This is a genomic window from Ralstonia soli (assembly GCF_023955655.1).
Lineage (GTDB): Bacteria > Pseudomonadota > Gammaproteobacteria > Burkholderiales > Burkholderiaceae > Ralstonia > Ralstonia soli.
The window spans coordinates 228286-285956 of sequence record NZ_JAMXHT010000002.1; the positions used below are offsets into that span (position 1 = coordinate 228286).

The 57671-nt window shown below is 64.5% G+C and carries 43 protein-coding genes; 32 read left to right on the forward strand and 11 right to left on the reverse strand.

Features of this window, described 5'->3' with window-relative positions:
- Window positions 1-100: 100 nt before the first annotated feature.
- The 8 genes from NG900_RS04875 (at window position 101) to NG900_RS04910 (ending at window position 8235) form a co-directional block, all read left to right on the forward strand.
- A complete protein-coding gene (locus NG900_RS04875) occupies window positions 101-373 on the forward strand; it encodes a hypothetical protein (RefSeq protein ID WP_252677323.1) in 273 nt (90 codons plus the stop codon).
- Between the two features lie 205 nt (window positions 374-578).
- Window positions 579-2051 (forward strand): NAD(P)/FAD-dependent oxidoreductase, encoded by a 1473-nt coding sequence (locus tag NG900_RS04880; protein WP_252677325.1) that lies wholly within the window; start codon window positions 579-581, stop codon window positions 2049-2051.
- 253 nt (window positions 2052-2304) lie between these two features.
- Window positions 2305-2895 (forward strand): TetR/AcrR family transcriptional regulator, encoded by a 591-nt coding sequence (locus NG900_RS04885; RefSeq protein ID WP_420804120.1) that lies wholly within the window; start codon window positions 2305-2307, stop codon window positions 2893-2895.
- A gap of 255 nt (window positions 2896-3150) precedes the next feature.
- On the forward strand, window positions 3151-4635 hold the full coding sequence (locus NG900_RS04890) for a flavin monoamine oxidase family protein (protein ID WP_252677329.1): 1485 nt from the start codon (window positions 3151-3153) through the stop codon (window positions 4633-4635).
- Window positions 4636-4644: 9 nt separating this feature from the next.
- Window positions 4645-5301 (forward strand): c-type cytochrome, encoded by a 657-nt coding sequence (locus NG900_RS04895; RefSeq protein WP_252677331.1) that lies wholly within the window; start codon window positions 4645-4647, stop codon window positions 5299-5301.
- A gap of 40 nt (window positions 5302-5341) precedes the next feature.
- The gene (locus NG900_RS04900; RefSeq protein WP_252677333.1) at window positions 5342-6037 is read left to right on the forward strand and encodes a hypothetical protein; all 696 of its coding nucleotides are present in this window, start codon (window positions 5342-5344) and stop codon (window positions 6035-6037) included.
- A 300-nt stretch (window positions 6038-6337) separates the two neighbouring features.
- Entirely contained in the window at window positions 6338-7045 is a 708-nt protein-coding gene (locus NG900_RS04905; RefSeq protein WP_252677335.1) for an HAD-IA family hydrolase, read from the forward strand.
- Window positions 7042-8235 (forward strand): M20 aminoacylase family protein, encoded by a 1194-nt coding sequence (locus tag NG900_RS04910; protein WP_252677337.1) that lies wholly within the window; start codon window positions 7042-7044, stop codon window positions 8233-8235. The genes NG900_RS04905 and NG900_RS04910 overlap by 4 nt, the downstream gene beginning before the upstream one ends.
- 40 nt (window positions 8236-8275) lie before the next feature.
- Here the strand turns inward: NG900_RS04910 and NG900_RS04915 are convergent, their stop codons facing one another.
- From NG900_RS04915 to NG900_RS04940, 6 genes are all read right to left on the reverse strand, one after another.
- Window positions 8276-9604 (reverse strand): NAD(P)/FAD-dependent oxidoreductase, encoded by a 1329-nt coding sequence (locus NG900_RS04915; protein WP_252677339.1) that lies wholly within the window; start codon window positions 9602-9604, stop codon window positions 8276-8278.
- 34 nt (window positions 9605-9638) lie between these two features.
- Entirely contained in the window at window positions 9639-10367 is a 729-nt protein-coding gene (locus NG900_RS04920) for a cupin domain-containing protein (protein WP_252677341.1), read from the reverse strand.
- 72 nt (window positions 10368-10439) lie between these two features.
- Window positions 10440-10934 carry an Lrp/AsnC family transcriptional regulator gene (locus NG900_RS04925; RefSeq protein WP_252677343.1) on the reverse strand — a complete coding sequence of 165 codons (495 nt, stop codon included), beginning with the start codon at window positions 10932-10934 and terminating at the stop codon, window positions 10440-10442.
- Window positions 10935-11007: 73 nt separating this feature from the next.
- Window positions 11008-12408 carry an aspartate aminotransferase family protein gene (locus NG900_RS04930; RefSeq protein ID WP_252677344.1) on the reverse strand — a complete coding sequence of 467 codons (1401 nt, stop codon included), beginning with the start codon at window positions 12406-12408 and terminating at the stop codon, window positions 11008-11010.
- Window positions 12409-12920: 512 nt separating this feature from the next.
- The gene (locus NG900_RS04935; protein WP_252677346.1) at window positions 12921-13853 is read right to left on the reverse strand and encodes a 2-hydroxyacid dehydrogenase; all 933 of its coding nucleotides are present in this window, start codon (window positions 13851-13853) and stop codon (window positions 12921-12923) included.
- 43 nt (window positions 13854-13896) lie between these two features.
- The gene (locus NG900_RS04940; RefSeq protein ID WP_252677348.1) at window positions 13897-14796 is read right to left on the reverse strand and encodes a GNAT family N-acetyltransferase; all 900 of its coding nucleotides are present in this window, start codon (window positions 14794-14796) and stop codon (window positions 13897-13899) included.
- 242 nt (window positions 14797-15038) lie between these two features.
- On the opposite strand from NG900_RS04940, the gene NG900_RS04945 reads away from it, so the two are divergent.
- The 9 genes from NG900_RS04945 (at window position 15039) to NG900_RS04985 (ending at window position 26640) form a co-directional block, all read left to right on the forward strand.
- Entirely contained in the window at window positions 15039-16532 is a 1494-nt protein-coding gene (locus NG900_RS04945; RefSeq protein ID WP_252677350.1) for an aldehyde dehydrogenase family protein, read from the forward strand.
- Between the two features lie 212 nt (window positions 16533-16744).
- Entirely contained in the window at window positions 16745-17410 is a 666-nt protein-coding gene (locus NG900_RS04950; protein ID WP_027679994.1) for a haloacid dehalogenase type II, read from the forward strand.
- A 33-nt stretch (window positions 17411-17443) separates the two neighbouring features.
- Complete coding sequence (locus NG900_RS04955) at window positions 17444-18733, forward strand: NAD(P)/FAD-dependent oxidoreductase (RefSeq protein ID WP_252677352.1); 1290 nt, start codon at window positions 17444-17446, stop codon at window positions 18731-18733.
- A 76-nt stretch (window positions 18734-18809) separates the two neighbouring features.
- The gene (locus NG900_RS04960; protein WP_252677359.1) at window positions 18810-20429 is read left to right on the forward strand and encodes an ABC transporter substrate-binding protein; all 1620 of its coding nucleotides are present in this window, start codon (window positions 18810-18812) and stop codon (window positions 20427-20429) included.
- Between the two features lie 54 nt (window positions 20430-20483).
- A complete protein-coding gene (locus NG900_RS04965; protein ID WP_252677361.1) occupies window positions 20484-21440 on the forward strand; it encodes an ABC transporter permease in 957 nt (318 codons plus the stop codon).
- 61 nt (window positions 21441-21501) lie between these two features.
- Entirely contained in the window at window positions 21502-22401 is a 900-nt protein-coding gene (locus NG900_RS04970) for an ABC transporter permease (protein ID WP_252678427.1), read from the forward strand.
- 2 nt (window positions 22402-22403) lie between these two features.
- Complete coding sequence (locus NG900_RS04975) at window positions 22404-24041, forward strand: ABC transporter ATP-binding protein (RefSeq protein WP_252677363.1); 1638 nt, start codon at window positions 22404-22406, stop codon at window positions 24039-24041.
- Window positions 24042-24058: 17 nt separating this feature from the next.
- On the forward strand, window positions 24059-25147 hold the full coding sequence (locus NG900_RS04980; protein WP_252677365.1) for a tartrate dehydrogenase: 1089 nt from the start codon (window positions 24059-24061) through the stop codon (window positions 25145-25147).
- 23 nt (window positions 25148-25170) lie between these two features.
- Window positions 25171-26640 carry an NAD-dependent succinate-semialdehyde dehydrogenase gene (locus NG900_RS04985; protein WP_252677368.1) on the forward strand — a complete coding sequence of 490 codons (1470 nt, stop codon included), beginning with the start codon at window positions 25171-25173 and terminating at the stop codon, window positions 26638-26640.
- A gap of 118 nt (window positions 26641-26758) precedes the next feature.
- Here the strand turns inward: NG900_RS04985 and NG900_RS04990 are convergent, their stop codons facing one another.
- Window positions 26759-29005, reverse strand: a complete 2247-nt coding sequence (locus tag NG900_RS04990) for a M1 family metallopeptidase (RefSeq protein WP_252677370.1) — start codon at window positions 29003-29005, stop codon at window positions 26759-26761.
- 562 nt (window positions 29006-29567) lie between these two features.
- Here NG900_RS04990 and NG900_RS04995 point away from each other — a divergent pair.
- The 13 genes from NG900_RS04995 (at window position 29568) to NG900_RS05055 (ending at window position 49242) form a co-directional block, all read left to right on the forward strand.
- Complete coding sequence (locus NG900_RS04995) at window positions 29568-31040, forward strand: sensor domain-containing diguanylate cyclase (RefSeq protein WP_252677372.1); 1473 nt, start codon at window positions 29568-29570, stop codon at window positions 31038-31040.
- A gap of 152 nt (window positions 31041-31192) precedes the next feature.
- Window positions 31193-31852: a cysteine hydrolase family protein gene (locus NG900_RS05000; RefSeq protein WP_252678429.1), complete on the forward strand. Its 660-nt coding sequence runs from the start codon at window positions 31193-31195 to the stop codon at window positions 31850-31852.
- Between the two features lie 10 nt (window positions 31853-31862).
- The gene (locus NG900_RS05005) at window positions 31863-32759 is read left to right on the forward strand and encodes a LysR family transcriptional regulator (RefSeq protein WP_252677375.1); all 897 of its coding nucleotides are present in this window, start codon (window positions 31863-31865) and stop codon (window positions 32757-32759) included.
- Between the two features lie 257 nt (window positions 32760-33016).
- Window positions 33017-34024 carry a M23 family metallopeptidase gene (locus tag NG900_RS05010; RefSeq protein ID WP_252677377.1) on the forward strand — a complete coding sequence of 336 codons (1008 nt, stop codon included), beginning with the start codon at window positions 33017-33019 and terminating at the stop codon, window positions 34022-34024.
- Window positions 34021-35463 carry a sensor histidine kinase gene (locus NG900_RS05015; RefSeq protein ID WP_252677385.1) on the forward strand — a complete coding sequence of 481 codons (1443 nt, stop codon included), beginning with the start codon at window positions 34021-34023 and terminating at the stop codon, window positions 35461-35463. Before NG900_RS05010 ends, NG900_RS05015 begins: the two co-directional genes overlap by 4 nt.
- Entirely contained in the window at window positions 35460-36140 is a 681-nt protein-coding gene (locus tag NG900_RS05020; RefSeq protein WP_252677387.1) for a response regulator transcription factor, read from the forward strand. Before NG900_RS05015 ends, NG900_RS05020 begins: the two co-directional genes overlap by 4 nt.
- Before the next feature lie 324 nt (window positions 36141-36464).
- Window positions 36465-37037: a fimbrial protein gene (locus NG900_RS05025; protein ID WP_252677389.1), complete on the forward strand. Its 573-nt coding sequence runs from the start codon at window positions 36465-36467 to the stop codon at window positions 37035-37037.
- A 70-nt stretch (window positions 37038-37107) separates the two neighbouring features.
- A complete protein-coding gene (locus NG900_RS05030) occupies window positions 37108-37854 on the forward strand; it encodes a fimbrial biogenesis chaperone (protein WP_252677391.1) in 747 nt (248 codons plus the stop codon).
- A gap of 184 nt (window positions 37855-38038) precedes the next feature.
- A complete protein-coding gene (locus tag NG900_RS05035; RefSeq protein WP_252677393.1) occupies window positions 38039-40813 on the forward strand; it encodes a fimbria/pilus outer membrane usher protein in 2775 nt (924 codons plus the stop codon).
- Between the two features lie 2 nt (window positions 40814-40815).
- Window positions 40816-41349 carry a fimbrial protein gene (locus tag NG900_RS05040; RefSeq protein WP_252677395.1) on the forward strand — a complete coding sequence of 178 codons (534 nt, stop codon included), beginning with the start codon at window positions 40816-40818 and terminating at the stop codon, window positions 41347-41349.
- A 243-nt stretch (window positions 41350-41592) separates the two neighbouring features.
- Window positions 41593-42300: an outer membrane protein gene (locus tag NG900_RS05045; RefSeq protein ID WP_252677397.1), complete on the forward strand. Its 708-nt coding sequence runs from the start codon at window positions 41593-41595 to the stop codon at window positions 42298-42300.
- Window positions 42301-42749: 449 nt separating this feature from the next.
- On the forward strand, window positions 42750-46109 hold the full coding sequence (locus NG900_RS05050; protein WP_252677399.1) for an autotransporter outer membrane beta-barrel domain-containing protein: 3360 nt from the start codon (window positions 42750-42752) through the stop codon (window positions 46107-46109).
- Window positions 46110-46269: 160 nt separating this feature from the next.
- Window positions 46270-49242 carry a hybrid sensor histidine kinase/response regulator gene (locus NG900_RS05055; RefSeq protein WP_252677407.1) on the forward strand — a complete coding sequence of 991 codons (2973 nt, stop codon included), beginning with the start codon at window positions 46270-46272 and terminating at the stop codon, window positions 49240-49242.
- Window positions 49243-49249: 7 nt separating this feature from the next.
- Here the strand turns inward: NG900_RS05055 and NG900_RS05060 are convergent, their stop codons facing one another.
- From NG900_RS05060 to NG900_RS05075, 4 genes are all read right to left on the reverse strand, one after another.
- Window positions 49250-49456, reverse strand: a complete 207-nt coding sequence (locus NG900_RS05060; RefSeq protein ID WP_252677409.1) for a hypothetical protein — start codon at window positions 49454-49456, stop codon at window positions 49250-49252.
- A 77-nt stretch (window positions 49457-49533) separates the two neighbouring features.
- Window positions 49534-50250: a response regulator gene (locus tag NG900_RS05065; protein ID WP_252677412.1), complete on the reverse strand. Its 717-nt coding sequence runs from the start codon at window positions 50248-50250 to the stop codon at window positions 49534-49536.
- Between the two features lie 266 nt (window positions 50251-50516).
- Complete coding sequence (locus NG900_RS05070) at window positions 50517-54164, reverse strand: ESPR-type extended signal peptide-containing protein (RefSeq protein ID WP_252677420.1); 3648 nt, start codon at window positions 54162-54164, stop codon at window positions 50517-50519.
- Window positions 54165-54352: 188 nt separating this feature from the next.
- Window positions 54353-54823 (reverse strand): hypothetical protein, encoded by a 471-nt coding sequence (locus NG900_RS05075; protein ID WP_252677422.1) that lies wholly within the window; start codon window positions 54821-54823, stop codon window positions 54353-54355.
- Window positions 54824-55652: 829 nt separating this feature from the next.
- Here NG900_RS05075 and NG900_RS26685 point away from each other — a divergent pair.
- The gene (locus tag NG900_RS26685; RefSeq protein ID WP_252677424.1) at window positions 55653-56558 is read left to right on the forward strand and encodes a fimbrial protein; all 906 of its coding nucleotides are present in this window, start codon (window positions 55653-55655) and stop codon (window positions 56556-56558) included.
- A gap of 285 nt (window positions 56559-56843) precedes the next feature.
- Window positions 56844-57656, forward strand: coding sequence for a fimbrial biogenesis chaperone (locus tag NG900_RS05085; protein ID WP_252677433.1), 813 nt, complete (start codon window positions 56844-56846; stop codon window positions 57654-57656).
- Window positions 57657-57671: the final 15 nt, after the last annotated feature.

Genomic DNA, 57671 nt, shown 5'->3' on the forward strand with positions numbered 1-57671 from the left:
AGCAGCGTGTGCAGCCAGAACGCCCAAACGGGAGAACGGGAGCAATGCCCCAGGCCCTGCCTGAGGCGATGTCGAAAATCAGTTGAAGAAGGAGTGCGTCATGCAACTCAAGCAACTTGGTATTGCCTCGGTGATTGTGGCTGGCTGTCTGGTGGCAGCGGGTCCATGGGCACAACCCGATCGCATTGGCACGTATGAAATGGCCGCGCAGGATTCGCAGGCGGGCGCTGGTAACGGTGATGCCGGCTCAACGGAGGGCGCCCCCCGTTTCGACCCATACACGCAGGGCCACCGCACAGGGCGTTTCGACCCTTACACGGAAGGCATGGGTCGCCCCGTCGTCGACCTGATCTGGATTCAGGGGAATACGTGAGTGGTAGCCCTGCACCCAGGGGCCATCCGCGCATCACTGCCGGGCATCGGATAACGCTACGAGCAGGTCACAACTACGCGACGAAGCCGGCGAGCGACAGGTGCAGTGCGCGCACTGCAATTCAGGAAAACGGAGGTGGGCTGCAGGGCGCTGAAGAGGCAGCGTTCCCCCTCCCTAGTTTGAGCAAGCATGGAAAGAGGCACGCATGAGTGAACGAGCAAATACAAACTGGGGCGATGAGCTGCGTTACGCCGGGGGTGTTAGGGATATTCAAGTCGCCGGTGCGACCACAACAGCAAAGGCTGCACCGCCCGTTGCGCGTGCGGGTAAGGAGGCGCAGATCCGCACGGCGCTGGAGGCCTATCGCCCCTTTGGTGGGTGGCTCGACAAGCCGAAGGATCTGCAACCACGGCTTGAAGGCGACGTGAGCGCCGATGTCGTCATCGTTGGCGCAGGCTTTGCGGGCTTGTCTACTGCACTGGAATTGACCGCCGCCGGTGCAAAGGTCGTCGTCCTAGAGCGCGAGTTTGCCGGCTTTGGCGCAAGCGGCCGCAACGCGGGCTATCTGGCTGGCGGGCAGGGGCTTGAGTATGAGCTGTTCCTCAAGCGTGTGGGGCGCGAGCAGGCGAAAAAGATCGTCAGCTTCTACGACGCGGGCGTGAGCTACGTTGAACGCAAGCTCGGCGAATACGGCATCGATTGCGATTACAACGCCTCCGGGATCATCCGCGCGGGGGTGCATCCGTCCCAGGAAGAGAAGGTGCGCAAGAGCATGCGGATTGCCGCCGAGCTTGGTCACCAATCCCAGTTTCTGGATGGCCGCGAGATGCGCGCACGCGGCATTCCGCCGGCGTTCCTGTTTGGCGCCTATTCGGCCAATGGCGGCACGCTGGACCCTGGAAAATACGTGCTGGGCCTGCGGCGCGCAGCGATCCGAGCTGGCGTGAAGCTCTACGAAAACACGCCACTGCTGTCTTACACCGAAGGCCCGATCGTGAAGGTGAACACCGAGCGCGGCAGCGTCAGTGCCCCGGTTCTGGTGTTCGCCACCAATGCCTATACGCCGCAGATTGGCCTGCTTGGCGACAAGGTGATGCCGTTCCGGGTCTCGGCAATCGAAACCGAACCCCTCTCCGCAGCGCAGTTGGCAGCGCTGGGCTGGGCGCGGCGCGAAGGGATCGTGACGGTGCACTGGACGATGGAGAGCCATCGGCTGACGGCCCGCAACTCGCTCGTGTTGACGACCAAGCGGATCCACTATGTGTATGGATCGCATACACCCCATGTGCCGGACAACGATGCCTATCGCGAACTGGTTGTGGCGCTGCACGATCGCTTCCCCGCGTTGAAGGACTTGGCCATCCGGGCGTGCTGGAGTGGCTACGTCAGCATGGCTGGCGATGCGCTGCCCGTCGTCGGGGAGACCGGCGCGCAGAAGAACATCCTCTATACCGCAGGGTGCTCGGGGCATGGCGTCGGTACGCAGTCGATGATGGGCCATCTGCTTGCCGAGCGGATTCGCGGCAGGGAGCATCCGCTGCTTTCGGCGTTGCACCACAAGACGCCTTCAACGCTGCCTGAACCGCTGCGATGGTGCGCGGTCAACGGGCTGATCGGCCTGACCAACACACTGGATGAGCAGCTGAACCGCAAGGTACGTCGTTCGGCCGCCGCTTAGTCAATCGGCAACAGGTCGAATCTGACGACCACACGCAGTGGCTACAGACGTCTTGTGGTACGAGAGCCGGAGGGGGCTTCAGCGATATACTGTAGCTCCCTCGACCAACCGCTGATGTGATGACCTTGGTGAGGCGATATATCCAATCATGACAGAGACGACAATACTCCCTGCTGAGCAACGCCGCCCCCGAAAACGGCGCGCGTCTGCTGCCCCCGAAGGAGCAAGCCCAGAGACCTTGCGGGCTCAGGGCGTGCGTACGCGCAACGCAATCGTTCGCGTGGCAAGAAAGCTCCTGCTTGAGGGTGGGCCGCTGGAATTCTCGCTGCGCGCGGTGGCCCTTCGGGCCGGGATCAGTGTCAGCAATCTCCAGTACTACTTTCCGAGCCGGCCGGCAGTATTGCGCGCTGTGATGGAACCCGAGATGGGTATGTATCTGGACGCGCTCAAGCATGCGCTTGAGAGCAGCGAGTCGCCCCTCGAAGCGCATGAAGCGATCCTGAAGCGAGCGATCAGCGACGCGAGAAATACCAAGTACGTGGCGTTGTGGCGGCACTTTCTCTCGTTCGCGTCTACCGATCCGGAGTGCGCGAAACTGATCGATGGGTGGTACGACACGCTGACACAAGAGTTGGCAAGGTTGATCCGCACGATCAATCCAAAGTACGACGTGGCCGAGAGTCTGCACGTTGCCGCGCTACTGATCGCGATGGCCGACGGGTTGACGCTTCAGCTCGGCACAATGGGCCGCAAGCATAGCTATCTGGACGGGCTCGAGGAGCGATTCCTCTCCTTCGCCAATGCCGTCGTGCTGGGAAAGGTGCCGGGTCCGAGCAAGCGTTAATCGTCAGACCGCCGCTACGGCAACCAACAAAGACAGGGGAATACCCTGTCTTTTTTTTCTCCCTGTATTTGGTACATTGTCCTATGTTTGGTAACGCGTTCTATTTAAGGCGCCCTGGGGTACACGCGCTGCCTGTTGGCAGGCCTGGAAGAAGGGAGGGGCGGCGAGACGCGCTTGCCGGTTCGCAAGCCATACGCAATGCGGCCGCGGCGCAAGACGCATACAGGATCTCGTTCTAGCAGTCACTGAAACAACATGGCAGAGAAAACTCCCCCAAAGACGTCAGCCAACCTGCAGCGCAGGCAATGGCTCAAATACGCCGGTGTCACGGCTGCCGCGGGCAGTCTGGCGCTTGGCGCCCGGCAGGCAGACGCCGGTGACGCCCCGACCGCGCAGAAGGCAGATGGCGTCCTTGACGTCGTCATCATCGGCGCCGGGCTGGCAGGCCTGACTGCCGCGCGTGACCTGCAATCGGCGGGTTGCCAATCCTTTGTGGTGCTGGAGGCGCGAGACCGTGTCGGCGGGCGCACGCTCAACTACAACATCGAAGGCGGCTATGTCTCGGAAGTCGGCGGACAGTGGATCGGCCCCGGTCAGACAGCGGTGGCGGATCTGGCCCGTGAACTGGAGGTCGGCACGTTCCCGACCTACTACGATGGCAAGACCGTCATCCTGGGTGGCGACGGTCGGGTGGAAATCGATCTGAAGGGAACGTTCGGCTCAGACGAGGCCGTTGGCGCGCGCCTGAGCAAGCTCTCCCGCGACGTGCCCTCGGGCGCGCCGTGGAAGTCTCCGCATGTCGCAGAGCTGGACAAGCTCTCGGTGGGGGACTGGCTGGCCAAGCAGAACATCAAGCCTGAAGACCAGATGGGGTGGAACAGCAGCGTCACGCTCTCTGGTGGCGCGACGCCGGCCAAGATGGGGCTGCTGCATTTTCTGTCCATGATCAATTCGGCTGACCGCGATTATTTCCAGCTCGACTCGATCAAGCACAGCGCCCAGGAGACCCGGTTTGTTGGCGGCTCACAGATTCTGAGCATCAAGATGGCCAAGCAACTGGGTGACAAGGTGCGCCTGTCGACACCGGTGCGCAAAATTTCGGGTTGGGACCGCGATGTCGTTACGCTGCATACCGACCGTGGCGAGGTGCGCGCCCGCAAAGTCATCATGGCCATCCACCCGGCCCTGTGTCAGCAGGTGGAGTTCAACCCGCCGCTGCCTGAGAAGCGCGCCGCTTTGCAGCGCGCGTGGCCCGCGCATTCGCCGGCGCGTAAGACGGCCATGGTGTACCGCCGTCCCTACTGGCGTGAGAGGGGCTTGAACGGACACGTCCTGCAGGTGGGCGGGCCGGTGATCTGGGCCTTCGACAACTCGCCCCCGGGCGGAGAAATCGGTGTCATCAACGCTTTTGTCATGAATGCGAGGTTGCCATCGGAGCCCGAGGCGGCCAAGACCATCCTGACCGAGCTCTACGCCCGGGCGTGGGGCCGTGAAGCGCTGTCGCCGGTCGCCTATCACGATCACGATTGGAGCCGGGACGATCCGTGGACCATCACATGCGTCTCTGCCATTCCGCCGGGCTTCTGGAGCACCCATGGGGAGGCGCTGCGCCCGCCATGCGGCAACCTGATCTGGTCCGGGACGGAGACCGCGGAAATCTGGGCGGGCTATATGGACGGTGCGGTGCGCTCTGGTCATCAGGCGTCCCTTCAAGTACTGAACGCGCTGCGTCGCGCATAAGGGGCGGACATGAAGAAACTTATCCTGGCCGGCGTCGCTGCCGTGGTTGCGGTGCTGCTAGTGGTCTTTGGTCCGGACCTTCTCGCTCTCTATCGGCTTGACCGCTATATCGATGCTTCGGCCGCGGCCTATCAGGCCGATGGTGGCCCCTGGCCACACGTCACCGATGTTTGCTTCGGCTGTCATGGTGACAAGGGCAACTCGCTGCATCAGGGCTATCCCAGCCTGGCAGGGCAGCCTGCGGCGTACCTGCAAACGCAGTTGCACAACTTTGCGAGTGGGGCACGCAGCAATCCGAACATGGGCCCGTTGGCCATGACCATGGGCGACGCGCAGATCAAGGACCTGGCGGGTTACTTTTCCAGGGCAACGCCCGTGGCAAACCACTACTTCAAGCCGGATCCGCAACTACGCGTGAAAGGGCTGCAGTTGGTGGAGGCGGGCAACTGCGCCGCATGCCACGGCGCTCAGCTGATGGGGCATGACCAGTTCCCCCGGCTCGCAGGCCAAGGCTACGACTACATCCTGGCCCAGTTCGATGCATTCGCCGCCGGCACGCGAAGCGAACCCACCGGAATGATGAAGCGCATTGCTGAAAGCGCTTCTCCGGAAGACCGCAAGGCGATGGCCAACTACCTTGCCAGTCTTGAACCGAAACAACATTGACGCATCAAGCGCAATCGATCATTGATATTGGAGTGGAATCATGGATCACAGGTCTCTTGTCCTTGTGCTCTCCGCCGTCTTGCTGGCGCTGAGTTCGTTTGTCTTCGGCTGGAAGTTCGTCAAGAAGCGCAACTACCTTCTCGGGATCGAGATGTGGGTTGTTGGCGTGTCGTCCTCGAACGCCGTCGTGTTCTTTGCGACCGAGTCGCCGGTCTCCTACGCGATTTCCCATTTCTTTGACGCCTTCTCGCGCGGCTTGGGCATGCCGGTCATCGCGGTCTTGGGCATGATGACCATCACGCATGGCTTCAAGCCATCAACCCGGTTTGACGTGGCGGCGTTTGTGGTTTCGTTTGCGGTCACATTCTTTGTGCTTGAGGCACATTTCTTCGAAGGGATCCTGCCTTACTTCTTTTTGGCGATGTCGGTGCTGTTGTCGCTTTATCTCGCCTATGTCATCAAGCGGTTGCTCGGCATTGGCGCAGTTCTCCAGGCGATAGCCGTGTTGTTGGCCCTGGCGAGCTGCCAGGCGATCGCGGCGATCTACGACTTTTACAAGATCCCCGGAGAAGAAACGAACGTCGTGTTCAACTTCTACACGCTGGCGCTGTGCACGTGGGCTTACTTGATGCCGTCACTCCATTACGCCTACTCGGCGCTGGAGCGCGCGCAGAAGCGTGACGTGCAGGTTCATTCCGACCACGCGCTTCACGGTTTGGGGCGCACTTCGCGCTGATCGCGAAGCTTGTCGGCCTGGGCTTCTGCCCAGTTCCGGCGGATCAGGTGCTCAGGCAAACGCCAGCAAGTACGCACCGCGGCCACCGTACCAGCCGGCAGGCGTCTGCCCTGACTCGCTCTCGCCGGCATTTGCCGAACGATCCATATGCAGTGTCGGCAAAAACGCAATTCGCTGCCGTAGGATAGGCGCCGAACGATACCATCGTCGGCGCCGCTGCTTCTAAGCTTGACGCCATGGACGGTGGCTTGCCACCGCGTCTGTATTCTTCTTGGCGTTCAATCACACAGGAGCGTTCTCATGGCCCTTCGGGATTTCAAAGTGCTGACCTTCGACGTCGTCGGGACGTTGATCGACTTCGAGGGCGGCATGCTCGCCTATCTGCACAAGGTGCTCGAGGCGGCGCCTGGCACGGTGGTCACGGACGACGCCTTTCTCGCGGCCTATCGGGCAGCACGCAAGCGCGGCCAGACCGAGTGGTACCCCGATGATCTCGTGCCGTGCTGGCACATCGTCGCGCAAGAACTCGGGTTGCCCGACAGCGATGCGCTGGCGCGCGGTTTTCGGGATTCCGTGGCCGAATGGCCGGCGTTTCCCGATTCGGTCGAGGCGCTGCAGCGCCTGCGCAAGCACTTCAAGCTTGTCACCATGACGAACGCGCAGTCCTGGGCGCTCGAGCACTTTCAGCGCACGCTGGGCTCGCCGTTCGACATGCTGCTCAGCTGCGACGATGCCCTCTGCGAGAAACCCGATGCACGCTATTTCGCCTACGCGCGCGGCCGTTACGAAGGCGCCTGGGGCTTCAAGCAGGCCGACAACCTGCACGTGGCGCAGAGCCAGTATCACGATATCGGGGTGTCCAAGCGCCTGGGCATCGCCACCTGCTGGATCGAGCGCCGCCATGGCCTGAAGGGCTCGGGCGGCACGATTGAATCGGAGCACGCCGTGCCCGACTACCACTTCCATACGCTGGCGCAACTGGCCGATGCGGTGGAGGCCGGCCAATGAAGCCGGGCGCGATTGCCGAGCCGGTGGCGGATCTGCTGCCGGAACTGGTGGCACTGCGGCACGACCTGCATGCCAATCCCGAGCTTGCCTACCAAGAACACCGTACCGCCGGCATCGTGGCGCAGTCGCTGCGTGTGCTGGGTCTGGCGGTGGAAGAGGGCATTGGCGGCACGGGTGTCGTGGGCACGTTGCGTGGTGGGCAGGGCGCGCGCAGCGTTGCGCTGCGTGCTGACATGGACGCACTGCCCATGGTGGAACTGGGCCGGTCATCGTATGCCAGTCGCGTGCAGGGCAAGCACCATGGGTGCGGGCATGACGGTCACACCAGCATGCTGATCGGCGCCGCGCGCCAGCTTGCGCGCACGGGCGTCGATGGCACGGTGCACTTCATTTTCCAGCCCGCCGAAGAGGGCCAGGCCGGCGCGCGCCGCATGATCGAAGACGGCCTGTTCGAGCGCTTCCCCTGCGACAGCGTCTATGCGTTGCACAACTGGCCGGACCTGCCACTGGGCCACGCGCAAACGCGGCCCGGCCCCATCATGGCTGCCGCAGACCGCTTCGACATCACGGTGCGTGGACGAGGCGGCCATGCCGCGCAGCCGCACCACACGCCCGACGCCATCCTGGCTGCCAGCCAGCTCGTCACGCAACTGCATACCATCGTGTCGCGCCGGATTGATCCGAACGAATCGGCGGTGCTGTCCGTCACGCGCATCGAGGGCGGACACAGCCACAACGTGTTGCCGGCCGAAGTGCGCATTACCGGCACGGTACGCAGCTTTGATGCCGCGTCGCAAGACCGCATCGAGGCGGCGTTGCGTGACACGGCCAACGGCATTGCGTTGGCCAGCGGCACGCAGGTGGAAGTGGACTACCGCCGCTACTACCCGGCCACCATCAACACGCCGGCAGAAGCGGCGCTTGCGTTGGATGCGGCACAGGCGATCGGCCTGCAGGCGCAGATGGCGCCACGCGCGGCGTTCACGTCAGAAGACTTCGCCTTCATGCTGCAGCAGAAGCCGGGTGCGTACTTGTGGCTCGGCCAGGGACGGGCGGAGCCCGGCTCCGATGGCGAATACCCGCTGCACCACCCGTGTTACGACTTCAACGACGATGCGCTGCCGCTCGGCGTGCGCTGGTTTTGCGAAGTCGCCCGCCGCGCGCTGGCCGCCGTTTCACCTCAGTCTTGAACGGCGGCCACGCGCATCCCCATCCTCGTATTGCTGTGCTCTAGAAGTCGGCCACCTTGCCCCAGGCCGACTGCTTGAAGCGGGCGGGGTGATAGGGCGCGGGGTCGAAGATCGGCTTTTTGTCACCGGTCACCAGATCGGCAATCAGGTGGCCCGCGCCGGGGCCGATACCGAACCCGTGGCCCGAGAAGCCTGCCGCCAGGATGAACCCCGGGATCTCCGGCACTTCGCCGATGCCTGGCACGCCGTCCGGCGTGTTGTCGACAAAGCCAGCCCAGGCATTGGCGATGCCCGCCTGGCCGAGCACCGGCAGCAGTTCGACGGCGCGGTTGTAGGTTTGCTTGACAGCCGCTGGATCCGGCCGTGGGTCAAGGATGCGCATGCGCTCCATGGGCGTGGGTGCATCGAGCCGCCACCGCGCGAGTGTTTCGTGGCCAGCGCGAATGCCTTCCAATCCGCCGGGGAACACATTGCGCCAGCGCTTGGCGAGCATCGGCAGAAACTGCGGCGCGAAGCGCAGGAGCTGCGCCGTCGGGTCCACGCGTCCGCGCCCGCTGATGGCCAGGTTGTAGCTGCCATCGCTGCGGCGGGTGATGGACACGCGCGCCGTATGCAGGGCGTCTGGCACCGGCTCGGTCACCCCAGTCACCCGCACGATGGACTGGCGAACCGTCGCCTGCGGAAAGCGGATGCCCAATTGGCGGCAGAACGACGATGCCCACGCGCCGCCGGCAAACACCACGGTACGGGTCTTGATGGTGCCGGCTTCCGTGACGACACCGCTCACGCGCCCGCCCTCGACTTCAATGCCGCGCGCGGCGCAGTTTTGATGCACGGTGCCGCCGAGCTTCATGAGCGCAGCGGCCACAGCGGGTGCCGCCTTGGCCGGGTCTGCCGTGCCGTCGCTCGGTGAGAACACGCCGCCCTTCCACGCCCGCCCGGTGAGCCGGCCCCGCTCGGAGGCTTCACTGCTGCTCAGCATGTGCGTGGTCACGCCGGCCGTTCTGGCGAAATCGCGCCACTTTGCCCAGCGCGCGATCTCGTCTTCGTCGTTGCTGAGATAGAGCAGGCCGCACCGGCGGAAACCCGTGTCTTCACCGGTGTCTGCGGCAAACTGCTCCCACAGTTCGAGGCTCTTGGTCGCCATCGGCAGCTCACGCGCATCGCGGTTTTGCTGGCGGCACCAGCCCCAATTGCGGCTCGACTGTTCAGCCCCGATGCGGCCTTTCTCGACCACGGCAACCGAAACGCCGCGCCGGGCCAGGTAGTAGGCAGCAAAGACGCCGATGATGCCGCCGCCGATCACGACAACGTCGGCTTGTGCGGGCAGGGGAGAGGCGCTCTCGATCAGGCGCAACGGTTGAGACATCACTCGCTTTCCTCGCTCTCGTTTTTTCTGGGGCTTAGGCCTGCGCGTTTTGCACGACGTAGAACTTGGCGACGCGCGCCGTGCTCTCCCACCCGATGGCGGTACCTTGCGGTACGAAGATGGCATCGCCCGTGCTCACGGAGAGTGCGCTGCCGTCTGGGTCATCGGGGCTGGCGAATCGCACACTGCCATCCAGCACGTACATGAATTCATTCACCGGATGCGGGCGAACGATCCGGTGGTAAGACGTCGAGTCCCAGGTGCCTGCACGGTATTGCGTTGGCTCGTTGGTGAAGACGTTGTCGCTGCGGCACTGCGGGGCCGGCCCAAGCAGCACTTCCGGAGCCGGGCCGCCAGACGGTTTGAAGTCCGCATCCGCATGCAGCGGAATGAGCGCCGGCGTCGCGGGCGTATCGCTCGCCTCGGTGCAGAACACGAATCGAACCCCAGCCGCAGCCTCGATGCGCACGGCCGTGCCCGATGCGATTACTGCGCCAGCGCCCGCGCCGATCACGTGCGGCTCAGCGCCGGGTGCGGTAAGTGTGAGTTCGCCCTCCACGACGGTGAGCGTCTCGGTATGCGGATACCTTGCGACATCCCGCTGGCCAACAAAGCTGGCGCGGCCGGCGCTCATTGCGTTGGGCCCTTCCCAGGCAATCTCACGTTCTCGCGCGAACGGGTCGGTCGGGCTCAGGCCGGCTTGGCGGAACACAGTGGAGAGCGGGGCGCCATCGGCGCGGTGCAGCATCAGGGCGGTTGTCATGCGGGTTGGTCCTTGCCGACTCCCAACGTGGCCTTGGTTTCGAGGGGCGGCGTCAGGTACGGGTACGGGGCGTTAGCGTTGGTTGGGAAAGAGCCGCTCGATCGGACAGTGCGTCTTGATGAACGGCGACTTGATGACGATGTAGCTGAAATACTTGGCAATGCCGATGTTGCGTTCCAGCAGGTCTTCAATCACTTCCTGGTAGTGATTGACGCCCCGCGTGATGAAGCGCAGCAGGTAGTCGTAGCCGCCGGAAAGCAGATGGCATTCGAGCACCTCGTCCACGTCGCGGATGGCGGCTTCAAAGCGCACGAACGTTTCGCGGTGGTGGTCGGACAGCGTGACTTCGGTAAAGACGGTGAGCGTGTCGCCCAGCTTTTCCAGGCGGATGTGCGCGCCGTATCCGGAGATGTAGCCGGCCTGTTCCAGCCGCTTGACGCGGATCAGGCACGGGCTGGGCGACAGGCCCACGGCGTCGGCCAGGTCCACGTTGGTCATGCGCCCGTTCTTCTGCAGTTGGGCGAGGATGCGCAGGTCCAGACGATCGATCTTGAGAGCTTCGGTCATGGCAGTGGCGAAGGCGTGGATGATGTGTCTGATTCTGCGGCAGCCCGGGGCGGTTGTGTGAATTCCTGCCGGGTCAGGCGAGTGCGGCGCGTACGGCGGGCACGGCCAGCACGTCGTCGAGCGTCTTCTTCAGCCGCACGAAGAGCTGCGCGAACTCGTCTTCGGTAAAGGTCAGCGCCGGGGCAAAGCCCAGGATGTTGTCGCCAAATGCACGGAAGACGAGGCCATTGCGATAGGCGGCCGAGGCAATCAGGTCGGGCAGGCCGAGTGCCGTATCGAAGCCCCGTTTGGTGGCCTTGTCGCTCACCAGTTCCAGCGCCCCGAGCAGGCCGCGGTGGCGCGAATCGCCCACCAGCGGGTGCGCCAGCAGCGCATCGAGCCCCCCGCCAAAGCTGGCGGCACCGCGCTGGCCGTTGGCGAGGATGCCGCCTTCTTCGTACAGGCGCAGTACCTCCAGCGCCACAGCGGCGCTCACCGGGTGCGCTGAATACGTCGCTCCATGCCCGATCGGCGCGCCTGCGGGTGCGCCGTCGGCAATGCCCGCGTAGATGGCGTCCGAAATCAATGTGGCGCCCATCGGCACGTAACCGGCGGTCAGGCCCTTGGCCATCGTCATGATGTCGGGCTCCACGCCTTCGGCATCGCACGCAAACATGGGGCCGGTGCGGCCAAAGCCGGTGATGACTTCATCCACCACAAACAGGATGCCGAGTTCGCGCGCCGCCTCGCGCATGGCCTTGAGCCAGCCCTTGGGCGGCACGATCACGCCGCCGGAGCCCTGGATCGGTTCGCAGAAGAATGCGGCGACGTTGTCGGCGCCCAGCTCCGCCACCTTGGCGCGCAAGGCCGCCACCGATGCCGCGATGATGCCTTGCGTGTCGGCCGGATCGGCAGCACGGTAAGGGTTGGGCGAAGGAATGTAATGCTGCGTCGGCAGTGGCAGATCAAAGCCGCGATGGAATGCCGGCAGCGCCGTCAGCCCGGCACCCGTGGACGAGCTGCCGTGATACCCGCGCTCCAGCGCAATGAAATGCTTCTTGGCCGGTTTGCCGATCGCATTGAAGTACTGGACGATGAAGCGCACCGCCGCATCCACCGATTCCGACCCGCCCAGGGTCAGATACACATGGTTGAGCGAGCGCGGCGTGATCTGCACCAGCTTCTCGGCCAGGCGGATGGCGGGCTCGCTGCTGAAGTGGAAATAGCCCGTGGCATAGGGCAGGCGGCGCATCTGCTCGGCGGCGGCCTGCGCCACGCTCTCCTGGCCATAGCCGACGTTGACGCACCACAGGCCTGCAAACGCGTCGAGCAATTCGTGGCCGGAGGCATCCGTGAGCCACGCGCCCTTGCCGGAAGTCAGCACCGTCGGCCCGCGCTGCTCGTGCGTGCGCCACGCCGAGACAGGGTGGATGAGGTGTGCACGGTCAATCGCGTTGAGCGAGGCAAGCTGGGGCAGGTCAGTGAGCTGGGTCATGGTGGCGTCCGTTCATGCGGAAAGCGGAAGTGCATTCGATAGCGCAATCAATGGGTTCAAGAGTAGGCCGAGCCGCGCATGGAGTGATGCTGCTTTGCGGGCGCGGAACGAAGCAGCCTGCTGTTGTGCGGCCCGTCGCAGCAGATCGTGCGGCGGGGGTGGATGGCGGGTGTGGGCAAGGCGGGCACTGGCAACTGACTGCACCGTTGTGACGCGTGCGGCGCCAAACGCCATGCATACGTGTCAAAGAGCCGCCGTCGAGTCTTCTAGTGTCGGTGCCGGGTCTGAAAGCGTGGACCCTCGGCACTCGGAGAGCCGGTGCTGGGTCTTCGAGCATCGGCATCGAGACAAAAAGAGCCGACCCCCTGGCACAAAAAGAGCCGGCCTTGGCTCTCGGAGTGTCTGCGCCGGGTCTAAAAGTGTCGACCGGGGGCACGCAGAGCGTCGCGCTCGGGTCTTTGAGACCCGACGCTGGCTCTCAGAGCGCCAGCACCAGGACTCGGGGTGTCGCCCTAGTACCCGCGTGTGCGGTCCACCAGCCCAATCATGGGCTCGCCGGCATTGAAGCGGCGCAGGTTGTCGATCACCACGGCAGCGGCGGAGAGCGGCTGCGTCATGCTGGCGATGTGCGGCGTGATGTGGATGCGCGGGTGTTTCCAGAGCGCATGGCCGGCCGGCAATGGCTCGGGGTCGGTCACATCCAGCATGGCTTCACTGAGCTGGCCGCTGTCGAGCGCGGCGAGCAGGTCGTCGCTGACCAACTGCGGGCCACGGCCCACGTGCACCAGCATGGCGCCCTGCGGCAGGTGCGCGAACAGCGTGGCGTTCAGCATGCGGCGCGTGGCATCGGTCAGCGGCAGCAGACAGATGAGGATGTCGGTGCGCGCCAGGAAGGCGGGCAGCGCTTCCTGCCCGGCAAAACACTGCACGCCTTCAACGACATGCTGCGAGCGGCTCCAGCCGGCGCAATCGAAGCCAAAGTCCAGCAATTGCGCGAGCACGGCCTGCCCCAAGGAGCCTAAGCCGAGCACCCCCACGCGGCGCTCAGCGGCGGGGCGCACCGGCAGCGGGCGCCATTCTCCGGTCTGCTGCTGGCGGCGGTAGGCGGGAATGTCGCGGTGCAGGCTCAGCACGGCCTGCGTGACGTACTCGACCATGCCGCGCACGATGCCGGGCTCGACCATGCGCACCACGGGCAGCGCCGGCGGCAGCGCGGCAAAGTCGAACTGATCAACCCCCGCCCCCGACGAGAACAACACCTCCAGCTGCGGAAACTGGGTGGCGAGATCGGCCGGTGGCTCCCATGCCGCCAGAAAGCGCACGCGCTGCGGGTCGCCCACGTCGGGCCAGATGCGGAAGTCGATCTCGGGCGCGTGCTGGCGGAAGACCTCGGCCCATTGGCGCCCGCGGACGGGGTCGGATTTGTAGAGGAAGGTGGTCGTCACGGTCGGGCTGTCTGGTCTTGGATGCGGATGCAAGGCTGGAAGCTCAGCCCATCGCCTGGGTCACGATGGCGAACAGCGCGGGTGCGCCGGGCGGCGTGGCGAGCGGCGAGGTTTGCCCCCCCGCACGCACCATGGTGGTGGGCGCATCCACGCGCAGCAGGCCGATGCTTTCCAGCCATTCGGCCAGGCCGCTGTCGAAGTCGATGTCGATGCGTGTGAAATGTCCGGCGTTGATGCCGGCCAGGTGGGCGATCAGCGCTTTGGCGCTTTCGGCGTCGGGCGCGACCACGGGGCCGATGGCATGGCCGCGCCCAAAACGGCGCAGCATGGCAAAGCCGCGCGCCTCGCCGTCGTCGTCCAGGACGACGCACGCGTCTGCGGTGGCGAGCAGGTCGTCGATCAAGGCGTCGCGCGGCATGCCGCGTGCCTGTGCGTCGAGCCGGCGCAGGTCTTCGGCTTCATTGAGCCCCGCAGGGCGCAGGCGCCAGCCGGGCGGCAGGGCGATCAACGGGGTGGGCTGTGCCGTGCCCTGGTGCTGGCGGATTTCGCCGGTGCGCACGAACCCCAGGCGCTCATAGAGACCGCGTCCTTCGGCGGTGGCGTGCAGCAGCACGGTGTGGTCATCCAGGCCATCGAGCAGGGCGCTCATCAGGCGATGGCCGACGCGCCTGCCCTGGCATGCCGGCGTGACGATCACCAACCCGATGGTGGCGTGGCGCGGGCCCCATCGCCAGCGCAGGGCGGTGGCGATGATCTCGCCGTCGCGCTCGGCGACGATGCCTTCGGCATGCGCAAAACTCTGCGCCCAGTCGGCAGGGCGGTGCGGCCAGCGCTGCTCTTCCGACAAGGCGTGCGCCCGGGCCAGATCATCGGCGGTCATCGAACGCAGTACCACGCCGTCGTCGGCGGGAGCGTTCTGGACGGGTACGGACGAGGAAGACATAGGAGAGGTCCTTCGGCGAAGGATAAGGGTGGCACCGGCGTTTATCTTGGACGACATCGCGTTGCGGAGCCAGACCGAATTCGGGTTTATCCGCAATTTGCAAGCATCGTCTGTGCGGGGTGTGGGTTTCGCAATTCGATGCGGTGGTGCCCGCGCTTACGAACACAAATGCCGAGCCTTCCCGCCTAGCATCAATAACCCCATTCACCTATGCGTGCCGGGCTTCGGCACCCCGACCTTTCGTGCAGACATTCGACCCCCAGACCATTCGCGTGCCCTCGGGCCATTTCATCGGCGGGCAGCTTGTGCCCGCGAGTTTGTCCACTGAGGCCCGCATCACCGTGCGGCGCCCCTCCGACAACGCCGTGCATGCGGAATTGCCGCTGGCCGATGCCGCCACGGTGGATGCCGCCGTGCAGAACGCATGGCAGGCCTGGCGCACGAGCGACTGGGCACGCCGCGCCCCACGCGAGCGGGCACGCGTGCTGCGGCGCTGGGCAGACCTGATCGATGCCGACGTGGCCCACATGGCGCCGCTCGAGGCGGTGTGTTCCACCCGCCCGGTGCGCGACGCCGCTGCCTGGGATGTGCCATTCACCGCCGAGGGCCTGCGCTTCTTTGCGGAATACGCGGACAAGCTCGGCGGCGATGTGGCGGCCACGCGGCAAGACAACCTCGGCATGGTGGTGGCCGAACCCTATGGCGTGGTGGGTGCGATCACGCCGTGGAACTTTCCGCTGGTGATGGTTTCGTGGAAGGTGGGCGCGGCGCTGGCGGCCGGCAATGCGGTGGTGCTCAAGCCTTCGGAGTTGACGCCGTATTCCGCCATTCGCCTGGCGGAGCTGGCCATTGAAGCGGGCGTGCCGCCGGGCCTGTTCAACGTGGTGCAGGGCGACGGCCGCACCACGGGCGATGCGCTCTCGCGCCACCCGCTCATCTCGAAGATGACCTTCACGGGCTCGACGCGCACGGGTGCGGCCATCATGGCCACGTGCGCATCGCACGGCCCGAAGCCGGTCACGCTGGAACTGGGTGGCAAGAGCCCGCAGCTCGTCTTTGACGATGCGCCGGACATCGACCGGCTGGCCGGCATCGTCGCGGGCGCCATCACCGGCAACGCGGGGCAGGTGTGTGTGGCCGGGTCGCGGCTGATCGTGCAGCGGGGCATTGCCCAGGCATTGATCGAGCGCATCGCAGCGCGCTTTGCCGCGTTGCAGCCCGGCGCCACGTGGGACCCCGCCGCCACGCTGCCGCCCATCATTTCTGCGGCGCAGGCGGGGCGCATTCTCGACATCGTGGAGCGCGCGCGTGATGCGGGCGCGCAGGTGCGCTGCGGTGGCGGCCTCTTTGGCGACGGGCCCGGCGGTGCGTACTTCCAGCCCACGCTGCTTGAAGGCGTGCGTGCGGATAACCCCGCTGTGCAGGAAGAGATCTTCGGCCCCGTGCTGACCGTGCAGACCTTCGATGACGAAGAAGAGGGCCTGGCCCTGGCCGCGCATGAACACTACGGATTGGCCGCTGGCGTGCATACCGCAGACATTGGCCGTGCCCTGCGCGCCATGCGCGGCATTGCCGCCGGCACGGTCTGGATCAACCGCTATGGGCGCAGCGCAGACTTCGTGATCCCCACCGGCGGCTACCACCAGTCAGGCATCGGCAAGGACCTGGGCCGGCAAGCCGTGGAGGCCAACCTGCGCTTCAAGAGCGTACTGATCGACTTTGCTGCAGCGCATTAGTGGTGCACCCACGGTGCATTCGCGGTGCGAACGGCACGCCACCGGTGCAGACCGCATGGCATGCCGCGAGTGCCATCCGAAACAGCAGCTTTCTCACGTGAGACCGTGCATTTCCCTATAACCGGTATGCACTCGCATGCTTCAATGATTTCGTCATAACCCTGTTGCAGAGACTGCATAAGCGCAGCCACCTCAAGGACCTGAGACCGACCATGACCTTCCGCCCCAAGTACATCACCTTTGACTGCTACGGCACGCTCACCCGCTTTCGCATGGGCGAAATGACGCGCGAGCTGTTTGCCGATCGCATTCCTGCCGAGCAGATGGAGCAGTTCATTGCTGACTTCACCGCCTACCGCTTCGACGAGGTGCTGGGCGACTGGAAACCGTACGAGGTGGTGCTGAAGAACGCCGTGCGCCGCCTGTGCAAGAAATGGAAGATCCAGTACTTCGACACCGACGGTCAGGCCTACTACGACGCCGTGCCGACGTGGGACCCGCATGCCGACGTGCCGGCGGGCCTGGCGAAGGTGGCGAAGGAGATTCCGCTGGTGATCCTCTCCAACGCAGACGACGCGCAGATCCAGAAGAACGTGGCCATGCTCGGTGCGCCGTTCCACCGCGTGTACACCGCACAGCAGGCCCAGGCCTACAAGCCACGCCTGAAAGCCTTCGAATACATGTTCGATTCGCTCGGCTGCAACCCGGAAGACGTGCTGCACGTGTCGTCCAGCCTGCGCTATGACCTGATGTCGGCCGACGATCTCGGCATCGTCAACAAGGTGTTCGTCAACCGCGGCCACGGCCCGGGCAACCCGGCGTATCGCTACACCGAGATCCAGGACATCGGCGGCCTGCCGGGCGTTGTTGGTCTTTAAGCCGCCCCCCCACGCCCACGCGACATGAACCCCATGAAACTCGACTCCTACTGGAACGATTCGGTGCCCGCCCTGGCGCTGGAGGCGCACGATCTGCCGGTGCAGGTGGACGTGGCCATCGTCGGCGGCGGTTTCACGGGGTTGTCGGCGGCGCTGGCGCTGGCGCGGCGTGGTGCCAGCGTGGTCGTGCTGGAGGCGGGGGAGCGGGTGGCGCCCGAGGCGTCCGGCCGCAATGGCGGGCACGTGAACAATGGCCTGGCCGTCGATTACGCGGACTTGGCTGCCAAGGTGGGCGTGGATCGCGCGCGCGCTTGGTATCAGGCCTACGACGCCGCTGTCGATACGGTAGAGCGCATCGTGCGCGACGAGGGCATCGCCTGCGACTTCCAACGCAACGGCAAGCTTAAGCTCGCCACCAAGCTGTATCAGATGGATGCACTGCAACGCAGCGCAGACCGCCTGATTGCGGATGGTGTGGATGCCGATGTGGAGATACTCGATGCCGGCCGCGTGCGCGCAGAAGTGCAGAGCGAGCGCTTCCAAGGCGGCTTGCTCTACAAGCGCAGTGGCCAGATGCATATGGGCCGTTTCGCACAGGGTTTGGCACTGGCTGCGCAACGTCAGGGTGCGCAGATTCATACGCGCACTTGCGTACAACGCATTGAGCGTGTGCAGGGGCAGGTGCATCGCATCCACACCTCGCGCGGCACGGTGTTGGCCAAGCAGGTACTGCTGGCTACCGGTGCATCGCGCCATGGCGGGTATGGCACGTTCGGCTGGCTGCGCCGGCGCATCGTGCCCATCGGCAGCTTCATCGTCACCACCGAGCCGCTGGGCGCAGAACGCGCGCATGCACTGCTGGCTGCGCGCCGCACGTATGTGACGGTGGCCAACATCCATCATTACTTCCGCCTCACGCCGGACCACCGGCTCGTGTTTGGCGGCCGCGCGCGCTTTGCGGTGTCCAGCCCGCAGCAGGACGCGGCGAGCGGCGAGATCCTGCGCGCCGGCCTGACCGAGACCTTCCCGCAGTTGCGCGGCGTGCGCCTCGATTACTGCTGGGGCGGCCTGGTCGACATGACGCAAGACCGTCTGCCGCACGCGGGCGAGCGCGACGGGCTGTTCTATTCCATGGGCTACAGCGGCCATGGCACGCAGATGTCCGTGCACATGGGCGAACGCATGGCTGCGGTGATGGCCGGCGACGCCGCCGCCAACCCGTGGCGCGATCGCGCGTGGAGCGCCATTCCCGGTCACTTTGGCCCGCCGTGGTTTCTACCGGCGGTGGGCATGTACTACCAGCTCAAGGACAGATTTGCCTGAGCTGAGCAGCAACCGATTTTTTCGCTGTTTTTACCATCGCAACGCTTTCCATTCAGATCCACCAGGAGCCCCCACCATGAGCGACAGCCGTAATGAGTTCGAGAACCTTGTCGGCCCGAGCGAGAGCCTGCGCGTGATGGAGTCGCTAAAGCGCGGTGCCTCGCGGCGCGACGTATTGAAAATGCTGATGGCAGGCGGCATGCAGGCCACGCTGGCCGGCGGGCTGGCGGGCACGGCGGTGTCCGTCTATGCACAGACGCCGCGCCGTGGCGGGCGCATCCGTGTGGCGGTTGCCACCGCGGCAGCCACGGACACGCTGGATCCGGCCAAGCAGTCGAACCAGAACGACTACGTGCGCTGCAACATGGTCTACAACGGTCTGTTTTCGCTCGACAGCACGCTGACGCCGCAGCCGGCGCTGGCCGAATCGTTCCACACCACCGATGCCAAGACGTGGGTGTTCACGTTGCGCAAGGGCGTGACTTTCCACGATGGCAAAGCGCTGTCGCCGGCCGACGTGGTGTATTCCATCCAGCGCCATAAAGACCCGGCCACCGCTTCCAAGGCCAAGGTGCTGGCCGATCAGATCGACAGCATCAAGGCCAGTGGCCCGGACGAGGTGACGGTGGTGCTGACCGCCCCGAACGCCGATCTGCCGGTGGTGCTGGGCACATACCACTTCCAGATCGTCAAAGACGGCACGAAAGACTTCAATGCCGGTATCGGCACCGGCCCGTACAAGCTCAAGGAGTTCAAGCCCGGCGTGCGCACGTTGGTGGTCCGCAACGAGGGCTACTGGAAACCAGGCAAGCCGTATCTGGATGAAATCGAGATGGTCGGCATCGGCGATGACAGCGCGCGCGTCAACGCGCTGCTCTCGGGTGGGATGGACTTGGTGGCCTCGGTCGACCCGCGCTCGGTAGCACGTGTCAAGGGCACGCCGGGTTACTCCATCTTCACCACGCAGTCGGGCCAGTATTCCGACCTGATCATGCGCGGGGACGTGGGGCCCGGCACGAACCCTGACTTTGCGCTGGCCATGAAGTATCTGTTCGACCGCGAGCAGATGAAGCGGACCATTGCGCTGGGCAACGCCGTGATCGCCAACGACCAGCCGATCGACCCGACCAACCGCTTCTACTTCAAGGGATTGCCGCAGCGCCCGTTCGACCTGGACAAGGCCAAGTTCCACCTGAAGAAATCCGGCGTGAGCGGAAAGGTTCCGGTGGTGGCATCGCCGGCGGCCACGTATTCGGTGGAGATTGCGCTGGTGCTGCAGCAGACCGCGCAGCGCATCGGGCTGGATCTGGACGTCAAGCGCATGCCGGCCGACGGTTACTGGTCCAACCACTGGCTCAACAGCCCGGTGGGTTTTGGCAACGTCAACCCGCGCCCGAGTGCCGACACCATCCTCACGCAGTTCTTCAAGTCCGATGCAGCGTGGAACGAGTCGCGCTGGAAGAACCCCAAGTTTGACCAGTTGCTGATGGCCGCACGCGCGGAAACGGACGTTGCCAAGCGCAAGCAGATGTATGCGGACATGCAGACGATGATCCACGACGAGGCCGGCATCGGCATTCCGATGTTCCTGGCCAGCATTGACGGGCACACGTCCAAGCTCAAGGGTTTCTCGGCGATCCCGCTGGGCGGCCTGATGGGCTATGCGTTTGCTGAGCACGTTTGGCTTGAAGCCTGACGGCGCGCCCGGGGTGTCAATGGCGTTCTTGCCCAAGGTGATGAAGGAGCTGTCATGAATCGAGTCATCCTGAAGCTGCTGGCGCGGCGGGTGGCGCTGGCGTTGCTGTCGCTGCTGGCGGTGTCGGTGATCGTCTTCTCGATCACCGCCGTGCTGCCGGGCGACGCGGCGCAAGAGCAGTTGGGGCAGGACGCCACACCCGAGGCGCTCGCGGCGCTGCGCGCACAGATGGGGCTGAACGTGCCGGCACCGCAGCGCTATGCACACTGGCTGGCCGGCATTGCACGCGGTGACCTGGGCCAATCGACCACCACGCAGATGCCGGTGGCCGACCTGGTGGCGAGCCGCTTGCCCAACTCGCTGCTGCTCGCCGCGGTGACGGCGCTGTTCTCGGTGCCGGTTGCGCTCAGCCTCGGGGTGGCTTCGGCCGTGTGGCGCGGGTCGTGGTTCGACCGGCTGGCATCCACGGCTTCGGTGGCGGTGGTGTCGGTGCCCGAGTTCCTGGTGGCGACGCTGGCGGTGCTGGTGTTTGCCGTCAAGCTGCGCTGGTTGCCAGCGCTGTCATACGTCAACGACATTGAATCGCTCGGCCAGATGTTGCAGGCCTTTGCCATGCCGGTGCTCAGTCTGTGCTGCGTGATCGTCGCGCAGATGATGCGCATGAGCCGCGCGGCCGTCATTGACCAGCTCGAGGCGCCGTATATCGAGATGGTCCGCCTCAAGGGCGCTTCGCCGATGCGTGTGGTACTGGCGCACGCCTTGCCAAACGCCGTGGGGCCGATCGCCAATGCGGTGGCACTGTCGCTGTCGTACCTGCTGGGCGGGGTGATCATCATCGAGACGATTTTCAACTACCCCGGCATCGCCAAGCTGATGGTCGATGGCGTGTCGCAGCGCGACATGCCGCTGGTGCAGGCCTGCGCGATGATCTTCTGCGCCGGCTACCTGCTGCTCGTGACCACTGCCGATGTGCTGGGCATCGTTGCCAACCCGCGTCTGCGGCACCGCTGAAATCGCGCTGAAATCGCGCTGAAATCGCGTTGATACGGATCCTATGAATAAGAGCCTGACGATGGAAACCACGCCTACCTCTCCAACGTTGCCGGCTACCACGCCGCCGCCTGCCCCGCGCCACCGGGTCCGGCACCTGCTGAGCAGCTTTGGCATCACGGGCCTCATTGGCCTGACGGTGTTGGTGTTCTGGCTGCTGGCAGCCGTGGTCGGCCCCGCGCTGCTGCCGGCCCACCTGATCACCAATGGCGACGGCAATGGCGATGTGTTCGGGCCCATGAGCGCCGCGCACTGGTTCGGCACCGATTACCTCGGCCGCGACATGTTCGTCCGCGTGGTCGAAGGTGCGCGCTACACGGTGGGCGTAGCGCTGGTGGCCACCCTGCTGGCCAGCGGCACGGGCACGGTGCTGGCGCTGTTTGCGGCGGCCATGGGCGGGCTGGTCGATGCCACATTGAGCCGCGTGCTCGATACGCTCACGGCCATCCCGAGCAAGATGTTCGCCCTGCTGATGGTGGCGGGCTTCGGCTCGTCGGTGACGATGCTGGTGGTGACGGCGGCCATCATCTACGTGCCGGGGGCGTATCGCATTGCACGCTCGCTGGCGGTCAACATCAACGCGCTGGATTACGTGGTCGTGGCACGCACGCGCGGCGAGGGCACGCTGTACATCATGCTGCGCGAGATTCTGCCGAACATTCTCGGGCCCATGCTGGCCGATCTGGGGCTGCGCTTTGTGTATGTGGTGCTGCTGCTGGCGAGCCTGAGCTTCCTCGGTCTCGGCATTCAGCCGCCGTCGGCCGACTGGGGTTCGCTCGTGCGCGAGAACATCGGGGCGCTGCCGGACGCGGGCGCCTCCGTCATCGTGCCGGCGCTGGCCATTGCCAGCCTGACCATCGCCGTCAACATCGTCATCGACAACCTGCCGGGCCGCGCGGCTCGCGAACGAGGAGGGCGTTGAATATGGGCGCGTCCGTCGTTGTAGAGGGCCTGCGCATTACCGCAGGCGAACAGACCCTCGTAGAGAACCTCAGCTTCGCCATCCAGCCCGGCGAGGTACTGGCGCTGATTGGTGAATCCGGCTCGGGCAAGACCACCACCGCGTTGGCGCTGATGGGCTATGCGCGCCACGGTTGCGAGATTGCCGGTGGCAGCGTGCGCATCGGCGAGGTTGACGTCCTGCACCTGCCGGCCGCCCAGCAGCGCGCCCTGCGCGGGCGCACTGTGGCCTATATCGCGCAGAGCGCGGCGGCGTCATTCAACCCGTCGCGCACGATCCTGGATCAGGTGGTGGAGCCGGCACGCATTCACGGCACGATGACGCGCGCGCAGGCGGAAGCCAAAGCCGTACAGCTGTTCCGCGAACTGGCGCTGCCCAATCCGGACACCATCGGCCAGCGCTATCCGCACCAGGTCTCCGGCGGCCAGCTGCAGCGGCTCATGGCGGCGATGGCGCTCATCACCGATCCGGATCTCGTGATCCTAGACGAGCCCACCACCGCGCTGGATGTGACCACGCAGATTGAAGTGCTGCGCGCGTTCCGCCGCGTGGTGCGTGAGCGTCGCGCCACCGCCGTCTATGTGAGCCACGACCTGGCCGTGGTGGCGCAGATGGCGGATCACATCCTGGTGCTGCGTGGCGGCCAGATGCAGGAGCTGAATCCGACGGCGCACATCCTGGCCGCGCCCGATCACGATTACACGAAGAGCCTGCTGGCCGCAGCCCGGCCCGCAGCCCGCCCCGCCGAACGCTGCATGGGCGAGGGCGAACTGCTGCTCGACGTACACGAACTGGGCGCCGGATACGGACCGGTGGATGCCAAGGGCCAGCCGGCCACGCGCATTCTCGATGACATCAACTTCAAGCTCTATCGCGGACAGGCCATTGGCGTGATCGGCGAATCGGGCTCGGGCAAGACCACGCTGGCGCGGGCCATTGCGGGCCTCATTGCGCCGTGCCAGGGCAACATGATGTTTGCCGGCCGCGAGCTCAAGCCGCTGCTTGCCAATCGGACCCATGAAGAGCTGCGCCGCATCCAGATCGTCTTCCAGATGGCCGATACGGCGCTCAACCCGTCGCACACCATCGAGCGCATCCTGGCGCGGCCGCTGCAGTTCTACAAAGGTTTGAAGGGCGAGGCGTTGCAGCGGCGCATTCGCGAGCTGCTCGACCTCGTGCGGCTGCCGCACAGCGTGGCGCAACGTCTGCCGGGTGGGCTGTCGGGTGGGCAGAAGCAGCGGGTGAATCTGGCGCGCGCGCTGGCCGCCGAGCCCGATTTGATTCTTTGCGACGAGGTGACTTCCGCGCTCGACACGGTGGTGGGTGCGGCGGTGCTCAACCTCATGGCCGACCTGCGGCGCGATCTGGGCGTGTCGTACCTGTTCATCAGTCACGACCTGCATACCGTGCGGGCCGTGTGCGACGAGATCGTCGTCATGCAGCATGGCCGCAAGCTCACGCAGGTGGCGCGCGCCGATTTTGATCGCGGCCCGCACCATCCGTATTACGAACAACTCGCCAACTCAGTGCCGGAGCTGCGCCAGGGGTGGCTTGATGAGCGGGACCGCTTGATGCCCCATCCAGCGGCCCTCTCTGCCTAATAAGACAAAGGAGCGACATGATTCCCGCATTCCGTATTGCGATCATCCCCGGTGACGGCATTGGCAAGGAGGTCATGCCCGAGGGCTTGCGTGTAATTCAGGCCGCAGCCGAGCGCTTCGGCTTCGAGCTGGAGTGCCACACCATCGAATGGGCCAGCTGCGACTACTACCAGCAGCACGGCAAGATGATGCCCGACGACTGGAAAGCGCAGCTCAAGGGCATGGACGCGATTTTCTTTGGCGCTGTGGGCTGGCCGCAGACGGTGCCCGACCACATCTCGCTGTGGGGCTCGCTGCTCAAGTTCCGCCGCGAGTTCGACCAGTACATCAACCTACGCCCGGTGCGCCTGTTTGAAGGCGTGCCGTGTCCGCTGGCCAACCGCAAGCCCGGCGACATCGACTACTACGTCGTGCGCGAAAACACCGAGGGCGAATACACCTCGCTCGGCGGCATCATGTACGAAGGCACCGACCGCGAGATCGTGATCCAGGAATCGGTCTACTCGCGCAAGGGCGCCGAGCGCTTGCTGAAGTTCGCCTTTGATCTCGCGCAGAGCCGCGCGCGCAAGCACGTGACGCTCGCCACCAAGAGCAACGGCATCGCCATCAGCATGCCGTGGTGGGACGCCCGCGCGGATGAAGTCGCGCAACACTACCCCGACGTCACGCTCGACAAGCAGCACATCGACATCCTGACCGCGCGTTTTGTGCTGCAGCCGGGCCGTTTTGATGTGGTGGCCGCCACCAACCTGTTCGGCGACATCCTCTCGGACCTGGGCCCCGCGACCACCGGCACGATTGGCCTGGCACCGTCGGCCAACCTGAACCCGGATCGCACGTTCCCCTCGCTGTTCGAGCCGGTGCACGGCTCCGCGCCGGACATCTACGGCAAGAACATCGCCAACCCAATTGCGATGATCTGGTCGGGCGCGCTGATGCTCGATTTCCTGACGCAGGGGCAGGGGCCTGGGCGCGCGGCGCACGATGCCATCGTCGCCGCCATCGAGGCAGTGCTCAAGGACGGCCCGCGTACGCCGGACCTGGGCGGCACGGCCAACACCACGCAGGTGGGCGAGGCGATTGCCGCTCTTGTTGCCGCCGCTTGATCCATCTTCTGCAGACCCGAACCATGTCTCTCGCCCTGACCCGCACCGATCTGATCCGCAACGCCAACTACATCGCTGGCGAATGGGCGGCCACCGCTGGCCCGTTGCTGGAAGTGACCGATCCTGCGACCGGTGACGTCATTGCCCGCGTGCCCGATTCGGGCGCAGCCGAAGCACGCGCCGCGCTCGAAGCCGCGCATGCGGCCTTCCCGACCTGGCGCAAGGTGCCCGCCAAACAGCGCGCGCAGATCATCAAGCGCTGGAACGATCTGGTGCTCGCGCATCAGGATGATCTAGGCAAGCTGATCTCGCTGGAACAAGGCAAGCCGCTGGCCGAAGGCAAGGGCGAAGTGTCCTACGCCGCAAGCTATATCGAATGGTTTGGCGAACAGGCCACGCGCATGAATGGCGAGGTCATTCCCGCACCGGTGCCGGGCCGGCGCATGTTTGCGCTCAAGGAGCCGGTGGGTGTGGTCGCGGCCATTACACCGTGGAATTTTCCGGCGGCGATGATTGCGCGCAAGATTGCACCGGCGCTGGCCGTGGGCTGCACCGTGGTCTGCAAGCCGGCCGAAGACACGCCGTTGACGTCGCTGGCCCTGGTGCGCCTCGCGCAGGAAGCGGGTGTGCCGCCGGGCGTGCTCAACATCGTCACCGCCTCGCGCGAACGCACGCCCGAGGTGGTGGATGTGTGGCTGGACGATGCGCGCGTGCGCAAGATCACGTTTACGGGCTCCACCCCCGTGGGTAAGCACCTCGCGCGCCGCAGTGCAGACACGTTGAAAAAGCTCTCGCTCGAGCTGGGCGGTAACGCGCCCTTCATCGTGTTCGAGGATGCTGACATCGACGCCGCTGTGGATGGCTTCATGGCCGCTAAATTTCGCAATGGCGGGCAGACCTGCGTGTGCCCGAATCGTGTGTTCGTGCATGACGCCGTGCACGACGCGTTTGCGACCAAGCTGGCGGCGCGCGTTGCCGCACTCAAGGTCGGGCCGGCCAGCGATCCGGCGTCGCAGATCGGTCCGATGATCAACGCGCGCGCCGTCGAGAAGATCGACCGGCATGTGCGGGATGCCATCGCGAAGGGGGCCAAGCTGTTGACGGGCGGCGAGCGCCTGACGCAGCTCGGCGCAAACTATTACGCGCCCACTGTACTCACCAACGCCGACGCAACCATGGCCTGCGCGTGCGAAGAAACCTTTGGCCCCGTGGCGCCGCTCACGCGCTTCACCACTGAAGCCGACGTGATTGCCGCCGCCAACGACACGCCGTTCGGCTTGGCTGCCTATTTCTACAGCCAGGATGTGCGCCGCATCTGGCGCGTGGCCGAAGCGCTGGAGAGCGGCATTGTCGGTATCAACGAAGGCGCGCTCGCTGCCGAGGCCGCCCCGTTTGGCGGGGTGAAGGAATCGGGCTACGGCCGAGAGGGCTCCGTCCATGGATTGGACGACTACCTCCACACCAAGTACGTCTGCCAAGGTCAGCTCGACTGATCACTTGCACCGAACGACTTGATACAGGCATGAAAAACGGCGGACTGCGTCCGCCGGAAATCAGGAGCCAACGTTGTAGCGGGCCGCATCGTAAGACGCGGCCCGTTTGCTTTTGCGCTTACCGCTTGATGTCAGTCAGGTGCTTCATGACGCCTTCGTAGCGGAATGTATGGATCGGGCGATCCATCGACTGCATCTGCTGCAGTTGCACCGCTTGCGGACGCAGCGAGCCGGTCGGCGTGACCGACTGCGCGGCCAGTGTTGCCACCGCCGGCTGGAAGTTCTGGATGCCGACGATCTGGTCATACAGCGCCTTGTCGATGATCTGCGCGTTGTACAACTGCGTGGCGTCGCCCGCGATGTTGGTCGTCGCCGCCTTGTTGGTGATGGAACCGGCCTGCGCCAGCAGCGCGCTCCACAGCGTGGGGCTGTAGTTGGTCACGTAGTAGTCCAGGCCGCTCGGGTTGGCGAGCACGGCTGAGCACGTCGGCAGCGTGACCTGCGCGGTCTGCTGGTCCAGCACGACAGTCTGCGTCTGGCCGAAGTTGTCGCCGTAGGCCAGCGTGAGCGGAATGTTCCACTGGTAGCCGGAATAGACGTTCTTGTTCGGGAAGGCACTCTGCGTGATGGTCAACACGTTCTGGTTGGTGGCGGGGTTGCACTGCGCGTCGATGGTCACGAGCGGCACGCCGGTCTGGCGCACGAAGCTGTCGCCCACCTTGCTGACCATGCCCGCGGGCTTGCCGCTGGCGGCTTCCAGTTCTGCCCACAGGCGCGGTGGCGTGCCGTTGCCGAACTTGTATTTGTTCAGGTAGCTCTGCAGACCCTTGCGCATCGCATCCTTGCCGACGTAGTTCTCCAGCATCTGCAGGACATGGCCGCCCTTGTTGTAGGCAAAGCGGTCCAGGAAGTCCATCGAGCCGGCATCGCTCAGGTTGTGCTGCACCGGCACGGCGGTCGGCTGCAGGTCCAGTGTCATCACACGTTGCTTGACTGCCGCATAGCCATCCCACGTATTGCCCTGGAACTCGGGGTGCAGCGTGATCTTGGTGACGTTCTCGAACCAGTTGGCGAAGGATTCGTTCAGCCAGATGTCGTCCCACCAGTCGAGCGTGACGAGGTCGCCAAACCATTGGTGTGCCAGCTCATGCGACACCACCACGAACGAGCGCGCTTTGCCCATCGAGTGGACGGTCGTGGGTGCCCCATCGGGCGGCACCAGCACCTGGTCGGCAAATTCGAAGATGGCACCCCAGTTCTCCATGCCGCCAAAGCCCGCGTTCTTGTTGTTGTAGCTGTCGTTGGCAACGATGGTGTCCATCTTGTCGAACGGCAGGGGGATCTGGAAGTAGTTGTAGTAGTGGTTCAGCGCTTCCTTCGTGAACTGCATGCCGGCCACCGCCGAGTGCGCCTCGCCGGGCGGCACCCACCAGCGCAGGCGCATGCTGCTGCCGTCAAGCGGGTTGGTGAACTGGTCTTCCAGAATGTCGAACTTGCCGCCGCCGAAGAACAGAAGGTAAGCCGGCATCGACGGCGTCTTGGCAAACGAGACCAGTTGGTAGCCATCCGGCAGCTTGGTCGCGCCGGTCTGCTTGCCGTTGGCCACGGCCTTCCAGTCGCCCGGGATCTCCGCCGTCACCTCGAAAGTGTTGCGGAAGGCCGGCTCATCCCAGCTCGGGAACCACTCGCGCGCGAAGTTCGATTCACCCTGCGTGACGATGGCGTCGGAGCTCTCACCAGTCGCTGCCTGCAGGCCCAGCTTGAAGATGCCCTCGGCCTTGGTGAAGTTGATCGTGCCTGTCCATTCCATATGGAGCACGTAGTTGCCGGGCTTGATGTCCCCGGTCGGGTCGCGCAGGTCGTAGAAGGCGCCTTGTGATTGCGGGATCGGCACAAGCACGCGCGACGGGCCGCCCGACGTGGGCGTGAGCGTCAGGCGCGAGGCATCGAACTTCAGATCGCGCACGGCCAACGTGACAGCGCCGGTCTGCTTGGTGACCTTGATCTCGACATCGGCACGGCCCGAGAAGCTGTTGAGGTCTGCACTCGGGCGGAACCACAGCTTGTAATTGACTGGCTTGATGGTGTCCGGCAGCTCCACCGGCGGCACGGATGCGTCGACGGCCGGGGCAGGCGCATTGGTGTTGCCGGTATTGGCATTGCCCTGCTGCTGCGAGCCGTTTGCGTCGACCTTGCTGCCCGCCGGGGTGAGCGCATCATCTCCACCGCCGCCGCAGGCGGCCAGAATCAGCGCGGCCGCAGCCTGCGCCACGAGCGCCAGCTTGAATGAGCGGCGCGCTCGCAGGTCGCCCGTGTGGCTTGCGTGTGTCGTGGCCGTACGACGCTGGGTTGTCAAATCCCGCATTGCATTTCTCCTGAGATGGAAACGAATCGGCGGCCCAGGACTCAAAAAAGGAAAATGGGCAGGCCGCAGAATCGGGACAAGGAATGACCCGCTTGTTGCGCGGTGCAAATCACAGCCCGCGCACGGGATGCACGGATTCTGGAGGAAATGGCTTGTGAATCGAGACGAAGTTTTTTAAATCTCGTCCGATAAAGTACGCGGCGATATTTGCAGTTTTAGGTGCCCGCGTCTGCAAGGTGGCGGGCGAACCGGCAGGCTTTAGCCCACTTTTGCAAAGTGCGTTGAAAAAACGAAACGTATTCTGCGGTTTGTGAAACTATCTTAAAAATAGAAACGATTATTTTTACAACGCCAGATAAAGCAAAACTGAATACGGCGTATTTCGAGGGAAACCCCGTTCGGGAACTTTCGTGGGGTGTCTCAAGGTATTGCGCTGCGACAGCGAGCAGAACGTCGCCAGTGTGGGGGTAATCCTTCCGGATGAGGCGGTGGCCATGCGCGGTGTTGCGCAAAGCCGTTACGCTCCTGAAGTTTGCGAAAAGCGTTTCTCGTTGAGTAATTCATGCAATCCGCGTCCGATAGCGTCAACAGCCCGGCGGCTGTGGGAGTCGACCTGATCGACTTCTTCGATGTCACTCCCACCTCGCTGTGGTTGGAGGATTACAGCGATCTGCACCGCCTCTTTGCCCAGTGGCGCGCAGCCGGTGTCACCGACCTGCGGCGCTTTCTCGAGGAAGACACATCGCGCGTGGCGGCGTGCTCGGCCTGCATCAAGGTGCTGCGTGTGAACCGGCGCACGCTGTCGATGTACCGTGCGCCGGATGCCGCAACCCTGACCGCCCGCCTGGCCGACGTGCTGCGCGACGACATGCTCGAAGCCCACGTGGGCGAGCTTGTCCAGATGTGGTCTGGCGAGCGATCGTTCGAGAGTCGCAGCGTCAACTACACGCTGGACGGCCGCCGCCTCGACATCCTGCTCAAGGGCGTGTTGCTGCCCGACCACGACAAGCCATGGGACCGCGTGCTTGTGGCCGTGGACGACATCACCGAGCTTGAAGACGCGCGCCGCCGGGCCGCGGCCAGCCAGCTCTATGCGCGTGGCGTGTTCGAACACGCGCCGGTGTCGCTGTGGGTGGAGAACTTCAGCACCATCAAGATGCTGCTGGACGAAGTGCGCATGCAGGGCATCACTGATTTCCGCACCTTCACCGACGTGCATCCGGAGTTTGTCGAGCGCTGCATGCAGGAGATCCAGGTGCTCGACGTCAACGGCTTCACGCTGGAGATGTTCAAGGCGCGCAACCGCAACGACCTGCTCAGCCGCCTGCCCGAAGTCTTTCGCGACGACATGCGCCCGCACTTTCGCGAGCAGTTGATCGACCTGTGGGACGGCAAGCTCTTCCAGCAGCGCGAAGTCGTCAACTACGGCGTGGACGGCAACCCGCTGAACATCCACCTGCAGTTCTCCGTTTTCCCCGGCCGCGAACAGGACTGGGACATGGTGCTGCTGGCGCTGACCGACATCACGGCGCGCAAGAAGGCCGAGTCGTACCTCGAATACCTCGGCAAGCACGACGTGCTCACCAAGCTGAAGAACCGCTCGTTCTATGTGGATGAGGTGAACCGCCTGGAGCGCAAGGGGCCGTTTCCCGTCACGGTCATCATGATCGACCTGAATGATCTGAAGACCGTGAATGACCAGCTCGGCCACGCCGCGGGCGACGCCTTGCTGCGGCGTGCCGGCGAGGTGCTCGGCAAGGCCATCGACAAGCCGGCGCATGCCGCGCGCATTGGTGGCGACGAGTTTGCCGTGCTCATGCCCGGCGCAGATGCAGAGGCGGGCCAGGCGTTGATGGAAAGCCTGCGCAAGCTGGTCGAGCTCAACAACCAGTTCTATTCGGGCCCGGCGCTCGGGTTCTCCATGGGCTGTGCCACCTGCCACGAAGGTGAGCGTCTGGAAGACGTCCTGCGCGAAGCGGATGTCGCGATGTACGAAGACAAGCGCGTGCAGCACGAAGGGAAGCGTACCGCGTAGCTCCCGTGATTTGTGCGTGCAGTGCACAAATCCTGTAGTCCGACCGGTCTGGTCCTGACCAAGATGCGCTGACAGACTGCGCTCCTGATCTTTCCTCAGGAGCCGCCATGACCTTCCGCCTTTTCCATTTTGTCAAAACGATCGCCACCGGCATGTCGCTCACGGCTGCTGTGGTGCCCACCGCACCTGCGGCGCAACCCAATCCGCATCCGACCATTCGCGCCATGGCCGGTGCCGGCACCCTGGACCATCTCGACCCGAAGACGACGGCGCTGGTGGTCATCGATTTCCAGAACGAATATTCCACCGGCAAGATGCCGATTCCTGACGGTGCCAAGGCCGCTGCCAACGCGAAGAAGCTGATCGCCTTTGCCGACAAGAACAAGATGCCCGTGTTCCAGGTGCAGCACGTCACGCCGGCCGGCTCCGCCGTGTTTGCCATTGACGGCGACTCCGTCCAGTTCCAGCCGGGCATGGAGCCGCGAGCGACCGATATCGTTGTGAAGAAGGACACCGTGAGCGTGTTCGCCAGCTCCGACATCGACAGGCAACTGAAGGCCAGGGGCATCAAGACGCTGGTGATTGCCGGCCTGATGACGCATGCCTGCGTGGCCGGTGCTGCGCGGGATGCGGCTCCGCTGGGCTATGGCGTCGTGGTAGCATCCGACGCCTCGGCCACGCGTGACATCACGCGCGCAAACGGCCATGCGATCGACAAGGACTCGCTGCATCGCGCCGCATTGGCGGAAGTCGAAGACACCTTCGGCGATGTCATGACGACGTCTGAGATCACGCATCTGCCCCTGCGCTAAGACTCCTCACATGATGGACCAGTTGCTTGCCATGCGCGTGTTCTGCGCCATCGTTGAGGCGCAAGGGTTTTCCGCTGCGGCGGAGCGCCTCGACAGCACGCACTCGTCCGTATCACGGCAGTTGAAGCGGCTGGAAGCCGAGCTGGGCGTACAGTTGCTCAATCGCACCACCCGACGGTTTGCACTCACGGCCGCAGGACAGCGGTACTACGACGCCTGCGTCGACATCCTCGCGCGCGTGGAAGCCGCCACACAAGCCATGGCGCATGAGCATCAGCGTGTGGCGGGCACCTTGCGCGTGAGCGTGCCGCTGGCCATTGGCACGCTGGAGCTTGCCGATTGGCTGCCGGCGTTTCAGCAGCGCTATCCCGATCTCCACCTCGATCTGTCGTGCAGCGACGAGATGGTTGATCTCGTGGCCGACGGTTTCGATGTCGCCCTGCGGATCAGTCAGCCGCTGGGCGACAGCAGCTTGGTGGCGAAAGTCCTGGTCGAGTCCGACATCGTGCTGGTCGCATCGCCGGCCTATCTGGCCCGGCACGGTTTGCCCGTTGCGCCGCAAGCGCTGGAGACGCATGCGCTGATCGCGTTCTCCGGTTCGCAGACGGCGACCGAATGGGTAATCGAAACGGCGCAAGGCGACACGGTCCGGATTCCGCTGGAAGGGCGCCTGAGCACGGACGCCATTACCGCCGCCTATTCGGCCTCGCTGTCAGGCGTTGGCATTGCGGCATTCACGTGGAATACCGTGCGGCCAGCGCTGGCGCGCGGCCATCTGGTCCATGTCCTGCCAAGCTGCACGCTCGGCAAGCGCCTCTATTACGCGCTTTATCCGCATACCCGCCATGTGGCGCCCAAGGTGCGCGCCTTTGTCGACTACATGGGCGAGCACTACCGCGCGGCGTAGCCCGCACTTTCAGTGCCAACGCTTTGCCGATTCGGAGCGATCCGATACGCCTGATCATTGCCCATGGGTACATTCACTTGTGCTGAATTGTGACGCGAGCCTCGGGCTCACTACCGGCACAATCCGATCCTGTTTTTGATTCTCCAGCGAGTGATGACGCCATGCGGTTCGACCTGCCTTCCCGTCTCGCACGCGAACCAGGTCAACCAGCCGGGCTCGAAGCCACCAAGCGTCGAGTACGGCGGTCATTGGCATGCATGGCGCTGCTGGCCGGGTTCGTGACTGCGGTGGTTCCCGTTGCCGTATTCGGCGTGATGTCGACAGCCAATACGAATACGCCTGCGCCAACGCCCCCCGCGATTGCAACGCGCGATCTGTTCGGCGTGCCCGCCCAGCCTTCGCAACCGGACGCCCGTGCCGGCGCGATTACGACCACATTGCGCCATGCGCTCGCCCAGGCCGATCTGCCGGGCGATCTTTCGCAGCAGATCCTGCGTCTGCTGCGCGGGTCGGTTGATGCGTCGGCGCAAGCATCGCCGGGGGACTACTTTCGCGTGATCTACGAACCGGCGGGCGATGGCTGTTGCGGTCAGGATGTCCGCATGACCGCGCTCGAGGTGCAGCTTCGTGGCAGTCACCACAGTGGCGTCTGGTTCGCGACAGCCGAGCGCCCGCAGGGTGACTATTACCGCTTCGACGGCACCCTCATGGCCGGACTGCGCTTCACGTTTCCGGTAGTGGCCACACGTGTGAGTTCGACCTTTGGCGGGCGCGTGCATCCGGTTTCTGGCACACAGCATGTGCACTCTGGCGTCGACCTCGCCGCACCGAAGGGCAGGGCCGTCCATGCGTCGGCTGACGGTGTCGTCTCGCACATCGGCAATGACTCGCGCGGCTACGGCAAGTACGTGGTGATCCGGCACGCGAATGGTTACGCGTCGTACTACGCCCACCTCTCCAAGATCGAGCGCGGCCTGCGTAACGGTATGCGCGTTACGCGTGCGCAACGCGTGGGCGCGGTCGGCAGCACCGGCACCGCCACCGGTCCGCACCTGCATTTCGAGGTCAAACGCGGTGATCGGCCGATCGATCCGCTCGCCCTGATCCGGAAGACGAACGTGTCTGCATTGCGAGGTGAGCAACTCGCTGCCTTCCAGCGCGTTGCCAGCGTGGCGCGGATGCGCCTTGCTGCGGCGGGGCCAGACGCGTTGACCGCCGCCAACAAGACCGGCGATGCAACCGGCCGACCCCTCACACGCTCATGAAGATTTCCACCCGTGTCCTCATGCTGTCGGCCTGGCTCGTGTTGAGCCTGGCCGGTACCGCGCTGATCGTCTCGCGCTCAGTTTCGGAGGCATACAACCGCTTTTTCCAGGACTCCAGCATCGCGATCCGGCAACTCAGCCAGAAGGCCGCGCAACACGAGGCCATCCTGGCGACGCTGGGCGCAACGCCGCTCTCGGCGCCGCCGGCAGACATGCTCGACAGCCTGCGCGAACGCATGCCGCAAGTCACGGCCATCGCCTTCTGGAAACCCGGCGCCGGATGGCAAGGCGAGGGCGGTGTCATGCCGACAGCGGCGCTTGCACACGCCAACAACGGAAAGTTCGCGCTCCAGTTTGACGGCGCGCAGGCGTACTGGCTCGTGGCCGAAAGTGGTTGGGCCGTGCGTGTCGAGCCCGCCCGGATGCTGGATGCGGGGGACTGGCCGGATTCGATCTCGTCTTCCGCACTACGCTTGCGCGACCACACATTCGCGTTGTTGCAACGGCCCGATTTCAACACGCAGCCAGGTTGGACGTTTCGTCTCGAAAAACACCTGCCTGTGCTGCCGCAAGCGTTCGTGCTCGACACCACCCGCACGCTGACGCTGACCGATCTGCCCTGGCTGCCGATTGCGCTCTGGAATGCCGTCGCCGTGTTGATTGCGCTGGGGGCGTCGAGTATCTGGCGGCTGCGAGAAGTCCATCGCCGTGAACACACCCGCGCCCGCATCGACCGCTTTGGCCGGCTCGATACCTTTGGCGAGATGGCCGCCGGCCTCGCTCACGAACTCAACCAGCCGCTGACGGCCATCATCACGCATACCCGTGCGGCGGAACGCATGCTCGATATGCCAACCGAGCGAGACAGCGTGCGCCGGGCGCTGCAAACCGGTGTCGCCCAGGCCAAGCGGGCCGCCGCCATTCTCGATCGGCTGCGTACCGCCGTCACGTCCACGCAAGCTGGCAAACGCAGCTCGCTCGATACCGATGCGTTGATGGGCACCTTGCTGTTCCTGTTCCGCGATGAACTGGCACGCGACAACATCCACCTCGTTTGGAACAACACCGCGCCGCGCGCGCAACCGCTTGGCGAGCAGGTGGCTGTGGAGCAGATTCTCTACAACCTGATCCGCAATGCGCGCGATGCCCTCGCGGCCACGTCTCGCAATGGCGCCCGCGGTGAGATTCGCGTCAATGGCGGCTGCATCGGGCGGCGCTACCGCTTCAGCGTCGTCGACAACGGCCCCGGCGTGCCCGCCGATGCATTGCCGCGTCTGTTCGAACCCTTCTTCACCACGCGCTCCGGCGGTCTGGGCCTTGGCCTGCCGCTGTGCGAAACGCTTGCCCAGCGCCTTGAGGGCACGCTGACACTGCAGAACCTGCCGACCGGCGGCGCCGAGGCAGTGCTGATGCTCCCGCTTGCAGAGGAACCCGCATGAACACCCCTCAGAATTTGCAGACGGCGACACCCATCGTCGCCATCGTTGACGACGACGAAGCCGTGCGCGATGGCCTTGCGCTGCTGCTGCGCACGGTTGGCCTGCCCACGCGCTGCTACGCCGACGCCGCCACCTTCCTCGCCGACGCAGACGACAGCGCGCTCGGCTGCGCGCTGGTTGACGTGCGCATGCCCGGCATGAGCGGGCTCGACCTGCTGGACCGCATGAGCGAGCGCACCCATCTGCCCGTCATCGTGTTGACGGGGCACGGCAATGTCGACTCGTGCCGGCGCGCATTCAAGAGCGGCGCGCTGGATTTCCTGCGCAAGCCCGTGGACGACGATGAGCTGATCGGCGTGGTTCAGGAGGCCATCCGCCGCCACGAGCAATCGCGCGATTGCGACGACGCAATGCACGAGCGCGCAGCCCGCATCGCGACACTCAGCGCCCGCGAGCGCGAAGTGCTCGACGGCATCGTGCGGGGCCTGAGCAACAAGGAAATCGCGCGCGATCTTGGCGGGCTGTCTCCGCGCACGGTCGAGACCTATCGCGCCAACGTGTTCGACAAGTTGCAGGCGAGTTCGGTGGTCGAGCTTGTCCGTGACTACGCGATCCTGTTGGGCGTGATTGGCGGCGGCTCAGGCGCCCTGGATGTCGGCAGATGGCTCGCCGCATGACGGAATGGCGGGGTCGCGCGAGCACATGTATTCCAAATGTTGCGCGATTCGTGGCGCGTTGAACACAGACTTGAGCGCGGTTTGCGTATCGGACTGATCCGATGGTCTTTAGGGGGGGGCTTTCCTAATATCGCATCGGCATGTCAGGGGCGGGATGCTACAGCGGCTGGATGTTCGGGCTTGTTCTGTATGTCGTGGACGGCTTGAGCCTAGGTTGTCCGGCTGCCACTGCGTGCCAGATGGTTTGTTGTGGATTCACACAACACAGGCACTCATCGCATTGATGAGCAGTCGTTCTATTCGATACGTAAGGAAGTCAATCTCATGAAGAGCATCAAGTTTGTGTCCGCAGTCGCAATGGCCGCCGGCGTTCTGGTGATGGGCAACGCTCAGGCACAAGCGGCCAGTGGAGGCACCATCCGCATCACGGGTTCCGTGACCGACGCAACCTGCACGATCACCGGCGGTCCGGGCACGGATGGCGGTACGGGGAACGTTGGTGTGGCGCTGGATCCGGTTGCCGCAACCTCGCTGCAAAATCCCGGTGACGTCGCCAACCGCAAGGACTTCAGCCTGATCATCGGTGGTCCGGGTCAAGGCTCGTGCGTCAACGGCAAGGTTGCTTCGCTGTCGTTCAACGTTGCCAGCCCGCGTATCGACGCCGCTACCGGCACGCTGACCAACGCACTTGTGGGTCAGGCGACGCACACCAACATCCAGATGACGGACGCCACCGGTACGGCGCTGAATCTGGCTAGCCCGGCCACTGTCATTAATAGCCCGGCAATCGCAGATAACACGTCCACGATCAACCTGGGCGCTCAGTACTACGCTACCGGCGCTGCAACGCCGGGTCTGGTTGACACCAGCGTGCAGTACGGCGTGACTTACAACTAAGTCTCAGCTGCTAAGGCATCGGTGCTGCATGCAGCACCGATGCTGTTATCAACGAATCGAGGCACCAAAAATGCACAATGTGTTGCGTAATGCTGTAGCCAGCGTGGCGGTTGCCGCTGGGTTGTTCGCTGCCCATGCCAACGCTACCGTTGTCATTGGTGGTACGCGCATCGTCTACCCTGCCGACGAGAAAGAAGTCACGGTCAAGCTGACCAACGAGGCCACGATTCCCTCATTGGTTCAGGTTTGGTTGGATGACGGCGACGAAAAATCCACACCGGACTCGGCCAAGGTTCCGTTTACGGTGGCGCCACCCATCTTCCGCATGGACGGAGGAAAGGGGCAGGCCGTGCGCTTGGTGTACACCGGAGAACCGTTGCCCACGGATAAGGAATCGCTGTTTTGGGTGAACGTCCTGGAAGTGCCCCCCAAGGCAGATAACAAGGATGGGCGCAACAGGCTGCAGTTTGCATTCCGTACGCGCATCAAACTGTTCTTCCGCCCTGCCAAGCTTGCGGGCGACGTTGACCAGGCCGCGGACAAACTCTCTTGGAAGCTCATGCCTGCCGAAGCCGGCAAGGATCTGGCACTGCAGGTTTCCAATCCCACACCGTACTACGTCAACTTTGCTCGGGTGGGCATTGGCGCCAACGGCAAAACCATCGATGGTGACGGTGGCATGGTGGCTCCCGGACAGACTGCAACGCTTCCGCTCAAGAGTGGAGCGCATGCCCCGTCAGGCGAGATCAAAGCCGACTTCACGGTCATCACTGATTACGGCTCGCTGGTTCAGAAGCAAGCGCCGCTCGCGCGCTGATTGTTCTCTCGCAATCATTGGGGGTACCGCCTCTCAAGGCGGATAGGGTGACGGTTTCCTCCGCGTGTCGGGCGGCAAGCTGACACCCGTTACGCCCCCAACGTTTTCCCAAAGTTTCATGGCTCGTGCCGCCTCTGGTGGGGTGGTATGGCCGCCTGCTGCTCTTGATCTGGAGAAGTTAAGGATGCTGTCTCGTGACGCCAAGACAAAAGCTGCGTGCGCCGTAGGCGTACCGCGTGCCTATGTGCTGTCTGCGATGATCGCTGCGGCACTGGCGCCGAAGGCCTATGCCGAGCCAGCAGAGACAGACGCCGCGCCCTCCGCCTCCGGGGCCGTGACGTTTGACCCCGACTTCTTCCCAAAGGGTACGACCAGCAGCATCGACATTTCCCGCTTCGAGAAAAGCGGGTACATCACGCCTGGTACCTATCGCGTCGATGTGGTCCTGAACCGGCAGTGGCGCGCTCGCGAAGACATCACGTTTGCGACGGAGCCCGGCTCGCAGGAGGCGCAACTGTGCCTCGACGCGCAATCGCTTTCGCGTTACGGCGTGGATGTCTGGAAAGTCGCGATGGCAGCCGCAGAGGGCAAGGCCGAGCGGTTACCCGAGGGGCGTTTCTGCGCACCCTTGAGCCGCTACATCCCGGATGCCACAACGAGCTTCGATATGGGCAACCAGGAGCTGACGCTCACGGTTCCCCAGATCTACGAGCAACGCCAGGCACGCGGCTATGTCGACCCTTCCCAATGGGATGCGGGCACCACGGCAGCCACCCTCAGCTATAACGCAAACGCCTACACCAATACGGGCGGTACCAACTATTCGAGCGGGTACCTGGGCATCAATGCCGCCGCTCACAAAGGCGCGTGGCACCTGTATCACCAGGGCGCCCTGAATGTGTCGTCCTTTGGTGGATCCAGCTACCAATCGGCGGCGACCTACCTTCAGCACGACTTGCCGGCGTGGCGTGAGCAACTGACGGCGGGTGACCTGTTCACCTCCGGCGAGATGTTCGACAGTGTGCGCGTGCGCGGCGTGCGCCTGGCGACGGAAGACCGCATGCTGCCGCAATCGCTGCGCGGCTTTGCACCTGTGGTGCGCGGCGTTGCCGAAACCAACGCGCGCGTTGTCGTCCGCCAGAACGGCTATCTGATCTACGAAACCAACGCGGCTCCCGGCCCGTTCGTGATTGACGATCTGTACCCCACCGGGTACGGCGGCGATCTTCATGTGGAGGTGATCGAGGCCGATGGGCGTGTCAAGCGCTTTGTCGTGCCGTTCTCGACGGTGGCCCAGCTGCTGCGCCCCGGTATCAGCCGGTGGAGCGCAACGGTGGGTAAGGTCAATGGGCTGAACCTGCAGGACACACCCAATATCCTGCAGGGTACGTACCAGCGCGGCCTCACCAACATCTTGACGGCTTACGGCGGTGTCACGCTGGCATCGGGCTATCGCTCGTTTCTCGCCGGCAGTGCCGTGAACACGGATGTCGGTGCGTTCTCGCTGGATGTCACGCAGGCGCATCAGTCGGTATCGGGGCAGGCTACGTCCGATGGATTGTCCGTGCGGGTGGGCTACAACAAGAACATCGTCAATACCGGCACCAACTTGGCAGTCGCTGCTTATCGGTATTCCACCAGCGGATTCGTGGGGTTGAACGATATGGTGGCCGTTCGTGACGCGGCGGCACGTGGCTTGCCGACGGATACAGTGCTGCGTCAACGCAGCCGCGTCGACTTGAACGTGGCCCAGTCGCTCGGAGAAAGGGCGGGCTCGCTCAACGTGTCCGCGTCCATGCGTAACTACTGGTCGGGTGGCGGCAGTCAGCTGGACTACACCATCGGCTATTCGAACCGGTGGCGCGACCTGACCTACAGCGTGACCGCACAACGCACGCGGGAATCGATTGCCAGCGTGGGCCGATGGAGCGATTTCAACCAGATTCCCGGTGCGATCGAGGCTCCCACCCCGACGGTGGATGCCCGGTGGGATACGCGCATCTTCTTTACCGTGACGATTCCCCTGGGCACGAAGGCCACCTCGCCCACGGTCACGACAACGTACAACCAGTCGCAGCGGGACGGCAACAGCAGCCAGGTCAGCCTGTCCGGCAATGCCGGTGAGAACCAGCGCATCGGCTACGGCGTGACCGCCGGCCGCAACGATGGCAGCACGGCGCTGAGTGCCAACATGCGATACAACGGCGCTTACGGCCAGGCGGGTGCCAACTATAGCCAGGGTAGTGGCTATCGCCAGTTTGGCGTGGGCGCATCGGGTGGTCTGGTGGTCCACGGCGGCGGCGTGACGTTTGCCCCGGCGCTGGGTGACACCATCGGGCTGGTGTATGCCCCCGATGCCGCTGGGGCTCGGGTGTCGAACGGGCAGGGCGCCGTTGTCGACCGCAAGGGCTACGCTGTCGTGTCGAACCTGAATCCGTACGAGCTCAACACGGTCACGCTTGATCCCAAGGGCATGGCGGCCGGTACCGAACTGAAGTCGACCACGGCAAGTGTCGCGCCGCGCGCGGGCTCGGTGGTCAAGCTGACTTACGAGACGAAGGCCGGGCGTGCCGTGATCATCGAGAGTCGGAAGCCCGACGGGCAGCCGCTGCCGTTTGGCGCGGAAGTCCTGGACGATCAAGGCACGAACGTTGGCGTGGTCGGGCAGGCCAGTCGCGTCATCTCCACCGGCCTGTTGACTTCAGGGGGGCTGACGGTGCGTTGGGGCGAAGGGGCGGAAAACAGCTGCCGCATCAACGTGACCTTGCCTGACAAGCCGGCGGCAAGTGGTTTCGAGCGCTTCGATGCGGTTTGCGAGCCGGCTGGGCCGCTGGTGGCGCCAGTCAATCTTTCCGAAGCCTTCGGTCAGGCACCGCAGCCAAACGGCACCGTGCTGACAAAGGCGCGCTTCTCATCCATGCGAGTGGCACTGTCACCGCGCACTGAAATGCAGGGCTGACCATGCGACAAAGCTATTCGTCGATCCGCACGCTGTGGCTCTCCCTGGCGTTGCTGGCGCTGTGCGGCGGCGTGTCTTCTGGCGCCGTGGCGCAATCCAATGTGAGCGTGACGGGAAATTTGACTGCGGGAACGTGCCAGTGGGGCGTCGGCGGCAGTGATCACGCCGTCCTTTTGGACCCGGTCAACGTTTCCCAGCTCAGGCGGGGGCAGGTGGTGGGGCTGAAGACGTTCGATCTTGTGTTGACCAACTGCTCCGCAGGAACGGTCAGCGCAACGTTCACTTTTTCAGGAACGTCAGATGCCACCGACAAGCTGCGCTATCGCAACAACGGCACCGCGCGCGGCGTGGCCGTCGAGCTTCAATCGCGCGATGGACGGACGATTGGGGCCGATGGCACAGACAACCAACGTGTCGCCACCGTCGCAGCTACTGAGGTGACGCTGCCCCTGCAGGTCGGTTACTGGCAGGTTGGGGCGACAGCGTCGTCTGGTGACGTGGATACAGGCATTACCTTTACGATCGACTACAAGTAGACGGAAGTTGCCAGTCTGCAGCCCGTCACAGGCGGTTGCAGTGGTCTCTTCGATTCAGACCATCGGATGCGCGTGCACCGGCGTTGTTCTCAACGCCGGTGTTTTCTTTTGCAGACTGTGCTGGTTATGAAGCGCGCTCCGTAGCGTTACGGAGGCAAGGCCCGTAATCAACCGGGTTCAGCAAAGGCGGGGTGTTTCTTACGATGACGGTCTCTCTCCTCTCATCGTTCAAGGACTGTTTTCATGATCAAGACTGTTGCTCTGCCTGGCGCGCTGGCGCTCCTGTTCTCGGGCGCGGCGTTTGCCCAAACCGCTGCCGATGCTTCGAAGGAAGAAGGCTACTACGGTGCCGCGCGCATCGTCGGTGCCAAGCACAAGGCCAACAACATGGACGCCACTGCGCGTCCGGGTATTGGTTCCTTCGTTCAGATGGACGACAGCGCCAACCTCGTCACCGGCTCGTTCGCCCTGGGTTACGACTTCGGCAACGGCTGGCGTACCGAGGGTGAATACACCCTGCCGCGCAACGATACCTTCACGAGCGGTTCGTCGGCGTTCCCCAGCTACAACCAGAACAACATCCGCTCGCAACGTGTGATGGCCAACGTGTACCGCGATTTCGCTGTCGCCAAGAATGTGTCGGTGTACGCCATGGGCGGTCTGGGCCTGGCGAGCCTGAAGTCGGGTGGCTCGCAGAACAACCCGAATACGGGGGTGAACAACCCGTTCAACTCATCCAGCCAGACGAATCTGGCCTGGTCGCTGGGTGCGGGCGTTTCGTACTCCCCGATGAAGAAGGTGAACCTGGACCTTGGTTACCGCTATGTCGACATGGGTAAGGCCGAAAGCGGCTGGAATGCCTTCCGCAACGCTCGCGGCCTGCAGGATGAAATGATGCGCGCCAACCTGGTGTCGCACGAAATCTATCTGGGTGCGCGTTACAAGTTCTAAGAACGTGTTGCCGATGGATGTATGGTCGCCGCGCGGATAACTCCCCGTGCTGGCTAGACGCCCGGAGCGCTGATGCGTTCCGGGCGTTGTCGCTTCTGGCAGACGAGATAATCGCCTGGGCTTTGTGTCCAGGCGATTTTCTTATACATGCCAGGCGGTGATCCGAGATTGGGCATTCTCGCGGCGGGACGCCGCTCAGCCTTCCTGTCGGGCGAGATTATCTCGGGCACATCGGAGAAATCTAGGTCGTTTCAGCTGCGGCCGCAAATCGTCAGCGTTGCGAATAAAGCACCATCGACTCCGCTGAATGGCCGCCAAGTTTCCCCATAGCGCGCTCCGATATTTGTTACCGGTTCTTGCGGAGATTTTGAGGCAGGTGATATAAACCCATCCACGTAACAAGTTGTAATGGATCGCAGAACGCCCCCGTCATATTGCGAGAGAAAAAAATGAAAAGAAATGCGTGGAAGTTGGGTGTTGGAGGTGTAGCGATTCTCACCGGCGCGGTGCCGGTGGGCGCTTATGCAGCGTGTTCGGCCACCGCGCCGACCAGCAATACGACCGTGACCTGTTCGGGGGCGGGCATTCCTTCGGTGGTGGCGGCCGGCGGCAGTACTAATGTCGCAATCAATATCGATTCCACGGCCACAGGCAGTTATGCATTGGCGACCACGCCGACGCCATTTTCTGTCGATACGTCGAGCACCATTACGAACAGCGGCAATCTGTCGATGTCGGGTAACGGCACCGGCGTGACCAACCGTGGTGCGATGCTGCTCGGCGTGAACAACGGCAACACCATCACCAACGCCGTCGGCGGCGCCATTTCCACGACGGGTGCTTACAACGACGGCATTGCGGCAAATGGCAATAACAACACGCTCGTCAACAACGGCACCATTACCACGACCGGCAACAATTCTTACGGCATGACTGCCGCGTGGGGGCAGAGCAATACGGGCGCGTCGGGCAATACGATTATCAATACCGGTACGGTAACGACGTCCGGCAACAACGCACGCGCAGCGTCGTTGCTCGGCGGTGGCGGCACGATCAACAACAGCGGCACGCTCACCACCAACGGCCGCGATGCGCCGGCCGTCTACATGCAGGGCAACAACAACACGCTCATCAACAGCGGCACGGTCCAGACCACGGGCACGGCCACCAGTGGCGGCAGTGTCGATGCGGTCGTGTCGAACACGCTCGGCAGCTCGTTCACCGCCACGATTACGAACCAGGCCGGCGGGCGGATCATCAGCAACAACGGCATCGGCGTGCGCTCGACCAACGGTGCCACGACCATCACCAACGCGGGCCTGATCCAGGGCGGCGGCGGTACCGCCATCCAGGGCGGCAACGGCAATGTGACGCTGATCCTGCAGACGGGCTCGCAGATCATCGGTACCGCCAACGGCGGCGGTGGCACCAACACGGTTACGCTGCAAGGCACAGGCACGGCATCGAACGCGTTCACGAACTTCCAAAGCCTGACGATGGCCGGTACCGACTGGACGTGGGCCGGCACTGGTACGTTCTCGACCGCACTCGTGCAGAGCGGCACGCTGAACCTGACCGGTACGCTGGGCACGACCACGGCATCGGTCGTGGCGACGGTCAACAACGGCGCCACGCTGCAGGCCAACGCATCGAACCTGCCGCTGTCGGTCTCGGACAACGGGCTCGTGCGCTTCCAGCAGGACAGCGCGGGCACCTACGCCGGCACCATCAGCGGCAGCGGTGCCGTCGAGAAAACCGGCGCCGGCACGCTGACGGTCTCCGGCAGCAACGCCTACGCCGGCGGCACGACTATCACGCAGGGCACGCTGTCTGCGGCGGCGGACAGCGCGTTGGGCGCTTCGTCTGGTGCGCTCACGTTCAACGGTGGCACGCTGCAGCTCGGCAGCGCATTCAATCTGGCCTCGGGCCGCGCGGTATCGATTACCGCCCACAACGGCAGTATTGATACGCAAGGCTTTAATTCGACGGTCGTGCAGAACATCACGGGCGCGGGCGCGCTGACCAAGCTCGGTAGCGGCACGCTCACACTTAATGGTGCCAACAGCTATGCCGGCGGCACGAACGTCAACGCGGGCACCGTAATCGTGGGCGACGGCACCAGCGCATCGGCCGCACTGAGTGGCGGTGGCCCCGTGGCGGTGGCCTCCGGCGCAACGCTGGGCGGCTACGGCAGCGTGACGGGCAACGTGACCAGCAGCGGCACGATCGCCGCGGCCGATGCGGTGTCGGGGCTCGCGAGCGGCGCGACCGGCAACTTCCAGATCAACGGCAACCTGACCAACGCCGGCCTGGTGCAGCTTGGCGGCAGCGGCGTCGGCAATACGCTCACGGTGGTCGGCAACTACGTGGGCCAGAACGGTACGATCGGGCTGAACACCTACCTTGGTACTGATGGTTCAGCATCCGACAAGCTGGTCGTAAGCGGCGGCAACGCCAGTGGCACCAGCACGCTGAAGGTGGCGAACGTTGGCGGCCCCGGTGCGCAAACGATGGCGGACGGCATCCAGGTCGTGCAGGCAACCAACGGCGCGACCACCAGCGCGAGTTCGTTCACGCTCTCGGGCGGCACGGTCAATGCCGGCGCGTATTCGTATTACCTGGTGAAGGGCGGCTCGGCAGCGGGTTCGAGCGATAGCTGGTATCTACGCAACACGGTCCCACCGGCACCCACGCCTTCGCCCACACCGACCCCCACGCCTTCGCCCACACCGACCCCCACACCTTCGCCCACACCGACCCCCACCCCCGTCCCGCCGATCACGCCGGCAGATGGCACGCCGACGGCCATCACCGAAGCCATTGCGGATGCCGCACCCGGGACGAATCCGCTCCCCGTGTACCGCGAATCCGTGCCGCTGTATGCGGAAGCCCCGTCCGTCGCACGCCAGCTTGGCCTGCTGCAGATCGACACATTCCACGACCGCCAGGGTGAGCAGGGCTTGCTGACCGAGAACGGCTCGCTGCCCGCATCGTGGGCGCGGGTGTGGGGCGGCAACACCAAGCTGTCGCAGAAAGGCGATGCGAACCCTGCCTTCGACGGCACTGTATGGGGCATGCAAGTCGGGCAAGAGCTGTATGCGGATACCCAATCGGACGGGCATCGCAACCACTACGGCGTGCTGCTCGGCTTCTCGCGTGCCGTGGGCGACGTCAACGGCTTCGCGCTCGCGCATCAGGGCTTGGGCGTCGGCTCGCTGCAAGTCAACGCGTACGACCTCGGCGCTTACTGGACGCATATCGCCCCGAGCGGCTGGTACACCGATGCCATCCTGATGGGTAGCGCCCTGACGGTGCGCGCCAGCGCAAACGACGGCGTGCGCGGTTCTGCCAACGGCAACGCGCTGAGCGGTTCGATTGAGACGGGGCTGCCGATTCCGCTTGCGCAGAACCTGACGCTGGAGCCGCAGGCCCAGCTCGTGTGGCAGTGGACCTCGCTCAACTCCTTCAACGACGGCGCGTCCGACGTGAGCTGGAACCACGGCAACACGTTCCTTGGCCGCGTGGGCGCACGGCTGCAATGGTCGTTCGACGCGAATGGCGTGAACTGGAAGCCGTACCTGCGCCTGAACGTGTTGCGTTCGTTCGGCGCCGATGACAAGACCACCTTCGGTGGCAGCACCACCATCGGCACGCAGATCGGCCAGACGGCAGGGCAGATCGGCGCGGGCCTCGTTGCGCAGGTCACCAAGCGCGCCAGTGCCTATGCCACGATCAGCTATCTGACCAACCTCGGCGGCGAGCATCAACGCACGCTGATGGGTAATGCCGGTGTGCGCTGGGCGTGGTAACTCCGCTTTGACGGTGTTCTGGCATGCAGCCGTTGCCCGCGGCATGCCGGACCCGACGGCCTTTGTGAACAACCCGCTGGCGTGCGTGCAGCGGGTTGTTGCTTTTCGCCTCACGTAAGATGGCGCGCAACGCCTTGCGCCGCCGAAGGATTTCCCCGCCATGCCCAACACCCACTCATCCACCGTGCTCTCGACCATGCGCCGCTTCCGGCGTTCGGCGTTGTTTGGCGGTGGAATTGTCCTGACGGTGATGGCGCTGCTGACGTTCGGCATTGCAGTGGCCTCCATGGTCCACGCGCACATCGAGGCCGAGCGGCGCGAACTGGCCATCGAAGGACAGCGCATGGCGAGCGAAGTCATGAAGGCCGAGATCGTCCTGCGCAGCACGATCTACCTGGCCGAGTTGGTCTGGAACCAGCAGGCCAAGACCGATGCCGACACCGCCGCACGCTTTCGTGCCGACGGCGGCAAGCTGGTGCGCCAGCACGAGAGCGGCCTGCATTCCGTCATCTTTGCGAGTGCCACACCGGACACCACCGCGCCCGATCTCGAACGCTTCATCGCGTTGACGGACAGCGTCTCGCGCACGCTGGCCGCTACCGCCAGCATCCAGGGCTACCGGTTCACCACGTATCTGTACACCCCGTCGCGCGACTTCCTGGCGATGTCGCCGTTCCCGTGGCCGGATCAGGCCAAGCTCGATGCGGCGCTCGCCAACCGGCCGGCGTTCTTTGCGGCGTTGATGCAGGATGCCGAGGGCTCCATCGCCCCGGCCACCACCACGGACGCGCGCAACGGCCTGCACACCGTGCGCTGGCTCGCGCCGTATCGCAACCCGCTGACCGGTGTGCCGTCGATCCGCATGTCGATCTACGGGCTGGACGCCAGCAACACGCCGTTTGCCGTGTTCGTGTGCGAATTGCCGGCCGATGCGGTGCTGGGCCCGCTGTCGACCGACCGGTTTGACGGCACGTTCGTCGTGCTCGGCCGCAATGGCGAACCCATTGCCACCAGCGCCGGGGACAGCCGCCCCGACGTGCTGAGCGCCGTGCGCGAGCTGTCTGCCACGCCGGGCGTGTCCATCCAGCGGGCCAGCAACGGCGTCTTCATGGCCGCCACGCCGCCGGGGCAGGCTGGGGGGCGCGTGGTCTACGCCTTCACCTGGCGCGACGTGTTTGCCGGCGTGTGGCCGCAGATCCGCCTGACGACGATCCTCACCGCCGGCCTGATCGCCGTATTGTGGATCCTGCTGTGGTGGTTCAACCGGCGCGTGTTCGTACCGATGCTCGAACGCTCCGAGCGCGTGGTGGAGACCGAGCACCTGAACCGCATGCTGATCGAGACCGCACCGATCGGCCTCGGTGTCATCGACGCAAAAACCGGCGAGCCGATGCTGCGCAGCCCCGTCATGGCAGACATCGCCGCGCAGACCAAGGTGGATGCGCTATCGCTGTCGGCCAAGCTGACGCAGCGCTATGCCAAGCACGGCGGCACGGGCATGGTGCGCGACGACATTGCGCTCGCCACGGTGGACGGCGGCCAGATCGACCTGGCCGTCAACCTGGTGCCCACGCACTACCGCAACGCCGACGTGCTGGTCACGGCCTTTACCGACATCACCGACAAAAAGCGCACCGAGCAGGCATTGCGTGAAGCCAAGCAGGCGGCCGACAACGCCAACCGTGCCAAGTCCGTCTTCCTTGCCACGATGAGCCACGAGATCCGCACGCCGTTGAATGCGATTCTCGGCAACCTCGAACTCATCCAGCGCACGCCGCTGCCGCCCGCCATGCGTGCGCGGCTGCAGACGGTCACGTCATCGTCCAACGCGCTGCTCGGCATCATCAACGACGTGCTGGATTTTTCGAAGATCGAGGCCGGGCAGCTCTCGACCGAGTCGATTCCGTTTGACCCGGCAGCCGTGGTGCGCGACGTTGCGGCCATCTTCGCGCCCATCGCGCAGGAGAAGGGTTTGCAGTTCGGCTGCATCATCGATGACAACGTCGGGCCCGCCTACGTGGGCGACCCGACGCGCGTGCGCCAGATTGCCTCCAACCTGCTCAGCAACGCCATCAAGTTCACCGACACGGGCGAGGTGCGGATCGAACTGCGCGCAGCCGAAGGCGCCGATGGCAAGCCCGGTATCGCCATCGGCGTGATCGACAGTGGCATCGGCATCAGCGCCGAGCAGCAGGCGCGCCTGTTCGAACCGTTCGTGCAGGCCGATTCCACCATCACGCGCCGCTTTGGCGGCAGCGGCTTGGGCCTTGCGCTGTGCCGCCGGCTGGTGGCGTTGATGGGCGGGACGATCGCGCTGCGCAGCACGCCGGGCGAGGGCAGCGCGTTCGACATCACGCTGCCGTTTGCCGCCGCAGATGTGCCCGTCGAGGTGTCCAATGACGTCGAGCCTGTGGCCAGCCCCGGAAGCACCACAGCCAACGTGCGCGTCCTGGGCGCTGACGACCAGCTCGCCAACCGCGAGCTCATCCGCATGCAGGTCGAAGAACTCGGTTACCGCGTCGACATGGCCGAAAGCGGCGGCGATGCCCTGCGCCGCTTCAACGCGCAGCCCTACGACATCGTTCTGACCGACCTCAACATGCCGGGCATGGATGGCTACGCGCTGGCACGTGCCCTGCGCGCACAGGGCGCGAAGGTGCCGATCATCGCCCTGACTGCGCATGCGGAAGTGGAAGAGCACCGCCGCTGCCTGCAGGAGGGTATCGATGCGGTGCTCGTGAAACCGGTGCTGCTCAAGACGCTCGATGCCACGCTGCGCCGCATGCTGCGGACCAACGTGTCAGCACCCGAGGCAACTCAACCTGCACCGCGCACCGGCATTGCCGAAGGGCGCCTGCCGGACGCCATCCTCGCGGCGCTCACGCGTTCCACGCAGGAGCAGCTTGCCGCGCTGCGCGTGGCGTTGCCTGCTGGCGACCGCCAGGCTGTACTGCGCGACCTGCATGCCATGAAAGGCACGTTTGCGATGATCCATGAACAGGCGGTGTCCGAGGCCTGCGCGGCAATGGAGCAGCAGGCCAAGCAGGGCGATGACTTGGCCGCACTGCAACCCGCGCTCGACCAGCTGGCTGCGCTCGTGCAGGACACCCTGGCGCGCCGCTCGGCAGGGTAGGGCCGTCTCAGGCGCTGTCGGGCGAAGCGGGCGGAACCCCATCGCCCTGCGTCTGCCCCTGTTCCTTCCACGCGTGCATGATCACCCGCCTGCGCTGCGGCGACGCGAACAGGTATTCATTCATCGCGGCCAGGAACTCCACGCGTGCGGGCGCCCCCAGACCCGCAAAGTGGATGAGAATCCGGCGGACGTCCTCTCTCTTGATCGACTTCATGATGTGGTGCCCCCCACAGTGGTAGCGCGCTTGTCTATTGGAATGCCGCGCCGGTGGCCCGACGCGTGGCCGCTACGTTACGAATCGCCCGGCGGCAAATCCATCGGACTCGTCCGGTACTGCGCATCGCCCGCGCGCCCAACGGAGGGCACGAGCCCCGTCTCGATGCCGTAGTGCACCAAGTCCACCTCGCGCTCGATGTTGAGCTTGCGCATGGCCGCGTTCTTCTGCGTGCTGATTGTTTTCTTGCTGCGGTGCAGCCGCGCCGCGATCTCGTTCACGGTCAGCCCCGACACAAACAGCCGCACCACCTCTAGCTCGCGCGACGTCAGCGCGGATGTGCCATGCGCACTGCGGCGGCTCGGCTCTGCGGTGCGCAGGATCTTCTCGATGGCCGGCGACGCATAGCGGCCGTTGGCAAACGCCGCGTGCACCGCCAGCGACAGGTGATTCGTCAGGTCGGACTTGCTCACGATGCAGCGCACTTCGGTCATGAGCGTCTGCAGGATCGCGGGGTTCTCGATCATCGTCAGCACCACGATGCGCACATGCGGATAGCGCTGCTGGATCAGCGAGAACAATGCAATGCCATCGCCATAGTGGCCGTTGGGCATGGCGTAGTCGCAGATGAGCACGTCGATGCGCTGGCGGTTCAGCAGGTCGATCAGCTCGCTGGAGTTGCGCGCCATGCCGTCGACCAGGATCGAGCGGTTGTCGGCAAATTCATGCTTGACGCCGAAGAGGATGGCCGGATGGTCATCGGCCACCGCAACGCGGATGAGAATGGAGTTCATAAGCGGCGGGCGCAGCCGGCAGCAACGGGGTGCCACCGGCCGGAAGGGGGCAGGAGAAGCTGGGACTGTATTGACGCCGGCACGGCACGCAAAGCGGAAGAGTCCGAAAAGGCGACGCGGCAAACAAAAAAAAGGGCCCCGGTTTCCCGGAGCCCTTTCCCTCATGTGCGGCACGTTGTCCCCGTTCGCCCCCCAAGGAAGGAGCGGGATGAACGGAACCGGAAGACGAACAGGTCTGACGTGCGCGCTAGAGCCAACGTGGTGGCTTACCAGTAGAAGCCGCCACCCACCACCGCGCCAACTTCACCGCGGCTGCTGGTGTTCATCGCGCCCTTGACGACCCACTTGCCGTTTTGGGACATGTACGACGCACCGATTGCCGTGCCTTGTTCACCGCCGTACGTGCTGCCCGCGATGGCCATGAACGTCTTGCCCGGCATGGACGACTGCGGCAAACCTGCCACCGCCATTGCGGCCGCCACGCCGCCCATGGCGTCACGGTGGTTGCTGTCGATCTTGTTGTTCAGGCCGCCGATGGCGTTGTTCATCTGACGCACGTTCACTGCATCGGTATCGCGCACGCCATCCGCCACGTTCGACAGGATGCGTTCGTTGCCCGGCGAGCCAAACGACACTTCGTTGTCACGGCTGGTGGTCGAACCTGCGCCGATGGCCACCGAATTGTTGTTCGACGCTTGCGCACCCTGGCCCAGCGCCGTGCTGTTCTCGCCCGAAGCCACTGCGCCGTTGCCCACTGCCGAGCTGCCGCTGCCCGACGCCACCGCACCGTTGCCGATGGCCGAGCTGTTCTTGCCCGAGGCATCCGAACCTGCGCCGACTGCCGTGCTGCCATCACCCTTGCCCGGCGAGGGGACCGAGCCTTCCGGCGTGCCCGTGCCCGGGCCACCGATGGAGCCGTCCGCAATACCCGACTCGATCTTGCCCACGCGGCCATCCAGATCGCCGATCAGGCCGTCGTACTTGGCTTGCATGTCGAACAACTGGCCGCCGTTGACCGCTTGCATGCTGCCCGCGGCGATCAGGCCCGCGCCAACGTTGTTCAGCACCGTGCCGAACATCGGGTCGCCACCGAAGGTGACGGACTTCATGCTCGCATCGTCATAGCGCACGGCCATCAGCGGATCGAGCGGATCGACCAGGTTGTAGCCGATCACCGACTTGAGCTGCCCGACACTCACCGCGTCGTTGTTGCCGATGCCCGCGCCGATACCGCTGAGCACACGCACGCCATCCGTACCCGTAAAGTTCACGGCCGTGCCGCCAGTACCAGCCGCCACCGTCACGTCGCCCGTGGGCGTGGCTTGCCGCACCAGGCCCAATGCGCCGCTGCCCAACTCGCTGCGGATATCGCCGATGGCGGTTTCGTTGCCCGTCACGCGCCCATCCAGGTTGCTGACCACCGCCCCCACGTTATGCACCACCGTCGTGCCGCCGGCGCCATCGCCAACGGTAAAGCTCGGTGCCGAGATCGAGCCATCGACGTTGACGGTCGAACCCGCGCCAATCGCGTCTGCCACGCTGGTCGACACCGCGTGCAGTTGCGCGCCGTTGATGGCCTCGGTGCTGCCGGTGGCCACCGCCCCTGCGGTCACGCCCGTCAGCTTGCGCGTGCCAGCCGTGCCGGTGAAGTCCACTTCCGCGCCGTCCGTATCCTTACCGACGGTCAGCTTCTGGCCTGCGCCGGCTTGCTGCACCAGGCCCACCGTACCGCTGCCCAGTTCGCTGCGGATATCGCCGATGGCGGTTTCGTTGCCCGTCACGCGGTCGTTCAGGTTGGTCACCACGGCGCCCACGTTATGCACGGTGGTCGTGCCACCCATGCCGTCGCCGACAGTGAAGCTCGGTGCCGTGATCGACCCATCCGGATTGACGGTCGAACCCGCACCGATGGCGTCTGCCACGCTGGTCGACACCGCATGCAGTTGCGAGCCGTTGATCGCCTCCGTACTGCCAGCGGCCACTGCGCCCGCAGTCACGCCCGTCAACGTACGCGTTGCGCTGGTGTTGTTGTGGAAGTCCACTTCCGTGCCGTCCGTGTCCTTGCCGACGGTCAGCTTCTGGCCAGCGCCAGCTTGCTGGACGAGGCCGATCGTGCCCGAGCCGAGTTTGCCTTCCAGGTCGCCCACACGGCCATTGGTGGTCGTCAGAGCGCCGTCGAGCTGGCTGAATGCGTCACCGATAGTGGTTGCGGGCGTGCCCGTGCCGTTGGCCAGGTTGTACGTCGGGCCAGTGACTGAGCCGTCCGGGTTGATGGTGGCGCCGCCGCCCAGTGCCGTTACCACCGGGGCGAGCTGCGACACGTTCACTGCATCCGTGGGTGCCGTACCGGCAGCCATGTTGACGACGCGGCGTTGCGTGGTGGCGTTGCCTACCGACACGGTGTTGGCCACCGTCGCGGCCGAGCCCGCGCCCAGTGCCACAGCGTTTGCTGCCGACACGTTGGCGCCATTGCCCAGCGCCACGCTGTTGTTCGCATTGCCGGCAGCCGTGGCGGTGACACGTGCGCCGCCACCGATGGCGATACTGCCATTTGCGTTGTTGGTGATGGCGCCACCGTCGGTATAGCCCAGCACGTTAGCGTCGGTGCCAAATGCCATGCCGCCCGCCGCATTGGCGTCCACGGTGGCGCGAATGCCGAAGGCCGTGCTAGTTGCACCCGTCGCCCGGGAAGCCGAACCAAATGCCATGGCGCCACTGTTGCCGGTGGCACGGGCGTCGTTACCGAAAGCCATCGACGGGCTACCCCCGGCTGCGGAGGTCGATTGCGCGCCGTTACCGATGGCGATGTTGTTTGCATGGCCGCTGACCATCGCGTCGGTGGCGCCCCCAACCTTGACGAGGTTGTTGTCCACCTTGGTCGACAGCGCGGTGTTCATCTGGCCGAGGTTGACGGCATCGGTGTTGGCCGTGCCAGCCGCCAAATTGACGATGCGACGTTGCCCGCCGGCAACGGTGGTGCCGACCGACACGGTATTGGCTTGATCTGCCACCGAGCTGCCGCCCAGCGCGACCGCATTGTTGGCCGTCACGCGGGCGGCGTTGCCCAGTGCCACGCCGTTGTCTGCGCCGCTGGTCGTGGTGGCCGTTACGGTAGCGCCGTTGCCGAGCGCCAAGGCGTTGCGTGCCAGGTTGGTGCCGTTGTTGGAAATCGTAGCGCCCGAGCCCATGGCGGTGCCGTTGGCCTGGTTGACGTTGGCGTTGACGCCGATGGCGGTGCTGTTGGCCTGGCTGACGTTGGCGTTGACGCCGATGGCCACACTATTGGCGCCGGTGTTCACATACGCACGGTTACCAATGGCGACGCTGTTGCCCGTTTCTGCGCGTGCATTCACGCCGGCGGCAAAGGAATCGGAGCCTGTTGCCATCGCACTGGGGCCGATCGCCGTGGCGTGAGAACCTGCCGAGCTGTAGGCGCCCACTGCCACGCCGTAGAAGCCGCCGGTTACGGCGTGGTCACCGACTGCCGTGCCGCCGTAGGTACCCGCTGCACCATTGCCGATGGCCGTGCCGATGAGGGTCGTGCCGCTGGTCCAGGTGGGATTCAAGATGGCGCCGTCGACTGGGGTGCCGTTAGAGGCGGTGGATGCCACGGAGCCGCTCACCTTAATGAAGGTATCGTCCAGAGTTGCCATCGTGCCGATGCTCTCGGTGCCAAAGCCGCTGGTCTTCATCTTGGGTGCTGCGTTGGGGATGACCAGTTCGGTTTTTGCCTCGTCGTTTTCCTCATCGTCAGCGCTGTCCGCTGCAAACGCGGCACCCGGCAGCGCTAGTAGCGCGGCCGCAGCCAGCACCACGGCGCTCTTGCTGCTCTTCTTGCGGCCCTTGGCCAGTTCCGATGCCGCTGCCCACGTGCCGGTAGCGGCGTTAAAGATGGTGCGATAGGTCTTGTTCATGTCCGTTCCTTCGTCCGTGTTGATGTGTTACGGACATGCTAGGGATCGGGTCGCCTCCGCCAAATGAGAAAAATCCTAAAACTTGTGCGAGTGCGCAAGCCAGAATGTCGCACCGGACGGCCATTTGCGGGGCATCAGAAATAAAAAGCCCCCGCACCGGGCGGGGGCCTTTTTACGGCAGTGGTGTGTTACTCAGCCGCTGCTTCTTCCTTCTTCACGGCGCGGCTGCTGAAGCGTACCGACAGCGCCTTGCGAGCCGTGTCCAGCGCTTCACCCTTGCCCGAGACTTTCAGCAGCGCGTAGCCCTCCAGCGACGCGGTCATCAGATCGCTGCCCAGCGCGAGCTGCGAGTCGCGCATCTTTTCGTAGATGCGTTCGATGCGGGTCAGGCGCGTGCGCAGGGTGTCGAAGCCGGTCAGGTCGCGGCGCATTTCCGGCAGGCTGAAGGTGGGCGGCAGCACGTTGGGGTTGGCGGTCAGCACTTCCACCGCCTTGCGGCAGAACGCTTCGGATTTGTCACCCATCTTGGTGAGCGTGTGGCGTTGTTCGGGCGACAGATCAACTAGGCCGGTGAGCCGATCTTCCAGCGTCTTGATGGCGGCGTCGATGGCGGTGAGGTCGGCGGTGCTGGGGGCAAACGTGATGAGGTTCTGTGGCATTGCATTCCTTCGTGAGTGGATCAGACAACGTCGTGCGTGGCGCACGACCGCAGGAGCGTGGCAAGCAATGCATCCAACAACAAGGTCAAACGCGGGGTTGTCGAGAAAATCTGAAAAATCCTATGCGCCCGGCGGTGCGTGGGGAAGGGTGACTCTCCAAGACCCGGCGTTGAGACCCGCAGAGCCAGCATCGGCTCTCAAAGAGCCAGCCGCGAGGCATTGAGAGCCAGCTGGCGGAAAAAATTGCCGGCAGCGTGGGCCTTTGCGAGCCAGCGTCGGCACTTCCGGAGTCGGCGCTGGGTTTTTTAGAGCCGGCGGCGGGTCTCAGCGAGCCGGAGGTCGCTTCCAGGGAGCGGGCATCGGCTCGGAAAGCCTCAGAGGTGGCTCTCAGAGAGCCGGTGCCGAGACTCGGAGCGCCAGCGGTGGGACGCAGGGAGCCGGTGCCGGGCCTTGGCGTGCCAGCGTTGCAGCACGCGACGCGGCGCCTCGCACGGGGAAACGGCCAGTCGCCGCACCGAACTTTAAGAGCAGTCTGATTACGGTCATGCCTGCCTGTTGCAAGAATGTGCGCTCTTCATACGCGCGTGCCTCTGCAACGCAACCGGTCGTCGGCCTGAAGCCGCGCGGCCCGGTTCACGCCCTTGCAGGGGTTGTTGCATGTGGCGGCTTTCGAGGCTGCCGCTGCCCCTTCATCCGTGATTCGAATATGTCTCTCATTCCGTTCGTGCCTGGGTTAAAGCGGCGTGGTCGCCTGGCTCTTCTGGCTGGGCTCTGTCTTTGCGCAGGGTGGTTCTCGGCCCCGGCCGAAGCGTCTCTCACACGTGCCTGTGTGCGTCCCCCGGGCGGTACAACGGCCTACCCGAACCTCGGCACCATCACGGTCAACCTGCCGGCCACCATCAGCGTGCCCGCAACACTTGCCGACGGTGGCACCATCGCGCAGGCAACCGGGGTTTCGGCAGCGGCAGATGGCGTGCGCTATTGCATCGGCACCATCTACGACCCGCTGACGCAGGAGGGACGCATTACAAGGTTCACCACCGCAACCAGTCTCACCAGTGTTTACGCCACCAACGTGACCGGCGTCGGTATTCGGATCGAGGCAACCGGCGGTACGGCCTATCCGATTGCGGCTTTCACGACGGATGCCCGTGGTGCGGGCTACTTCATGAACGGGGGCCGGGTCGCCTCTTACACGGTGACGCTGATCAAGACCGGGCCCGTGCGCGCAGGCACGATCACGTCGGGCGCCATCGGGTCATTCTGGTGGGATCGCGCGCAGGTCTTGCAACTGAGTCTGGGTCGCAACACCGCCATTACGGCCCCGGCGCCGACATGCACCGTTGGCACGACCAGCGTCAATATCCCGCTGGGCGATGTTGCGGCGAGTAGCTTTGCCAACGTTGGTGCGACATCCCCCATCAGCCATCCGGCGAACATCTCGCTCAGTTGCGCGAACAACCCCAGGGTGACAATGACCTTGCAAGGCACGCAAGCCCCTGGTGGCCCAGACACGACGGTGGCTCTGTCCGGCGCAGGCGCTGCGCAAGGGGTGGGCGTGCAGGTGCTCTATAACAGCACGCCGATGGTGGTCAATTCCACTACCCCGACGCTGGTGGATGTTTCTGCAGCCGCTTCCGTGACGGTGCCCATTTCGGCCCGCTACTACCGCACCGGTGCCATTACGGCGGGTAGGGCAAATGCGTCCCCCACGCTGCGCTTTGACTACAACTGACGCAGTCGCGGCGCAAAGCGGAAGCGGACTTGAACTGCGCGGCTCAAGTCTTCTTTACGGTGGGGGCGCTCCACGGAGAAAACATTTCGGAGCAGTCTGATAACGCGTCGTTGCTTTGATCCCGAGAATTGGGCGCGTCGTTTCGGACCTCTCCATTGGCTTTGCCGGCAGCACGGCGGAGCTTTTGCTGAGACGCTTGGGTCATCCATCTCCTCGCCCGGATGCGCTATGTATGCGCCGACCGGTCAGGCCGCTTCCTTCTCGATTCCAGCACTGAGGTAACGCATGTCTCTTCGCCGTTTCATGGCCGCTTGCCTGTTCATTGCGGGGTGTGGGGCCGGCGTAGTTCAGGCCAGTGTGGTCATTGGGAGCACGCGCGTGATCTATCCCGCCAGCGAGAAGGAGGTGACGGTTTCGCTCGCCAACCGGAACACGCAGCCCGTATTGGTGCAAGCGTGGGTGGATACCGGAGACGCGTTGGCGACGCCGGACACGATCAAGATTCCGTTCATCGTCCACCCGCCCATGTTCCGCATGGAGCCTGATCGTGGCCACGCTGTTCGCTTGACGTATACGGGCGACCCGCTGCCCGACAACCGCGAAACCATGTACTGGTTCAACGCGCTGGAGGTGCCGCCCAGGCAGGTGGGTGCGGCTGGTACCAATCACGTCCAGTTTGCGTTGCGCACGCGTATCAAGCTCATCTTCAGGCCGTCAGGTTTGCCGGGCAATGCCGCAGAGGCATTCAAGCAGCTTGGCTGGAAGTGGACGACAGGGGCGGGCGGAAAAGGTGTTGCACTGGCGGTGACCAATCCTTCCGCGTACTACGTCAACTTTGCGGACGTGGGGCTGAAAGTCGACGGCGTACGCAAGCTCGTTGGCAACGGCGGCATGGTTGCGCCGGGCGGCACAACCACGTTTTCGCTCGACCCGCTCAAGCTGGCCGATCGCCCGAGTGGCGACGTCAAGGTGAGCTTTGACGTGATCGACGATTCTGGTGCGTCGAGCGAGCAGGAGGCCGCGTTGGTGCCCCGACCGGCCGCGTGCTCCGTTCATCAACCCGATTGTTTGCACAGCGCACAGCGCAGCAACCCTTAGCCCTAACCGGCACGA

Bases quoted from the DNA above. Each gene is read 5' to 3' on its own strand.
- NG900_RS04875 (WP_252677323.1), top strand. From the start codon at position 101: ATGCAACTCAAGCAACTTGGTATTGCCTCGGTGATTGTGGCTGGCTGT.
- NG900_RS04880 (WP_252677325.1), top strand. From the start codon at position 579: ATGAGTGAACGAGCAAATACAAACTGGGGCGATGAGCTGCGTTACGCC.
- NG900_RS04890 (WP_252677329.1), top strand. From the start codon at position 3,151: ATGGCAGAGAAAACTCCCCCAAAGACGTCAGCCAACCTGCAGCGCAGG.
- NG900_RS04895 (WP_252677331.1), top strand. From the start codon at position 4,645: ATGAAGAAACTTATCCTGGCCGGCGTCGCTGCCGTGGTTGCGGTGCTG.
- NG900_RS04900 (WP_252677333.1), top strand. From the start codon at position 5,342: ATGGATCACAGGTCTCTTGTCCTTGTGCTCTCCGCCGTCTTGCTGGCG.
- NG900_RS04905 (WP_252677335.1), top strand. From the start codon at position 6,338: ATGGCCCTTCGGGATTTCAAAGTGCTGACCTTCGACGTCGTCGGGACG.
- NG900_RS04910 (WP_252677337.1), top strand. From the start codon at position 7,042: ATGAAGCCGGGCGCGATTGCCGAGCCGGTGGCGGATCTGCTGCCGGAA.
- NG900_RS04915 (WP_252677339.1), bottom strand. From the start codon at position 9,604: ATGTCTCAACCGTTGCGCCTGATCGAGAGCGCCTCTCCCCTGCCCGCA.
- NG900_RS04920 (WP_252677341.1), bottom strand. From the start codon at position 10,367: ATGACAACCGCCCTGATGCTGCACCGCGCCGATGGCGCCCCGCTCTCC.
- NG900_RS04925 (WP_252677343.1), bottom strand. From the start codon at position 10,934: ATGACCGAAGCTCTCAAGATCGATCGTCTGGACCTGCGCATCCTCGCC.
- NG900_RS04930 (WP_252677344.1), bottom strand. From the start codon at position 12,408: ATGACCCAGCTCACTGACCTGCCCCAGCTTGCCTCGCTCAACGCGATT.
- NG900_RS04940 (WP_252677348.1), bottom strand. From the start codon at position 14,796: ATGTCTTCCTCGTCCGTACCCGTCCAGAACGCTCCCGCCGACGACGGC.
- NG900_RS04950 (WP_027679994.1), top strand. From the start codon at position 16,745: ATGACCTTCCGCCCCAAGTACATCACCTTTGACTGCTACGGCACGCTC.
- NG900_RS04955 (WP_252677352.1), top strand. From the start codon at position 17,444: ATGAAACTCGACTCCTACTGGAACGATTCGGTGCCCGCCCTGGCGCTG.
- NG900_RS04960 (WP_252677359.1), top strand. From the start codon at position 18,810: ATGAGCGACAGCCGTAATGAGTTCGAGAACCTTGTCGGCCCGAGCGAG.
- NG900_RS04965 (WP_252677361.1), top strand. From the start codon at position 20,484: ATGAATCGAGTCATCCTGAAGCTGCTGGCGCGGCGGGTGGCGCTGGCG.
- NG900_RS04970 (WP_252678427.1), top strand. From the start codon at position 21,502: ATGGAAACCACGCCTACCTCTCCAACGTTGCCGGCTACCACGCCGCCG.
- NG900_RS04975 (WP_252677363.1), top strand. From the start codon at position 22,404: ATGGGCGCGTCCGTCGTTGTAGAGGGCCTGCGCATTACCGCAGGCGAA.
- NG900_RS04980 (WP_252677365.1), top strand. From the start codon at position 24,059: ATGATTCCCGCATTCCGTATTGCGATCATCCCCGGTGACGGCATTGGC.
- NG900_RS04985 (WP_252677368.1), top strand. From the start codon at position 25,171: ATGTCTCTCGCCCTGACCCGCACCGATCTGATCCGCAACGCCAACTAC.
- NG900_RS04990 (WP_252677370.1), bottom strand. From the start codon at position 29,005: ATGCGGGATTTGACAACCCAGCGTCGTACGGCCACGACACACGCAAGC.
- NG900_RS04995 (WP_252677372.1), top strand. From the start codon at position 29,568: ATGCAATCCGCGTCCGATAGCGTCAACAGCCCGGCGGCTGTGGGAGTC.
- NG900_RS05000 (WP_252678429.1), top strand. From the start codon at position 31,193: ATGTCGCTCACGGCTGCTGTGGTGCCCACCGCACCTGCGGCGCAACCC.
- NG900_RS05005 (WP_252677375.1), top strand. From the start codon at position 31,863: ATGATGGACCAGTTGCTTGCCATGCGCGTGTTCTGCGCCATCGTTGAG.
- NG900_RS05010 (WP_252677377.1), top strand. From the start codon at position 33,017: ATGGCGCTGCTGGCCGGGTTCGTGACTGCGGTGGTTCCCGTTGCCGTA.
- NG900_RS05015 (WP_252677385.1), top strand. From the start codon at position 34,021: ATGAAGATTTCCACCCGTGTCCTCATGCTGTCGGCCTGGCTCGTGTTG.
- NG900_RS05020 (WP_252677387.1), top strand. From the start codon at position 35,460: ATGAACACCCCTCAGAATTTGCAGACGGCGACACCCATCGTCGCCATC.
- NG900_RS05025 (WP_252677389.1), top strand. From the start codon at position 36,465: ATGAAGAGCATCAAGTTTGTGTCCGCAGTCGCAATGGCCGCCGGCGTT.
- NG900_RS05030 (WP_252677391.1), top strand. From the start codon at position 37,108: ATGCACAATGTGTTGCGTAATGCTGTAGCCAGCGTGGCGGTTGCCGCT.
- NG900_RS05035 (WP_252677393.1), top strand. From the start codon at position 38,039: ATGCTGTCTCGTGACGCCAAGACAAAAGCTGCGTGCGCCGTAGGCGTA.
- NG900_RS05040 (WP_252677395.1), top strand. From the start codon at position 40,816: ATGCGACAAAGCTATTCGTCGATCCGCACGCTGTGGCTCTCCCTGGCG.
- NG900_RS05045 (WP_252677397.1), top strand. From the start codon at position 41,593: ATGATCAAGACTGTTGCTCTGCCTGGCGCGCTGGCGCTCCTGTTCTCG.
- NG900_RS05050 (WP_252677399.1), top strand. From the start codon at position 42,750: ATGAAAAGAAATGCGTGGAAGTTGGGTGTTGGAGGTGTAGCGATTCTC.
- NG900_RS05055 (WP_252677407.1), top strand. From the start codon at position 46,270: ATGCCCAACACCCACTCATCCACCGTGCTCTCGACCATGCGCCGCTTC.
- NG900_RS05060 (WP_252677409.1), bottom strand. From the start codon at position 49,456: ATGAAGTCGATCAAGAGAGAGGACGTCCGCCGGATTCTCATCCACTTT.
- NG900_RS05065 (WP_252677412.1), bottom strand. From the start codon at position 50,250: ATGAACTCCATTCTCATCCGCGTTGCGGTGGCCGATGACCATCCGGCC.
- NG900_RS05070 (WP_252677420.1), bottom strand. From the start codon at position 54,164: ATGAACAAGACCTATCGCACCATCTTTAACGCCGCTACCGGCACGTGG.
- NG900_RS05075 (WP_252677422.1), bottom strand. From the start codon at position 54,823: ATGCCACAGAACCTCATCACGTTTGCCCCCAGCACCGCCGACCTCACC.
- NG900_RS05085 (WP_252677433.1), top strand. From the start codon at position 56,844: ATGTCTCTTCGCCGTTTCATGGCCGCTTGCCTGTTCATTGCGGGGTGT.